Here is a 57671-nt window from a genome sequence, read left to right as displayed (position 1 = left end):
GAACGGCATGAGGTTGTTGGGGATCCCCGAGGGGTCCTCACCGATCCGCCCGGACTCGTGCGCGCCCACGGGGTTGAAGTAGCGCAGCAGGGCCACGGACCAGCGGTCATCGGAGGCCGCGAGGTCCGCGAGCATGTCCTCGATGTGTTCCTTGGTACGGCCGTACGGGTTCTGCGCGTCCATGGACAGCTTCTCGGTCAGCGGCATGGTCTCCGGGGCGCCGTACACGGTGGCCGAGGACGAGAACACGATGCTGCGGCACCCGTTCTCCTCCATGGCCCACAACAGGTTCACGGTCCCGCTGACGTTGTTCGTGTAGTACCACAGCGGCTTCTGCGCCGATTCCCCCACGGCCTTGAGCCCCGCGAAGTGGATCACGGCGTCCGGGCGGTGCTGCGCGAACACGCGGTCCAGACCCTCGCGGTCCAGCAGGTCCACCTCTTCGAACGCCGCGACGTCGCGTCCGGCGAGTTCCGCCACCCGCTCGAGCGACGTCTTGGTCGAATTGGACAGGTTGTCCAGGACGACGACGTCGTGCCCCGCCTCGAGCAGCGCCAGAACCGTGTGCGAGCCGATGTACCCGGTTCCCCCGGTGACAAGAATCTTCATGGTCCCCACCCTATCCAGTGGACCTCACGAAAACGCGCGGCCGGGCCCGCGAGCTGCGGGACCCGGCCGAGCGGCGTCGTCGTCGCGATCCGTGGACGCGCGACGGCGGGGATCAATTGGCGTGCAGTGCGGCGTTGAGCTCCACCGTGCTGCCCTGGCGGGGCAGCGCCTCCACGGCGCCGTTGGTGGAGTTGCGGCGGAACAGCAGGTTGTTCACGCCGGAGAGCTCGGACGCCTTGACCACGCGGGGTTCGGCGCCGCCCTCGATGAGGCTCACGCGGGTACCGGCGGTGACATACAGGCCGGCCTCGACGACGCAGTCGTCACCCAGGGAGATGCCCACGCCCGCGTTGGCGCCCAGCAGGCAGCGCTGGCCCAGCGTGATCCGCTGCTTGCCGCCGCCGGACAGCGTGCCCATGATGGATGCGCCGCCGCCCACGTCCGTGTGGTCGTGGACCACGACGCCGGCGGAGATCCGGCCCTCAACCATGGCCTCGCCGAGCGTGCCGGCGTTGAAGTTCACGAACCCCTCGTGCATCACGGTGGTGCCCTCGCCCAGGTAGGCACCGAGGCGCACGCGGTCCGCGTCACCGATGCGCACACCGGAGGGCACCACGTAATCGACCATGCGCGGGAACTTGTCCACGCCAAGCACGGTCACGGTCCCGCTGGCGCGCAGGCGCAGCAGGGAGCGGGTCAGTTCCTCCGCGAGCACGGGACCGCGGCTGGTCCACGCCACGTTCGCGAGCTTGCCGAAGACGCCGTCCAGGTTGAGGGTGTTGGGCCGCACCAAGCGGTGGGACAGCAGGTGCAGGCGCAGGTAGGCGTCCGCGGCGTCCTGGGGTGCCTCGTCCAGGTTGATCACGGTGGTCACGATCTCGGAGCGCACGTTGCGATCCGGGTCCGTGGTGGCGGCCACGCGCAGATCCGCCTCGTAGCTCGTATCCGGGTTGGCGCTCAGGCTCGGCGCAGGGTAGAAGACGTCCAGCACGGTCCCCTCCCGCTCGCCGGAGTCCACCACGGTGGCCAGCCCCACTCCGGAGGCGATACGGGAATTCTCGGTGCTCTCGCTCGTTGAAGTCATGGGCCCATCCTAAAAGATGCCCCGTGACCCGGTGGTAGATGACCCGACCCGCGCGGCTCGTCAATGAGGCCCCGCGGCAGCCGACCGCGACGCCCACTGCGGGGCGCAGGGGCAAACTGTAGGCTGGCACGCATGAGTTCAGACGCTTCCGTGACCCTCGACCTCACCATGGATCCCGCGGATCTGACCGCCGCGCTCGTGGACGTGGAGTCCGTGTCCGATCACGAGGGCCCCCTGGCCGACGCCGTCGAAACAGCCCTGCGCGCTCTGCCCCATCTCAGTGTCCACCGGGACGGGGACACCGTGATCGCCCGCACGGACCGCGGCCGAGACGAACGCGTGATCCTCGCCGGCCACCTGGACACCGTGCCCCTGCCCACCGTGGAGGGATCGCTGGGCGGGGTCCCGGCCACGCGGCGTCGGGAAGCGGACGGGGACGTGATCTACGGCCGCGGCACCACCGACATGAAGGGCGGTGTGGCCGTCCAACTGGTGCTCGCGCACGAACTCACCGAGCCCAACCGGGACGTCACCTACGTGTTCTACGACCACGAAGAGGTCTCGAGCGATGCGAGCGGGCTGGGCCGCGTGATGCGCAACAGCCCCGAACTGCTCGAGGCGGACTTCGCGGTGCTGCTCGAACCGACCAACGGGACCGTGGAGGGCGGGTGCAACGGCACCATGCGTTTCCGGATCACGACCCACGGCAAGGCCGCCCACTCCGGGCGCTCGTGGATCGGGGAGAACGCGATCCACAAGCAGGCGGACGTCCTGGCCCGGTTGAGCGCGTACGAGGCGCGCACCGTGACTGTGGAGGGCCTCGACTACCGTGAAGGGCTCAATGCGATCCGGATCGGCGGGGGAGTCGCGGGCAACGTGATCCCGGACACCGCGTGGGTCGAGGTCAACTACCGCTTCGCCCCGGACAAGTCCCTCGAGCAGGCACAGGACCACATGCGCGAGGTCTTCACCGGGTACGAGCTCGAGTGGCAGGACCTCTCGCCGGCGGCCCGTCCCGGGCTGGACCGGCCCTCCGCCGCGCAGTTCGTGGCCGCCGTGGGGCGGGAGCCCATGCCCAAGTACGGCTGGACCGACGTCGCCCGCTTCTCGGAGGCCGGGGTGCCTGCCGTGAACTTCGGCCCCGGGGACGCCCTGCTCGCCCACACCGACGACGAGCACGTGTTCGACGACGCCGTCCGGGCCTGCCACCGTGCGCTCGCGTCCTGGTTGTCCTGAGCGCGGGGTGATCGGGTATCCGATCCGAGGCGGGGGAGGTTGGCTCGAGTACTCACCGCGTTGCATGCCGCAGGGGAGTTCTGCGGCGTCGTGCAGCACGAGAACGTAGCCTGGTGGGCATGCACACCCCTGAGACACCGCACGAACGTTCCCTACCCCCCGAGCGTCACAAGGGGCCGGTGGTGCTGCGCCGCAAACAGCTGCATCGGCGCACGTCCGACCAGCGTTTCCTGGACCAGCGCCCCGCCGAACCGGACGACTTCACCCGCACCGACCCGTGGCGCGTCCTGCGGATCCAGGCGGAGTTCGTTGAAGGCTTCGACGCACTCGCGAACCTGGGCCCCGCCGTCTCGGTCTTCGGGTCGGCGCGCACCGCGCCGGGGCACCCGGAGTACGAGCTCGCGCGCGAGCTGGGACGGGAAATCGGCAAGGCCGGCTACGCCGTGGTCACGGGCGGCGGCCCCGGCGTGATGGAGGCCGCGAACAGGGGAGCGGTGGACGTGGGCGCGCACTCGGTAGGGATCGGCATCGAGCTGCCCCACGAACAGCGCCTCAATGACTGGGTGGACCTGGGCATCAACTTCCGCTACTTCTTCGCGCGCAAGACCATGTTCGTGAAGTACAGCCAGGGCTTCGTGGCGCTGCCGGGCGGCTTCGGTACGCTCGACGAACTCTTCGAGGCACTGACCCTCGTGCAGACGGGCAAGATCACGCGTTTCCCGGTGATCCTGGTGGGCACGGACTACTGGGGCCCGTTGCTGGAATGGATCACCACCACGCTGGTGGCCGACGGCAAGGTCTCCACCGCGGACCTCGAACTGTTCCGGGTCACGGACAGCGTGGCCGAGGTCGTGGAGATCCTCACCGCGGTCCACGCCGACGACGACGGCATCCCGGTCTCCGGCCCCGCCCCGGGTGCCTCTCCCGTCCCGGGGAAGGCAGCGGTCGACGCCGCGGCGCCCGGTTCCGGGGGCGACGACGCCGCTCCCGCGGATGGCGCGCGTGGTTCCGTGCGCGGCGACACCGACCCTGGCACCGCAATACCCCGTTCCAGGGACGACGACGCTCGCGCCCCCGGTTCCAGCGCGTGAGTTCCACGGCGGTGGCGGACCCCGCGCGCAGCGCGCACGACTCCCGTGCGGGGAGGATGCGTCGACTGTGGGCGGCGGCTCCGTGGTGGCTCGCCGTGCTCGTGGTCTACGGGGTGTCGCGGGTCTGGGGCTGGGCGGTGTTCACGGTCGTGGGTGCCCAACAGGGTCCCGGGCCGTGGGGCAACGGCGCCCTGGGGTACCTGGATTTCGTGAACACGTGGGACGCCGACTGGTACCACACCATCTTCCGGGAGGGGTATCCGTTCCAGGTGCCCCGGGACTCGCTGGGCACGGTGTCCGAGAACGCGTGGGCGTTCTACCCCGTGTTCCCGCTGCTCGTGCGCGGCATCGACGCACTGACCGGGACCGGGTGGGCCGTCACGGCCGCCACGGTGTCCCTCGTGGCCGGTTTCGGTGCGGCCCTGGTGTTCTACCGACTGGGGTGCCAAGCACCCGTGATGGCCGGGCCCCGCACTCCCGGGGGCGTCTCACGCCCGGCACTGTGGGCCGTGGCGGTGTTCGCGTTCAACCCCGTGGCACCCGTGCTGCAGACCCCGTACGCCGAGGCGCTGAGCATGCTGTTCTTGCTGAGCGCCATGTTGTGCGTCGTGCGGGACCGGCCCGTGTGGGTCACCGTGTTCGTGGTGGCGCAGGCACTGACCCGACCCACCGGCGTGGCCCTGGCCGCGGCGCTGGGGGTGTGGTGGTTGTGGCGCAGCGTGGGGGACGTGCTCGCGCGACGTCGGGCGTGGTACCGGTGCCTGGACCGCTGGCTCGTGGTGGCGCTGATCGCGTGCGCTGCCGCCCTCGCGTGGCCGGCCATCGCGTGGGTCGTCACGCGGGAGCCCATGGCCTACACCGAGACGGAGGCCGCCTGGCGCGGGAGCCAGCACGTGATCCCCGTGTTGCCGTGGTTCCACGAGGCCACCGATCTGCTGGGCCCGATCGCCGGACTCGTCGCTCCCGTGGTGCTCGTGGCGGCGGTCGTGATGCTGTTGCGTTCGGACACGGTCAAGCGGGCCCTGCCGTTCTTTGTCCGTGTGTGGATCGCGGCCTACGGGTGCTATCTGCTGCTCGTGCTCAACCCGCAGAGCTCCACGTTCCGGTTGCTGTTGCCGTGGGCGCCGCTCGCCGCCGCCCTGGTGCACGTGAGCGACTCGCGCGCCTATCGGGTGCTGCTCGTGATCTTCGGGGCAGTGCTGCAGATCGTGTGGGTCGGGTGGCTGTGGCACTGGAAGCAACTACCCGGCGGTGGCGACTACCCGCCGTGACCCCGCGCGGCGGCCCTTGCCGCAGGCGCTGTCCACACACGCGCTGCGCGCTATGGCACAGATGGTTCCGAGCGCTCCCGCGTCGTGTGCCGGGTCACGGTACTGGCTGAGCGTTCGATAAGATAGCGAGCGTAAGTACTCACGAAGAGGAGCTCATAAATGGCGGCCATGAAGCCGAGGACGGGTGACGGACCCATGGAGGTCACCAAAGAAGGACGCAGTCTGATCATGCGGGTCCCCCTGGAAGGCGGAGGGCGTCTGGTGGTGGAACTCAAGTCGGACGAGGCCGCGGAATTGCGCGAGTGCTTGGCTTCGGTGACGCAGTAGCACCGACACCCCCCACGCCCGTGTCGCGAGGGCCCCTCACATCGAGTGAGGGGCCCTCGCGGCGTTCGGGGCTCAGAACGCCCAGTGGCTCCCGAGGGTGAGCCCCGCGGCCACGGCGAGCAGGCTCCACAGGACGGTTCCGAGCACCGACACCACCGCGGCCCCGGCACGTTGTTCTCGCGCGAGCCGTACGGCGTCCACCATGGCCGTGGAGAACGTGGTGTAGCCACCGCACAGCCCGGTGCCCAGGGCGAGCGTCCACACGGGTCCCAGAACCGCGCTCAGTCCGGTGACCACACCGAGCACGAACGACCCCGTCACGTTGATCAGCAGTGTGGCCGCGGGGAAGGTGGGAGCCCACCGGGCGGTGATCCCGCGGTCCAGGAGGAAACGCAGGACCGCTCCCACGGCGCCGCCCAGGGCCACGGCGGGTACCGCGATCACCGCGCCGCTCCCGCGGTGGGCGTGCCGCGGCGTCGTCCCCGGAGCCAGGCGCCCACCGCGAGACCCGCGGCCGCGGCGGCCAGCCCCGCGACGAGCATCAGCACCGCGTCACCGAACGCGGCCGCGCTCGCCCCGGAGCGCACGCGCTCCCACAGCTCCAGTGCGAAGGTCGAGTAGGTGGTGAACCCGCCGAGAAGCCCGGTGCCGAGCAGCATGCGCGCGGTGTGGGCACCACGGCGCTCGCGGCCGGGGCGGGTGAGCGCTTCGAGCAGCAACCCGAGCAGGAAGGCGCCGGAGGCATTGACCGCGAACGTGGCCCACGACCACCCGGATCCTGCCGGAAGCACGAGGGACACCCACCAGCGGGCCAGACTCCCCGCGGCGCCGCCGAGGGCCACGAGTCCGGCGTCCTTGAACAGGGAGCCGCTCACAGCCGGACGGCCAGCAGTACACCCGTTCCCGTGGGCACGACGGCCGTGGACAACCGCGGTTCGTCCCGCAGGGTGCGCACGACGTCGCGCATGATCACGGTCTCCTCCTGGCGCTGCGCGGGCTGGGGGACTAGGTCCTGGTGCAGGGCGTCGTTGACCACGAGCATCCCGCCGTGACGCAGCAACCGGGCACCCTCGATGACGTACTCGGCGGTGTTGACCACGTCCGCGTCGATGAACACCATGTCGTACGCGTTCTCGGTGAGCCGCGGCAGCACCAGGGAGGCCGCACCGGAGATCGTGCGGGTGCGTTTGGTTTCGAAACCGGCCTCGCGGAACGTGTCCCGCGCGGCGCGCAGGGCCCGGATGTCGGTGTCGATGGTCGTGAGGACGGACTCGGACGGCATCCCGCGCAGCAGCGCGAGCCCCGAGACGCCCGCACCGGTGCCCACTTCCACCACGGTCGCGGGGCGGGACGACGACGCCAGGACGGTCAGCAGCGCCGCGGTGGCCGGGGTCACGGGGTCCAAGCGCAGGGCCAGGGAGCGCTCGCGCGCACGGAAAGCGGTTTCGTCCTCCGTGGCGTAGGCCTCGCAATAGGCCCAGCTCGTGGTTTTATCCGTGCTCATGGACGCGGCGTGCCCTTCACTGCTGTGTGTGCCCGGATCCCCGCGGACCCAGCGCTTCGACGTGGCGGGCCCGGCGTCATGTCCGGGCTCACGGTGCTTCAGCTTATCGCGGTCTGAGGGCACCGCCGGGAACGCCCGGTCGGTGTCCAGATCGCTGTCAGAATCCTGCCGCACAATTGGGGCGTCGAACGCGGCCGCCGCAGGGCGGTCGCAGCAGGGGACGAACAGGGAGGGGGACGGAGTGTCCACACGGGTCGCGGGTCGCAGCAGGGTGCGCCGGCCCTGGCGTTGGCCGAGTCGGCGGACCGTGGGTCTTATGACCGCCTTCGCGGCCTGCGTGTGCGTAGCCCTGCTGACCACCGCCGTGTGGAGCGTGGGCAAGCAGGTGCAGCAGCGCCAGAGCGCGGACGCTCGGTCGGAGGCCACGTGGTCACCCGGTCCCCGGGGAATGGTAGATACCACCTCGGAGGCCGACATCCAGAGCCTGCGCGCCCGGGGGTGGGCCGTTCCGGGTCTGGCCGCGAAGGGGTACTCGGTCGCGGACATCCAACAGTCGCAGGTGGGGGGCCAGCCCGTCGTGGCGGTGGCCCTGCACAATGATCACGGCTCGGTGACCATCGTGGAGCAGCGCGGTGACATCAATCCCGACAACCCCATGGACGGCATCACCGGGCTCCCCGTGGGCGCCGAGGGCATGCACCGGTCGGTGCTCGACGGCGCGCGGTTGTGGGTGGACCGCTCCCAACCGTGGCGCGCGGTGATGGTGCGCCCGGACGCCGTGTACACCCTCACATCGGACACCGCACCGGCCACCCTGGCCCAGACCGTGAGCGCAGTCGTGGCGGAGGACCGGGGACGGGTCAGCCTGCCCTCGCAGAAGGACGAGAGTTTCGGGGCCACGGTCGCGGACGGACTCAAGGAAATTTTCGGTTAAGGACCGCCCCCACCGGGGCGTTCCACGACGTTGATAGGCTCAGCGGGTGTTCGGGATTTCAGGCGGGGAAGCCATCATCATTCTCATCGTGGCCCTGGTGATCATCGGGCCCGAGCGGTTGCCCGAGTACGCCGAGAAGTTCAAGGACATGGTCAAGTCCATCCGGCGCTACGCCACGGGTGCCACGGACGATCTCAAGGCGACTCTCGGCCCGGAATTCTCGGACCTCGACTGGCGCAAGCTCGACCCCCGGCAGTACGACCCGCGCGTGATCGTGCGTGAAGCGCTGCTCGAGGACGACGAGGAACAGAACCGCCACCAGTACGAGGCCTCCACCGTGGCCGCACCCACGGTGCGACGGCTCGCGCGAGGCGAACGCGCCCCGTTCGACACCGAGGCCACGTGAGCCGTCGAGCGCGGCGTGAGCAACCGGCCGCCGCGCTATCGGCCGCGCGCCGCGTGAGCTGACAACCGTCCCGTCATCAGACCGACGCCGCGCGGAGGTCGACGCCGCGTGAACAGACGGGTAGGTGCCGGGCGAGCGGGAACCGGGCCGTGCGGCGGCGGCGTCCCGAGGGAGATCGCTCAACCGCGCGGCGTGATGCCCAGATTCTTACCGGCCAGCCCGCGGCCCTGCTGATCCAGGGCGCGCGCGACGGCCCACAGCTGCTCGGCGGCGGGGGAGTTCGGCCGATCCCATACCGCGGGCACGCCGCGGTCCGAGGCCTCCCGCACGGTGACGTCCAGGGGGACGCTGCCGAGCAGGGGGACGGGGTAGCCCAGGCGCTCGGACAGCGAGCTCGCGATCGTCTCGCCACCGCCCGCTCCGAAGACTTCCATGCGCGTGCCGTCCGGCATGACCATCGCGGACATGTTCTCGACGACGCCCGTGACCTTCTGCTCGGTCTGCTCGGCGAGCGTCCCCGAACGCTGGGCCACGCTCACGGCGGCGTGCTGGGGCGTGGAGACCACGACCACGCCCGAGCGGGGCAGCAGCTGACCCACCGAGATCGCGATGTCCCCCGTGCCCGGGGGCAGGTCCAGGAGCAGGTGGTCCAGGTCCCCGAAGTGCACGTCCGTGAGGAACTGCTCCACCGCGCGGTGCAGCATGGGGCCGCGCCACGCCACGGGCTGGGCGGGATCCACGAACATCCCGATCGAGATCACCTTGAGCACCCCGCGCGAGCGGTGACCGGCCCCAGCCGCGCTGTCCTCGGGCCGGCGGTCCGCACCCTCCGGGACCTCCACGACGGGCGGCAGGATCATGTCCCCCACGCGCGTGGGTGGTTGCGCGATCCCCAGAAGACCGGGTACTGAGAAGCCGTGGATGTCCGCGTCCACGATGCCCACGGTGCGTCCCATCGCGGCCAGCGCGGCGGCGATGTTCACCGTCACGCTGGACTTTCCCACCCCGCCCTTGCCGCTCGTGATCGCGTGCACGCGGGTGAGTGAATGCGGGTCCGCGAACGGGTTGGTGCGGTGGTGCCCGAGCTTCTCCTGCAGTTCCTGGCGCTGCGCCGGGGTCATCACACCCACGTCCACGGCGACGTCGCGGACGTCTGGGAGCTCGTTCAGGGCGGCACGGAGATCCGCTTCGATCGTGGTGCGCATGGGGCACCCGGAGACCGTGAGCAGCACGGTCACGCGTGCCGTCCCGCCTTCGAGGACGGCCTCGGGGATCATCCCGAGCTCGGTCACCGGGCGGCGCAGCTCGGGGTCGATCACGCCGTCCAGGGCTGCGCGCAGTCGGGGGTCGATGGCGCTCCCGTTCACTGATGCGGTCCTTCCTGCTCGGGGTCCTCGAGCTCGATCTTCTTCGCACGCGGGGCCCTGGTGGAGCCGTCGGACTTCTTGCCCTCGGACTTCTTGGTCTTGGACTTGGTGGCCTGGGACTGCGCGGCGGCCTGACCGGCGGCGCGGCGGTCCTGGTCCTCGAGGATCTCCTCGAGCAGCCCGCGCAACTCGGAGCGGACGTAGTCGCGGGTCGCGACCTCGCGCAACGCGATGCGCAGGGACGCGATCTCCCGGGTGAGGTACTCGGTGTCCGCGAGGTTCTGTTGTCCGCGTTTACGGTCCTCCTCGGCGACCACGCGGTCACGGTCGTCCTGCCGGTTCTGCGCGAGCAGCAACAAGGGAGCGGCGTAGGAGGCCTGCAACGAGAGCATCAGTGTCAGCAGCGTGAAGTTCAACGCGCGCGGATCGAACTGCATGCTCTCGGGCGCCAGGGTGTTCCACGCCAACCACACCGTGACGAACACGGTCATCCACAGCAAGAACTGGGGCGTGCCCATCCAGCGGGCGAAGGACTCCGTGAGCCGCCCGAAGGCGTCCGGGTTGGGGCGGAAGCGGGTCAGGTACCCCGGGCGTTTCTCGCGCGGTTGGTCCAGGGGGCCGGGCGAATACTGCGAGGACGCGCTGCGCCGGGGATTACTCATACCGCTTACCCACCTTCCGGACCGGGGTTCCGTCGTCGTACGTGCGCCAGTCCTCGGGCAGCAGGGCGTCCAGGACGTCGTCGATCGTGACCGCACCCACGAGCCGGTCCTGGTCGTTGACGACCGGCAGGATCGTGAGGTCGTACGTGGCCAGTTCGCGAGCGACGTCGGCTAAGGACGCCTGGTCCGAGACGGGCTCGATGGACCGATCGATTAGGTTACCAATCGCCTCGGGCGGCGGGTAACGCAGCAGTCGCTGCGTGTGCACGAGACCCAGGTACTTACCCGTGGGGGTCTCGAGCGGCGGGCGGCACACGAGCACCGCGGATGCCGCGGCCGGGATGACCTCCTCCTGGCGGATGTGCGCGAGCGCTTCCGCCACGGTGGCCTCCGGGGGCAGCACGATGGGGACGGGCGTCATGAGCGAACCGGCCGTGCCCTCCTCGTACTCGCGCAGGCGCCGGACGTCCTCCGCGTCCTCGGGTTCCATCATGGTGATGAACCGCTCGGCCTCCGCTTCCGGCAGTTCGTTGAGCAGGTCGGTCGCGTCGTCGGGGTCCATCTCGGCGAGCAGCGTGACGGCGCGCTCGTTGTCCAGGTGGGTCAGAATGAAGACCTGGTCGTCCTCCGGCAGCTCCTCGAGCACGTCCGCGAGCCGCTCGTCCTGCAGTTCCGCCGCGATCTCGAGCTTGCGCTTGTCCGGCATGTCCCGCAGCTCGTCCGCGATGTCCGCGGCCTGGTCCTCCTCGTGCTGCGCGATCCACTGCGTGGCCGGTTGCGGCCCCGCGTTGGACGGGTCGTCCGCGTCCTCCCAGTCCACCACGAGCGTCTGATTTCGACGCCGGATCAAGCCTCCCGTGGCCTGCGACCTGCGCACGAACAACTGCGAGATGACCCAGTCACCCCGGTTGTTGCTCTTCTCCATGGCCACGTCCTCGATCGTGGCGGTCCCGGAACCGTCCAACAGCACCACGGTGCGGTCGAAGAGCTCACCCACGGCCAGCGTCTCGGCACCGCGCTGCTCGAAGCGGCGCAGGTTCACGAGCCCGGTGGAGATGATCTGCTCCGCGTCGATGCTCGTAACACGCGTCATGGGCACGAACACACGCTTCTTCCCGAGCACCTCCACCACGAGACCCACGACGAGCGGGCGGGTGCGCACCGACGGTTTGCTACCCGGGCGCAAGAGCACCACGACGTCGCGCAATCGCCCCAGGCGGTCGCCCAACGGGTCGAAGACGTCCAGGCCGATGAGTCTCGCGACGAAGATCTTGGAAAGGTTTGTGCTCACCCGCCCAGCCTAGTGAACCGTGCTGTGCGGTCCCATTCCTGGAGTGGGGGATCAGAACCCGGGCGATACCGGTTGCTGGGCACCCGATCCGGGGTGGGTTCACCGGCCGCCGTGTTCACCCGCTGCGATGATCCAGGGTTTTCCCGGCGGGCTCGTGGGTGACTACGGGACAATGGATGGCATGAGCAACTCGAAACGAGGCCCCGCCCAACTGTCCATCGCCCCGGAAATGCCCCGCGGTGAGGTGGTGGGCCGTTACCGGACCTACGCCCTGGCGCAGAAAGCCGTTGACTACATGGCGGACGAACACTTCCCCGTGGCCATGGTCTCGATCATCGGCAGCGACCTCAAGTCCGTGGAGCAGGTCACCGGTCGGCTCTCCTACCCCAAGGTCGCCCTGCAGGGTGCGCTCAACGGTCTGGTCTTCGGCGCGTTCTTCGGCCTTTTGATGTCCCTGCTGGGCGGGGCCAACATGGCTTCGTCCCTGTTGCTCACCATGATCCTCGGTGGCGCGTTCTGGATGCTCATGGCCACCATCACGTACGCCATGTCCCGCGGCAAGCGGGACTTCACCTCGACCAGCAGGATCGTGGCGGGCAGCTACGAGGTCCTCGCCGCCCCGGAGGTCGCGGGTCAGGCCCGCCAGGTGCTCAACGGCATGGAGGGCGGCCACGTGGTGGGGCAGCGCGGGCAGAACCCGGGTCAGGGGTACCGCGGTCCCGCCGGTCCGCAGGGCAACCAGTACCCCGGTGGCCCGCAGCACGGTGGACCGGCCCAGGGCGGTCCCGTCCAGGGCGGGCGGCCGGGCGCCCCGGTTCACGGTGCTCCGGTGCAGGGTGATCCCGGGGGACAGAACGCTCCCGGCGGTTCCGAGCCGCGCTACGGTGTGTTTCTCCCGGGTGCGGATCAGCAGCAGGAAGACACCAACCGCTCCGCGAAGTTCCCGGACCTCCCGGACGGACGCCCGCAGTACGGTATCCGGCTCGAACCCTCCGACACCGCCCCGGCCGGTGGACAGCCCGCACCGCAGGCCCCCGCGAACGCCGCCGCTCCGTCCCACCCCGCGGCCGACGCTCCCGCTCCCTCCACAGACGGGGCGTCATCGGGCACGATCCCCGCGAACCCGGCTCAGTCGGCCGACCGCGCGGCGCCGTGGACACAGCCGGGTACCCCCGAGGCACCGCGCGAGGGCGGGTCCACCCCGCACAACGGACAGGACACGACCCAGCGGCCGCACGGCGAGGACCAGCGCTGACCCACGGCACACGCGCAACAAAATTTCGGGCACGCCAGAGCCACAGATGGTGCCCGAAGGTGGCGCGGGAGTGACTGGGAGTTCGGCGACGTCACGCACAGAGAGTGATCCCCGGGTCCCGACATGCGGGCCCGGGGATCACTCTCTAGGTGTTCCGGGGGTTACGCCGCGGGGCCAGCGCTGGGGCCCACGTTCTCGTCCCGGTTCCAGATGCCCTGGATCCACGACTCCACGTCGTCGGGGTTGCGGGGGAGGGCCTCGGAGAGGTTCTCGTTGCCCTGCTCGGTGATCAGCACGTCGTCCTCGATGCGCACACCGATGCCGCGGTACTCCTCGGGGATCGCGAGGTCCTCGTTCTTGAAGTACAACCCGGGCTCGATCGTGAACACCATCCCCGGCTCGATCACAGCGTCCAGGTAGAGCTCACGCTTGGCCTGGGCGCAGTCGTGCACGTCCAGTCCCAGGTGGTGGCTCGTGCCGTGCGGCATCCAGCGGCGGTGGTGCTGACCGGCCTCGGACAGGGAGACCTCCGCGGACACCGGCAACAGCCCCCATTCCTCAAGCCGCTGGGCGAGCACCTTCATGGCCGCGGCGTGGAGGTCCCGGAACTTGTTACCGGGAACGGCGACGTCGAACGCGGCGTCCGCGGCGTCGAGCACGGCCTGGTAGATCCGGCGCTGCACGTCCGTGTAGCTGCCGGTCACGGGCAGGGTGCGGGTGAGGTCCGCGGTGTAGAGCGACTCGGCCTCCACACCCGCGTCCACGAGGATCAACTCGCCCGGCTTGACCGAGCCGTTGTTGCGGATCCAGTGCAGCACGGTCGCGTTGTTCCCGGACGCCGCGATGGTGTCGTAGCCGAGGTCGTTGCCCTCGAGGCGGGCGCGGGAGAAGAACGCGCCCTCGACTACGCGCTCGCCGCGTTCACCGCCGATCGCGCGCGGCAGCACGGAGACGATGTCCTCGAAACCGCGGATCGTGGCCGCCACGGCCTCGCGCAACTGCCCGATCTCGTACTCGTCCTTGATGAGCCGCAGCTCGCTCAGGGCCTCGGCCAGGGTCGCGTCCTTGGTGTCCGACTGCTCGAGGTCCACGCCCGTGTTGATCCGGGATGTGTCAACGAGCGCGTCCATGTTCAGGTCCACGTCCCGCACCAAACGAATGCTGAGACCACCCAGGGCGGTGTTGCCTGCGTCCTTGGTGACCGCGGTCTCCAGAGCGGAGAGGTCCTCGGTGGGCAGCGCGAACTCGTCACGCAATTGCGCCAGCGTGGGGCGGGGCCCCACCCAGAACTCACCGTTCTTGGCATCCGCGTAGAACTCCGCGGAGTCCCGCCCGGCCATGGGGTGGAAGTACAGGGTGGAGGTGTGGTCGCTGCCGTCGTCCCCCTGACCCTGCTCGGTGGGTTCCATGACCAGCACGGCCTCGGGCTCGTGGTCCACTCCCATGCCCGTGAGGTGCGCGAACGCGGAGTGCGGGCGGAAGCGATAGTCGGTGTCGTTCGAGCGCACCTTGGGGGCGCCCGCGGGGATCACGAGGCGCTCGCCGGGGAACATCCGGGAGAGCCGGGCACGGCGCTGAGCGGCGAACTCCGCGACCTCGGCGCGCGGCGTCGTCGTGTGCTCCGGAGCGGCCCAACCCGAGGCCATGAACTCGCGGAACTCCGCGTTGTCGGGGCGCTGCGAGCGGTTGTCCACCCGCTCGTCCATGGGCTGCGCGGCGTCCTCGCTCGCGTGATGGGAAGCGGTGGGGTGTGCTGAGCCTTGGCTCATGGACGCGGTCATCTCCTTCGGGGCGCGGGCTCCCGCGCGGGTCGCGATGCTGGCGGAATGTTCTCGTCCATGGTGCCACGCCGGTCAACCCTGGCCCGTGGGCAGCGACGACCGGGCGATCGGTAGCGATGGCTCGGCCTCGTCCGATCGGCGCGTATCGCGGGCCGACCCACCGCGGTCCGCGGGTATCGTGGAGGTGATGAGAATCGACCTGCACACCCACTCCAACGCGTCGGACGGCACGGAGTCCCCGGCGGACGTGGCCCGCGCGGCACACCGGGCCGGGCTCAACGTCTTCGCGCTCACCGATCACGACACCACCGCGGGGTGGCAGGAGGCGGGGGACACCGCCGTGTCCCTGGGGGTCGCGTTCGTACCCGGCATGGAGATCACGTGCACCACCGCGGACGGTATCTCGGTGCACATGCTCAGCTATCTGCACGGCCCGGACCACGCACCGCTGCTGGACGCGATCGAGGAGTCCCGGCGCAGCCGACTCTCCCGCGCGCACAAGATGGTGGACCTGCTCGCGCAGGACTACCCGATCAGCTGGGACGACGTCATGGCCCACGTGAGTCCCGAGGCCACGGTGGGCCGCCCACACATCGCGGACGCCCTGGTGGAGCTGGGCGTCGTCCCAAACCGCTCTGCCGCGTTCTCGGACATGCTCTCCGGGCGATCTAAGTACTACGTGCGGCACATGGCCCTGGACCCGGTGCAGGCCATCAAACTCGTGCGCGCGGCGGGCGGGGTCCCGGTGTGCGCCCACCCCATGGCCCCGTTGCGCGGTCGCGTGGCCACCCCGGCCGATTTCAACGCGATGATCGACGCCGGTCTGGCCGGCGTGGAAGTCGCCCACCGGGACAACCCGGACGAGTCCCGCGCGGTGCTCATGAAGCTCGCCGCGGACCACGATCTCATCGTCACGGGATCCAGCGACTACCACGGCGCGGGCAAGCCCAATCGGTTGGGGGAGAACTCCACGTCAGTGCGTTCGCTCACGAGGATTTGCGAACAGGCCACCTCCGGGGTGGAGGTCCGCTGGCCGTGAGGCCGGGGCGCACGGCACGGTCCTGACGACGTTTCGAAGAACAGTCGGGATGCAGCGGCTCGTGAACCGGATCAGGACGCGCTGAACACCGCCGTATCCGGCAGGCGCCGACGCATGACGTCCACGGCCTCGGGGTTGGAGTCCACGCACACGAACTTCCGGCCCAGTTGCTCGCTGACCGCGCCCGTGGTCCCCGAGCCTGCGAAGAAGTCCAGCACCCAGTCCCCGGGACGCGAGGACGCCGTGACGATCCGGCGCAACACCCCGGCGGGTTTCTGCGTGGGATAACCGGTCTTTTCCTTGCCCGTGGGGGAGACGATCGTGTGCCACCACACGTCCGTGGGCAGCTTGCCGCGCGCGGCTTTGACGGGACCCACGAGCCCCGGGGCCATGTACGGCTCCCGGTCCACGTCCGCGGAGTTGAAGTGGTAGGCGGTCGGATCCTTGACGTAGACCAGGATCGTGTCGTGCTTGGCCGGCCATCGCTTGGCGGTGCGTCCGCCGAAGTCGTAGGCCCAGATGATCTCGTTGAGGAAGCACCGGCGGCCGAACAGCGCGTCCAGCAGCACCTTGACGTAGTGCACCTCGCGGTAGTCCAGGTGCACGTACAGCGTCCCGTGCGTGGCCAGCACGCGCCGGGCATGCATCAGCCGGGGTTCCAGGAAGCCCAGGTAGTCCGCGAACGAGTCCTCGTAGCGCAGCAACGAGCCCATGATCGTTTCGTAGGAACGCCCCGCGAAGCCCACGCGATCGCCCTCGCCCGCGGCCGCGGGGACGGAGCGAGTGGTGCGGCGCACCTGGTCCCTGCCCGTGTTGAACGGGGGGTCCAGGTACACCAGGGAGAACGCCTCGTCCGGCAGCCCCTCCAGCACGTTGAGGTTCTCACCGTGCACGATCGCGCTGGTGCCCTCCGCATCGAATGCGAAGGGCTCCCACTGCGCCATCTACTCTCCCGCTGCAGAGGACTGCTGCGCCTGCTGACCGCCCTGGGCAGCCTTGTTCTGCCCCGAGGAACGACGACGCCGTCGGCGCCGCTTGGTGCCCTCGCCCGTGTCCTCCACGGAGGTCTCCCGGGAACGCTCGCCCTGCTCGGAGCGGGGCCGCTGGTTCTCCGCCTGGGAGCGCCCCGCGGAGCCGCTGCGGGGGTCGGAACCGCCCGAGCGGCGTCGTGCGCCGGAGCCGTTGCGGCCACCGGAACCACCGCGACCGCCGCGGCCCGAACGCTTCTCGGAGTGCTGCGGCCTGCCGTCACCGAGGTCCTCGAGCTCCTCGGCGTCGAGGCCCTCGAGCGTGCGCTGCGACTTGGGCAGCTTGCCCTTGACGCCGCGCGGGATGTTCAGGTCCGTGTAGAGGTGATCGGAGGACGAGTAGGTCTCCACGGGTTCGGGCACGCCCAGCTCCAGGGCATTGTCGATCAGGCGCCAGCGGGGGACGTCGTCCCAGTCCACGAACGTGATGGCCGTGCCCTTGTTGCCCGCGCGCCCGGTGCGCCCGGTGCGGTGCAGGTAGGTCTTCTCGTCCTCGGGGCACTGGAAGTTGATCACGTGGGTGACGTCCTCAACGTCGATCCCTCGCGCGGCGACGTCCGTGGCCACAAGCACGTCCACCTTGCCGTGACGGAACGCGCGCAGCGCCTGCTCGCGGGCGCCCTGGCCCAGGTCGCCGTGCAGGGGAGCGGCGGCGAAACCGCGGTGGATGAGCTCGTCCGCGAGCTTGGCGGCCGCGCGTTTGGTACGCGTGAAGATGATGGTCCGTCCCCGGCCCTCGGCCTGCAGGATGCGCGCGACGACCTCGTCCTTGTCCAGGTGGTGGGCACGGTAGATGACCTGACGGATGTCCTTCTTGGTGCTGCCCTCGTCCGGGGCGGCCGCACGGATGTGCATGGGCCGGGTCATGTACCGCCGTGCCATGGCCACCACGGGGCCGGGCATGGTCGCGGAGAACAGCATGGTTTGGCGCACCTGCGGAACCGTGGCCAGCAGCTTCTCCACGTCCGGGAGGAAGCCCAGGTCCAGCATCTCGTCCGCCTCGTCCAGCACGACCATGCGCACGTGGCTCAGGTCCAGGAAGTGCTGGCGGTTGAGGTCGATCAGGCGCCCGGGGGTGCCCACGACGACCTCCACGCCCTTTTCGAGCTCGGCGATCTGCGACTCGTAGGGGCGGCCACCGTAGATCGTGGCCACGCGGGCGTTGCGGGTCTTGGCGGCGATCGCGAGGTCGCTGCCCACCTGGACCGCGAGCTCACGCGTGGGGACCACGATCAATGCCTGGGGGGCGCCGGGCTTCTTCAACTGGGCCCAGCCGTCGTCGTCACGGCCTACGGCACGCTGCAGTGCGGGGATGCCGAAACCGAGGGTCTTGCCGGTACCGGTCTTGGCCTGACCGATGATGTCCTGGCCGGACAGTGCGATGGGCAGCGTCATGGCCTGGATGGGGAACGGGGAGGTGATGCCGTGCTCGGCGAGCGCGTCCACGATGTCCTGGCGGACGCCGAAGTCCGCGAACGAGGACTCGGTCACGGGTTCGGCGGTGTCGACCGCCTGGGTCCCGGCCTCGTCCGGCTCGATGATGTCGTGTTCGGGTGTTGCAGTGATATCGGTCACGAATGTCCTTCACGGGTCGGCGCGGGGCACCACACCGGATCATCGGCCGGGCCGTCCCGGAGGACGGAGCGGCACGAAGCGGGGGCCGCCGCGCTGTGAGAGGAAGCCGATCGTGAAACGCACCCCGCCCGGGCGCTCAGCGGAAGGCGCGGGACCTTCCGGGCGCGGGCCGAAGCCGGGTAACAAGTGAACGTGACGGTCTCATGGGACGACCGGTCATCCTGATAAACACCTCCAGTGTACCCGCAAAACGGTGAGGCCCCCGGACGCGGTGGTCCGGGGGCCTCACGGCGTGGGCGGTTCAGCCGAGGGGCAGGGGGGTGAAACCCACCTTTCGCTTGGTCTCCTGGCCGGTCTCCACGTAGCCGATGCTCGCGGAGGGGACCACGGTGGTGGAACCCTTGGTGTCCTGCAGCACGAGCGGTGCGCCGGAGCTCAGCGCCTCCGTGACCTTGGTCTGCACCTCGTCCGCGGAGAGGTCGGCGTTGACCACGAGCTCGCGGGCCACGTTCTGAATCCCGATCTTGATTTCCATGAGTACCTCCTGCGGCGTCACCGGCCCACGGTGATCACGGGCCGGACCATGTCTTCCAGGTGCCGCGCACCCCGGTGAGGGGCGGGCGCGTCAGCCTCGGTCGTTGCCGATCAGTTTAGGAGCAGGTTCCCGGCGCTCCTCGTCGAGCGTCCTGATTCCGCCCCAGGCTAAACGGAAAATCCGGTCCTGGACCTCTTCGCGTGTGCCCGCTTCCGGGTGGCGGGTCCAGAACACAGCGGAGGTCTGGACCAGGTGCACGAGGCCCCGGGACAGCATGATGGCCTGGGCCGGTGGCATGCCCGCTTTGGGTCCGAGCACCGCGGCCACGGCCACGGCAATCCCCTGGTAGAACTCGTCCAGTTGCGCCGCGACCTCGGGGAAGGACATGAGGTCCGCGCTGAACACGAGCCGATGGGCCTCCGGCCGGCTGTTCACGAACTCGAAGTGGGTGTCGATCACGTTCTGCACCCGCGCCTTGTTGGTCTCGGCGCTGGCCAGGGACCGCTCGAGCTTCTCGGACAGTTCCGCGAGCGTGAACTGCACGAGCGCCAGGAACAGGTCCCGCTTACCCGGGAAGTGCTGGTAGAGCACCGGTTTGGAGACCCCGGCCGCGGCGGCGATCTCGTCCATGGAGGTCGAGTGGTAGCCGCCTTCGGAGAACACCCGCAGTGCCGTGCTCAATAGCTGCTCCCGCCGCTGGTCCCGGGTCATGCGAGGGGCCCGCGTGTGGCCGGTGGGCGCGGGCGCGTCGCGTGCATCGGGAGCGTTCATGGGGTCCTCCTCTGTGACGGGCCCTCGCCCGTCGTGGCTTCAACCGGCCGCGCGGGGACGCGGGGTGTCTGAGGGGGATCGTTCAGCGAGGGGATCCTGATCCGCGGGGAGGGTCTGCGGTGGTGCGACCTCCAGACCGAACAGCGCTTCCAATCCGGAAATGTATTCGTCCGCGCGGCCCTCCGCGGCGAGCTGACGGGCACGGACGGTGGGGATGTGCAGCAGTGAGCGGACCATGCGGCGCATGGCCATCTCGATCTGTTCCTCCGCGCCGGTGCAGCCGTGGTGGGCACGGACCTTCTCGAGTTCGGTGTCCAGCACGGCCATGGTGTGCTTGCGCAGCGCCACGATGGCCTGGTCCATGGTGCGGGCGTTCTGGGCTGCCGCGAAGCCCTGGGCGGCCTCGTCCACGATCTCGCGCGCCGCGCTCACGGACTCGCGGGTCTCCTCGGGTGCGGCCACGCGCACCGATTCCAGGGTGATCAGCTCCACGTCCGGCAGGTCCGCGACGGCGGGGTCGAAGTCCCGCGCCAGCGCGAGGTCGATCACGGTGCGCGGTCCGCTCGGGAAGGCGGACGCCGGTATGGGGGCGGAGCCGCCCGAGCAGCCGATCACGACGTCCGCGCGGCGCAGTGCCGCCGGCAGCTCGACCTCCGTGACGGGGGAGCCGCCGCGTTGGTCCGTGAACTGCTGGGCGCGTCCGGAACCGGAGTAGACCTCGATGTCCGCGCAGCCGCGGTCGCGCAGCGCGGCCATGGTGGCGCCGGCGTACGCGCCGGTGCCGAAGATCAGGGCGTGCCGGTTGGGCCAGCTGCCGCGGGTGATGTCGTCGGCGAGGTCCAGGGCCACGGACACGATGGAGCGTCCCCGCTCACCGAGGCCGGTGCGGGCCCCGACCTCACGTGCGGTGCGGGCGGCGGCCTCGAATAACTGCACGAGGTGTCCCGAAGCGGTGCCGGACTGGCGGGCCTGGTTCAGCGCGCGGCGGACCTGTCCGGTGATCTCACGCTCGCCCACCACGGCGGACTCCAGACCGGAGACCACGGTGAACAGGTGTTGCGGGACCTCGGTGCCGTGGTAGGTGTCCATGGTCTCCAGGACGAAGCGTTCGTCCAGCCCCGCGCGCTCAGCCACGCGTTCGGCGAGCTGCTGCTGGGCCAGGGCGACGTCGCGGGTCCCGTCCTCGGGCAGCTCAGCGTAGAGTTCGAGCCGGTTGCACGTGGATAGCGTGATGGCCCCCGAGAGCGCGCCCTGGGACACGGCCTCCTCGGCCACCCCGAGAGCCCCCGTGCTCAACCGTGCGACGGTGTTGAGGTCGACGGAACGGTGCGATGCGACAAGACAGAAAAGAACCACAATCCGGCCATCCTAGACGAATTCATCCTGGCTCGCTCAGCATAACCACTGGGCGCACCCGGCGCAGAGATTGTGTTCCCGGCGGACACTACGTCATCAAAACCGGCGGGCTCCTTTGGCACAATGGGGCCATTATGGCTTCCCAGAATGATCGCACCGTAGAATCCCGCCGCGCCGAGTCCCCCCATGATCCCGCCGCGGCCACGGAGCCGGGCGGCGATCACGCGTGGGAGCAGCGCATCGCCGCGCTGCCCACCGAGCACCCGCTGCGCTCGGCGGGTGTGGCCGACTCCCCCCTGATCAGTACCCTGCGGGGGCTCCCCGCCGCGCACACGCCCGTGTGGTTCATGCGTCAGGCGGGTCGCTCGCTGCCCGAGTACCGCGCCGCCCGGGAGGGCACGGGGATGCTCGAGGCGTGCCTGACCCCGGACCTCGCCGCGGAGATCACCCTGCAGCCGGTGCGCCGGCACGGCGTGGACGCGGCCATCTTCTTCTCCGACATCGTGGTGCCCATGAAGCTCGCCTCGGTGGCCGTGGACATCGTGGCCGGGCGCGGCCCGGTGCTCGACCACCCCGTGCGCACCGCCGCGGACGTCACCGCGCTGCCCGAACTGCCGGACTCGGCGTTGGACCCGATCCGCGAGGCCGTGGCGCGCACGGTCGCCGAGCTCGGGGACACCCCGCTGATCGGTTTCGCGGGCGCGCCGTTCACGATCGCCGCATACGCCGTGGAGGGCGGGCCCTCGCGCGACCACTTGCGCCCGCGCACCATGATGCACGCGGATCCCGCGTCCTGGACCGCTCTGGCCGAGTGGGCCGCGCGCACCTCCGGAGCGTTCCTGCGCGCCCAAGTGGAAGCGGGGGCCTCGGCCGTGCAGTTGTTCGACTCGTGGGCGGGCTCCCTATCGCTCGCCGACTACGAGGCGCACGTCCAGCGCCACTCCGCGGACGCGCTCGCCGCCGTGGCGGACCTGGGGGTACCGCGGATCCATTTCGGCACGGGTACGGGCGAGCTGTTGGCCGCCATGCGGGACGCGGGAGCGGACGCCGTGGGTGTGGATTACCGCATCCCGTTGGACGTCGCATCGCAGCGTCTGGGTGGGCGCACCGTGGTGCAGGGCAACATCGATCCCGCGCTGCTCGCCGCCCCGCGGGAGGTGCTACACGAGCACGCCCGCGACGTTCTGCGCCGCGGTCGCAGCGCCCCCGGTCACGTGGTCAACCTGGGCCACGGCGTGCCGCCGGAGACGGACCCGGACGTGCTGAGCGAACTGGTGACCTTCATCCACAAGGAGACTCGGTGACAACTTCCCCCGGTGCCCAGCGGCGCACCGCGCCACGGCGTCCTCGCACGGCTCTCGTGGTGGGCGGCGGCGTCGCCGGGTTGACGGCCGCCCGTGACCTGGCGCGCGCCGGTCTGCGCGTGACCCTGGTCGAGGCCTCGGACCACTTCGGCGGCGCCGTGGGTGCCCACGAGGTGGCGGGACTCGTCCTGGACTCCGGCGCGGAATCCTTCGCCACACGCTCGGACGCCGTACCCGATCTGCTCGAGGAACTCGGGCTCTCCGACCGCGTGGTCACCCCCCATCCCGCGGGCTCCTGGTTGCAACTCCCTGAGGGTGCGGTGCCCGCACCCAAGTCCGGGGTGCTCGGGATCCCCGCGGACCCCACCGCACCGGAGCTGCGCAAGCCCCTGGGCCGGGCGGGCGTGGCCCGTGCGCGCATGGACAGGGCGTTGCCGGCCCGCGTGGGCGCGGGGGAGCGTTCCATCGGCGGTCTCGTGCGTGCCCGCATGGGCCAGCGCGTGCTGGACCGGTTGGTCACCCCGTTCGTCTCCGGGGTCTACTCGACCCACCCGGACGAACTCGACGTCGACGCCGTGGCCCCCGGTTTGCGCGCCCGCTTGCGCGAACTCGGCAGCCTGGGCGCGGCCGCGGGTGCACTGCGCACAGCGAGCCCCGCGGGTGCGAACGTGGCCGGTCTCGACGGCGGGATGAACCTGCTCAGCGAACGGCTCGTGCGGGACGCGGAGCGGTTGGGCGTCAAGCTCGTGACCCGCTACGACGTCATCGCCCTGGACCGCGACCCGCGCAGGCCCGGGTGGATGGTGATCCAGCGCCAACCCGTGAACGGGGACAAGACGGCCGTGGCCCGCGGGGAACTGCTCGTGATGGCCACGGACGGACCCACCACGGTGCGCTTGCTCGGCACGCAGGTCAGCGACGTCCAGAACTTCACGCCTCGCTCGGGGCCCCGGATCGCGCTCGCCACCCTCGTGCTGGATTGCCCCGCCCTGGACAGTGCACCCCGCGGTACCGGTCTGCTCGTGAGCGACGACGTGCGCGAGGTGCGCGCCAAGGCCCTGACCCACGCCACGGCCAAGTGGAAGTGGGTGGCTCGCGAGGCCGGGGAGCACCGCCACGTGGTGCGGTTATCCTACGGCCGGGCCACCCCGCGTGGATCGGGCCCCTCCCCGGAGGTCACGCTCGAGGACAAGCACCTCATCTCGCTCGCCCTCGGGGACGCGAGCACGCTGCTGGGCGTACCGATCGAACCGGAACAGCTCGTGGGCGCGGACGTCGTGCGGTGGCACACCGCCCTGCCGCGCACGGACGCGGGTCACAGCGCCCGCGTCACGGGGTTCCGCCGGGCGCTCAAGGACGTCCCGGACGCCGCGGCCGTGGGGGCGTGGCTGTCCGGCACGGGACTCGCGGCGGTCGTCGCCGACACCCGCCACCAGGTCAGGACCCTGCTCAAGCACCACGGGTTCGACGTGACCCCGAACTGAGGGACCGCCGCGCGCGGGACCGAGCCGTGCGACGTCGTCCGCGCAGCCCGGGCAGTGCTGCGCGGGACGAGAACCATCGAACGTGAACAGAACGAGAAGTCGAAAGGGAGCACACACGATGAGTGAGCACGCAACCGAGGCACGCCAGGACGCGGCACAGGCCGGCGGGGACACGCTGTACTGGGCCGGTTACACGGTGTTCGAGCGGACGGGTGAGCGCCCGCGGGACGCGGACTCGCAGGCCAACCGCAGCGCGTTCGACGAGCTCGTGAAGGACCTCGAGGGTCGGGGCGTCACCGTGCGCGGCGTGTACGACGTCTCCGGGATGCGCGAGAGCGCCGATCTGATGCTGTGGCTCACGGGCAAGGAACCGGACGCCCTGCAGGCCGCGATCCGGCAACTGCGCCGTCAGCCGCTGCTCGCGGGCACCCGGCAATCCTGGAACGCCATGGGTGTGCACCGCGAGGCGGAGTTCACGTCCAACCACTCGCCGGCGTTCGCGCGCGGTGCGGAAGCCAAGGACTGGGTGTGTGTGTACCCGTTCGTGCGCTCCTACGAGTGGTACTACATGAACCCGCAGCGCCGCGGTGAGATGCTCAAGAACCACGGCATGAAGGCCCGTGAGTACCCGCAGGTGCTCGCCAACACGATCGCGTGCTTCGGGCTCAACGACTTCGAGTGGTTGCTCGCGCTCGAGGCCCCCGAGCTCGTGGACCTGGTGGACATCATGCGCCACTTCCGCAACACCGAGGCACGCCTGCACGTGCGCGAGGAGACCCCGTTCTACACGGGGCGCCGGATCACCACCCACGAGATTGCCGAGGTGCTTGACTGAGATGACTGACACCCGAGAGACCAATGCCCTGAGTGCCGAGCGCGCCAACGCGCCGCACAGCTTCGACGCCCTGATCCTCTCCTCCTTCGGCGGGCCGGAGGGTCAGGAGGACGTGATCCCGTTCCTGCGCAACGTCACGCGCGGCCGCGGCATCCCGGACGAGCGGCTCGAGGAGGTGGCCACCCACTACCGTGCGAACGGCGGCGTGAGCCCCATCAACGCCCAGAACCGGGCGCTGCGCGATGCGCTCGAGGCCGAGCTGCGGCGTCGTGGTGTGGAGCTGCCCGTGCTGCTCGCCAACCGCAACTGGGACCCGTACGTGGCGGACGTTCTGCGCGAGAGCCACGAGCGCGGGTACCGGGACCTCCTGGTGCTCGCCACGAGCGCGTACTCCGGGTACTCCAGCTGCCGCCAGTACCGGGAGGACTACGGCGTGGGCCTGGAGGAGACGGGGCTGCAGGACGAGCTGCACGTGGAGAAGATCCGGCAGTACTACGACTCCGAGGGCTTCCTGCGCCCGTACGCCACCAAGCTGCGGGACTCGCTGCTCGCCCTGCGCGAGCGTACTGACGGACCCGTGCGCGTGCTGTTCACCACCCACTCCGTGCCCATGACGGACGCCAACGCGGCCGGCTCCCAGCGGATGAGCTTCGAGGGGGACTCCGCCTACGTGGCGCAGCACCTTGCGGCCGCGCGCTGGATCGTGGAGCAGGTGGGCGAGCCCATGAACGGGGTGGAGTGGGAGCTCGTGTACCAGTCCCGCTCCGGGCCCCCGCAGGTCCCGTGGCTCGAACCGGACATCTGCGACGTCATCGAGGAGCTGCCTGGCAAGGGCGTCACCGGCGTGGCCGTGGTGCCCCTGGGCTTCGTCTCGGACCACATGGAGGTGCTCTGGGACCTCGACACCGAGGCCCGTGACGCCGCGGCCGAGGCCGGCCTGGAGTTCGAGCGCATCCCCACCGCCGGCACCGATCCCGAGTTCGTGGCCGCGCTCGCGGACCTCGTGGAGCAGCGGCTGGGCACGCCCACCGCGCCCCCGCGGGTATCCGCGTGCGCCCAGGGCACGTGGTTCGACACGTGCGCCCCGGACTGCTGCGTGAAGGTGCTGCGCGGCCAGAGCGAACCCCGCCCCACGATCGCCCAGCGGCCCGTCGGCGAGCCGATCCCCGTGGGGCTCGACGAGAACGGCGAGGTGATCCACCGGTGAGTGGACCCGTGTTCAGGGTGGGCACCCGAGGCTCGCAGCTGGCCATGACCCAGAGCCGGTGGGCGGCCGAGGCCGTCTCCCGTGCCGGGGGCATCGACCACGAGCTGGTCACCGTGCGCACCGAGGGCGACGTGCTCACCGGGCCGCTGTCCCAGTTGGGCGGTACAGGGGTCTTCGCCACGGCGTTGCGGTCCCAGGTGCTCGATGGCGCCGTGGACCTGGCCGTGCACTCCCTCAAGGACCTGCCCACCGCGGCGGTCACGGGGCTCACCATTGCCGCGCTGCCGCAGCGTGAGGACCCGCGGGACGCCCTGTGCGCCCGTGACGGTCTGACCCTCGACGAACTGCCGGAGGGCGCGGCCGTGGGCACGGGCTCGCCGCGGCGCGTCGCGCAGTTGCGCGCGCTGCGCCCCGACCTGCGCATCGTGGACATCCGCGGCAACGTGGGCACGCGGCTCAACCGCGTGGCTCCCGGGGACCCGGGGGACCTCGACGCGGTGGTGCTCGCGGCGTCGGGCCTCAAGCGCCTGGGCCTCGAGGGGCGGATCACCGAGTACCTGGATCCGCACCGGATGCTGCCGGCCCCGGGCCAGGGTGCGCTCGCGCTCGAGGTCTCGGCGGAACTCGCGGCGGACTCGGGTCTCGCGACCGGTCTGGCCGCGGTGGACCACCTGCCCACGCGGCTCGCGGTCACCGCGGAGCGCTCGGTGCTGGCTCGTCTCGAGGCGGGCTGCGCCGCACCTGTGGGAACCTTCGCACGCCTCGTGGACGGTGATCTCGAACTGGACGTCGTCGTGGCGAATCCGGACGGCTCCGAGGTCATGCGCCGCACGGAGTCCGCGCCGGAACCCTCGGTCGAGGCCGCGCGGGCTCTCGGTCAGCGGGTCGCGGAGGACCTGTTGGCCCACGGCGCGGACCGGTTGGCACGGTTGAGCCTGTGACCGCGGCGCGCGTGCTCATCACCCGCGACCCCGCTTCCGCGAGCGCCCTGGCGGTGCTGCTGCGGGAACGCGGGTACGAGCCGTGCGCCTCGCCCCTGCTCGAGGCCCAGTTGCCGTCGGACGTGGAATCACTGCGGGAGCTGCTGGCCGAGGCCACCGGCCCGAGCGGTCCCACGTGGTTGTGCGTGACGTCCGCGACCACGGTGGCGGCGCTTGCCGCGGTCGCCCCCACCCCGCAGTGGGGTGCCGCGCTCGACGCCGCTCGGCGGCCCTCCGCTCGTCACCGCACCGAGGCCGGTGAGCCCGCGCTGCGGGTCGCCGCGGTGGGCGAGGCGACCGTCCGCGCGCTGGGGGAGTATGGTGTGGGCGTGGATTTCGTCCCCGCGCGCGTCTCGAGCGCGGCGGGCATGCTCGCCGAGTGGCCCGAGGAGCACCCGGGTGCATCCGGGGCCCCGGTGCGGGCCCTCGTGCCGGTCTCGGCGCTCGCGTCCGACGCCCTCGTGAGCGGACTGCGGGAGCGGGGGTACGACGTCGTGCGGATCACCGCGTACGACACCGTCCCGGCCCCGGCGGACCGCCCGCTGCGCGCCCCCGGTGCCGGGACCGCAACCACACCGGAAGCCCCCGAGGAATGGGGCGCCGACGCCGCTCGGGCCGCGTGCGCGTCCGGTGAGCTGGCCGCGGTGGTGGTCACGGCGCCGTCGCGCGCGGACGCCCTGCTGGAGGGCATGACGCCCGCGGCCGCCACGGCGTGGATCGCGATCGGGGAACCGACCGCCCGCGCGCTGCGGGCCCGCGGAGTCGACCCGATGACCTCCGCGCAACCGACCCCAGCGGCCCTGGCCGACGCCGTATCGCGGGCGCTGGGTGAGCCGGACACTTCGGCGCCGGAGCGGGACGGTCACGCCGAGCCCGCAACGACCCGCCCCGTGACGACTCAAAGATTTCGATGATCAGGAGATGTGAACCATGACCGACCATGACGTGTCGTACGACCTCGTGTCACGGCCCCGCAGACTGCGCAGTACCCCGGCCATGCGCCGGTTCACCGCGGAGACCCGCGTGACGCCGTCCGAGCTGATCCTGCCCGTGTTCGTCAAGGAAGGACTCGACGAGCCGCAGCCCCTGGCCTCGATGCCCGGTGTGGTGCAGCACAACATGGACTCTCTCAAGCGCGCGGCCGCCGAAGCCGTGGAGCTGGGGCTGGGCGGCTTCATGTTGTTCGGGATCCCGCAGACCCGCGACGCAGAGGGCTCCGCCGCGCTGGACCCGGACGGCATTCTCAACCGCGGGATCCGTGCCGTGCGTGACGAGGTGGGGGACGACATCGTGGTCATGTCGGACCTGTGCCTGGACGAGTTCACCGATCACGGCCACTGCGGCGTGCTGGATGATCAGGGCCGCGTGGACAACGATCGCACCCTGGAGATCTACGGCCGCATGGGCCTGGCCCAGGCCGAGGCCGGCGCCCACATGCTGGGACCCTCCGGGATGATGGACGGCCAGGTGGGCGTGATCCGCGCGGCACTGGACGCTGCGGGCCGCGAGGACGTGTCGATCCTCGCCTACAGCGCCAAGTACTCGTCCGCGTTCTACGGCCCGTTCCGTGAAGCCGTGGACTCCACGCTCACGGGTGACCGCAAAACCTATCAGATGGATCCTGCGAACCGCCGGGAGGCCCTGCTGGAGCTGCAGCTGGACCTGGACGAGGGCGCGGACATGGTCATGGTCAAGCCGGCCATGAGCTATCTGGACATCCTGCGCGAGGTCGCGGACGCGTCCCCCGTGCCGGTCTCGGCGTACCAGATCTCGGGTGAGTACGCGATGATCGAGGCCGCCGCGGCGAACGGCTGGATCAACCGCGACGCCGCGATCCGCGAGTCCGTGCTGTCCATCAAGCGCGCCGGGGCCAACTCGATCCTGACCTACTACGCGACCGAGCTCGCCCGCTGGTTCCATGAGGAGAACGGCAGGTAACCCCAGAACCCCCGCGCCCGCGCCGTCGCGCGGCACGGTCCCACCGGGAGAGCCTCCCGGCGAAAGGAATGAAGTGATCTCATGAGTGTTTCGCAAGAACTGTTCGACCGCGCCCAGCGCGTCATGCCCGGGGGCGTCAACTCGCCCGTGCGCGCGTTCAACTCCGTGGGCGGTACCCCGCCGTTCATCGCCGCGGCCAAGGGCCCGTACCTCACGGACGTGGACGGGCGCGAGTACGTGGACCTGGTGTGCTCGTGGGGCCCCGCGCTGATCGGTCACGCGCATCCCGTGGTCACGGAGGCCGTCCACGAGGCCGTGGAGCGCGGTCTCGGTTTCGGCGCCACCACGCGCGGTGAGACCGAACTCGCCGAGCTCGTGGTGGACCGCGTGGCCCCGCTCGAGGAGATCCGCATGGTCTCCACGGGCACCGAGGCCACCATGACGGCGCTGCGCCTGGCCCGCGGGTTCACGGGCCGCGACCTGGTGGTCAAGTTCGCCGGGTGCTACCACGGTCACGTGGATTCGCTCCTGTCGGAGGCCGGTTCCGGTGTCGCGACCCTGGCCCTGCCGGGTTCCGCGGGAGTCACCGAGGCCACCGCCGCCCAGACGCTCGTGGTGGCCTACAACGACGTCGCGGCGCTCGAGACCGTCTTCGCCGAGCACCCCGGTGAGATCGCCGCGGTGATCACCGAGGCCGCTCCGTGCAACATGGGCGTGGTCACCCCGGAGAACGACTTCAACGAGCACATCCGTCGGATCACCCGGGACAACGGCGCCCTGATGATTCTGGACGAGGTGCTCACGGGCTTCCGCGTCCACGAGGCCGGGTACTGGGGGCTCAGCAACCAGAACGGCGAGGACTGGGTCCCGGACCTGTTCACGTTCGGCAAGGTCATCGGCGGGGGACTGCCCACCGCCGCACTGGGCGGGCGCCGCGAGATCATGGAGTACCTGGCCCCTATGGGCCCGGTGTACCAGGCGGGCACGCTGTCCGGGAACCCCGTGGCTATGGCCGCGGGGATCGCGACGCTCAAGTGCGCGGACCGGATCGCGTATCAGACCATCGACCGCCGTTCCGAGCAGCTGCAGGCGGGGGTGCACGAGGCCCTCGATGCCGCCGGGGTCGATCACTCGATCCAGGTGGCCGGCAACCTGTTCTCGGTGGCCTTCGGGACCGGTGCCCGCGGGGTACACGACTACGCGGACGCCAAGGCTCAGGAGAGCTTCCGGTACACGCCGTTCTTCCACTCCATGCTGGATGCCGGGGTCTACCTCCCGCCCTCGGTCTTCGAGGCGTGGTTCCTCTCCGCGGCGCACGACGATTCGGCCATGGACCGGATCCTCTCGGCCCTTCCCGCCGCGGCTCGTGCGGCAGCGGAGGCTCGACCCGCCGAAGGCTGATCCGCTTCGCGTTTTCTGTACGCCTTTTCCTGTACGACGACGGCGCGGCGCCGCCCGGGTGGTTCCCGGCGGTGCCGCGCCGTCGTCGTTGCGCAGTGCGACGGCCGCGGTCGTGCGCGTGACGGTCGCTGTAGTGGTGCGGGTGGGGTCAGGGGTGCGGGTGGACGGGCCACGTGCCGTCCACCACGGCCTCGGGATCTCGGCGCCGGAAGTACTCCTGCAACGACGCCGCTTGCTCGGCTGCCCAGCCGATCTGCAGTTCGTGCAGCTCTTCCGCGGGTCGTTCGAGCTCTGCGAACCGTTCGACCAGGGCGGTGGCGAGCCGCTCGGTGGCCAATGCGTCCGCGGCGGAGGTGTGTGCGGCATCCAGGACCACGCCGTACTCCTCGCACAGTGCGCCCAGCGTCCGCTTGCCGCGGCGGTAGCGGTGCACCTGCTTGTTGAGCACGAACGGGTCCAGCACGGGCATCGGGGCCGGGGCGGGCAGACCGTGGCGCTCGCTCTCTCTCGCGAGGACCGTGAGGTCGTAGGCGGCGTTGAATGCGAGCACCGGGATCCCCACGCGCCACAGCCCGCTCAGCACGTCGTGCAGTTGCGCGGTGACCTCCGCTGCGGGGCGGCCCTCGGCGCGGGCCCGCTCGGTCGTGACGCCGTGGACCGCGGCGGCCTCCGCGGGGATCTCGATCCCGGGATCGGCGAGCCACTCCCATTCCCGCGTCACGGTCCCAGTGGCGTCCACGAGGACCACCGACGCCGTCACGATCCTCGCCTCCTGCGGATCCCGCCCCGTGGTCTCGAGGTCGAACGCCGCGCGCTCGCCGGCGGTCCACGACGGCGCGGCGCCGACCTCCCTGCGAGCCGCCCCGTGGGGGACGGTTGCTGCGGTCGCCGCGGGCTCGACGGCGTCGTCGCCGGCGCTCTGTGCTACTTCGGACGCGCGGTCGCGTGAGGGCGCGGAGCGGGTGCCGGCAGCGTTGTCCCGCGTGAGTTCAGGCGCGGGCTCGAGCGCGGCGTCGAACAGCGTGGGCTGCTCGGGCTGCGGCGCGGCGGGTTCCTCGGGGTCCGCCGCGGGTGGCGGGGGCGGCACGTTGAAGAGTGCGGGCTGTTCGGTGTCACCTGTGTCGTGCGGGGAAGCCATGCGACCACGGTACCGGTCGGTGCGCGGGCCGTTATGCGTGTCGGATGACCGTGATGTGATCACCACATGCGAACGCAGCGTGAACCGTCCTGGCGCGTCCTGCCGCCCCGCGGCGTCGAATCCGGCGGGGCGGACCCGGAGCTGGACCCCGCGCAACGCACCGTCGTGGAGCTACCGGCCGACCACGGGCCGGTCCTCGTGCTGGGAGCACCCGGGACGGGGCGCAGCACGGTGACCGTGGAGGGTGCGGTGCGACGGATCGTCGAGGGAGCCGATCCGCAGCGCCTGCTCGTGCTCGCGCCATCGCGTGAACTGGCGGCCACGCTGCGGGACGAGATCAGCCGCCGTGCGCGCGCGACCATCAGCACGCCGCTCGTGCGCGCGTGGCAGGCGTACGCGTTCGACGTCCTGCGCCGCGCACAGGCCCAGGACCTGTTGCCCGGGGTCACCACCACACCGGTGTTGTTGTCCGGGCCGGAACAGGACGCGTTCCTCGCGGAGATGATGCGCGGGCACGCTGCCGGGTACGGCAGCCCCGTGGTGTGGCCCGCGGAACTCGATCAGGCGCTCGGCACGCGCGGCTTCCGCGGCGAATTGCGCGAGCTGTTCGACCGCATGAACGAATACCGCATGGCGCCCGACGTCCTGGCGCGCTGGGCGCAACCCCTCGGTCGCCCCGAGTGGCGCAGCGCGGCGGCGTTCCGCGCCGAGTACCAGCAGATCCGCGCCCTGCGCATGCCCAACGCCTTCGACCCGTCCGAGCTCGTGGACCGCGCGGCCCGCGTCCTCGAGGAGAATCCGGATTTCCTCGCCCGGGAACAGGACCGGTTGGACGTCGTGCTCGTGGACGACCTCCAGGACGCCACCCCGTCCGCCCACCGGCTCATCGGGGTGCTCACCCGGGGCCGGGACGCCGTGTTCACCGCCAATCCGGACACCACCGTCCAGGGGTTCCGCGGCGCCCGCCCGGACCTGTTGCGCACGCTCGAGGACCGGGTGGGCACCCCCGCTCGGCCACTGCAGCGCTTACAGCTAGGCACGAGTCACCGCATGCCGCTGCGGGTCAACGAGGCGTGGCAGCGCGTGGCGCGGGCCATCTCGGTCGTGCCGGGGGCCCGGGTCCAGCGGGCTCCCGAGCAACCCCGTGCGACCGAGCACATCGCCTCCCAGGCAACCGATGCCGACACAGCCGACGACCTCCATGCCGCCGACGACGCCCACCCTGCCGACGACGCCGCAGCGCCGGGTTCGGTGCGCGCGACGCTCTTCGATTCGCCCACGGCCCAGGCGCGCTGGTGCGCGGACCACTTCTTGCGCTTGCATGTTTTGCACGGTGTGCCCTACCGGGACATGGCGGTGATCGTGCGCAGCGGTTCCCAATTGTCGGCGCTGACCCGGCAGCTGTCGGCGCTGGGCGTGCCCACGACCACGTCCGCCGCCGAGACCCCCTTGCGGGAGGAACCCGCGGTGATCCCGCTGCTGCATGCCCTGCGCTTGTTGCTCGCGGCGCAGGATGCGGTCGCGGAACCGGACGGAGCACTTGATCAGGAAGCACAGGAGGCCGGCCCGGGCCGGGGTGGGCAACCGGGCGACGATCCCGATTCCGCTTCCGGAACGTCGATGGAAGGCTCGGAGGCCGAGGACGCAGACCGTGAGCGGGCCGCCCACCGATCCATGCTCACGGCCAGTGCCGCGGTGGCCCTGTTGACGTCGCGGATCGGCGGGGCGTCCCCCATGGAGGTGCGCCGGATCCGCCAGAAACTGCGCGGTTACGAGCTGCGTACCGGGGGTGGACGCACGAGCGACGACCTCCTCGTCCAGGCGCTCGCGGACGGTGTGTTGCTCGAGCTCGCGGAGGTGCACTCGGATTCCGCGGCGCGCGTCGCTGACATGCTCCAGGCCGGTCAGGAGGCGCTGGACGAGCCCGGCGCCACCGCTGAATCCGTGTTGTGGGCCCTGTGGGACGCGTCCGGGGTCGCACCGCGCTGGCGGCGTCGTGCCCTGGCCGGGGGAGCGGAGGCCGTGCGGGCGGACCGGGACCTGGACGCCGTCGTCGGACTGTTCGAGGCCGCCGAGCGGTTCGTGGACCAGGTCCCGGGCGCCACGGCACGGGCGTTCATGGACTACATGGACCACCAGGAGTTGCCCATGGACACCCTGGCGGCCCGAGCACCGGCGGAGGACAACGTCTCGGTGATGACCCCCGCGGGGTCGGCGGGTCGGCAGTGGGCGCACGTGGTCGTCGCCGGGGTGCAACAGGGGGTGTGGCCCAACACCGCCCTGCGCGGTCAGTTGCTGGGAACGGACGTGCTCACCGACGCCCTGGACCACGGGCCGGAACAGGCCACACGGTTGAGCGCGGTGGACCGGTTGCGGCAGGTGCGCTTCGACGAACTGCGGCAGTTCGCCACGGCCGTCTCCCGCGCCACGGCCGGCCTCACGGTCACCGCGGTGGCCAGCCAGGACGAGCAACCGTCCGAGTTCGTGGACCTCGTGGCCGGTGGGAGCCGCGACGATCCCGGCATCTCCGTCGAGGAACTGAGCGCACCCGAACCCCTCACGTTGCGCCAGCTCACGGGTGCGCTGCGCCGCACCGTGCAGCAACCGGACGCGGCCGCCCACGAACGAGAGGCCGCCGCGCGTCTGCTGCATGATTTCGCCGACCTCGCAGAGCCCGTGCCGGGTGCCGCGCCCGAGCAGTGGTGGGGCCGCAACGCTTTGTCCACCGAGGACGCGCTGTTCGCACCGGACGAGGCGGTACGCGTCTCCCCGTCCACGATCGAGACGATCCACCGCAGCCCGCTCGACTGGTTCGTGAGCGAGGCCCATGCCACCGAGGTGACCGATCTGCGGCGCAGCCTGGGAACGCTCGTGCACGACATCGCCGAGCGACTCCCGGACGCCGACAGCGTCGAGTTGATCGCGCACCTGCGCCGCCGCTGGCCCTCCCTGGGCATGCCCCACGGCTGGACGGGGGAGCAGGAGCTCGAACGCGCGGAGAAGATGTTGCGTAAGTTCGCGCAGTACTCGCGGGAGATGCGCTCCGAGCACGGGCGCGAGCTCGTCTCGGTGGAGGGCAGTTTCGAGGTCCTGGTGCGCAGCGAGGCCCGGGACGCCCTGCTGACCGGGCGCGTGGACCGGCTGGAGGTGGACGCCCACGGGCGCCACGTCGTCGTGGATCTCAAGACCGGCAAACACCAGCCGACCAAGAAGGACATCCCCGAGCACCCGCAGCTGGGCGCGTATCAGGTGGCCTTGCAGGCCGGCGCCGGGCGGGCCATGCAGGAGGCCTCCCGCACCGAGGATCTGCATGAAACCCGACGTCCGGAGCGCATCGAGCTGCCCGAGGGCGCCGTGTCCGCCCAACCAGGGGGAGCGCTGCTCGTCCAGCTCGGCAGCCCCGCGGCGTCGCCCGGTGTGCAAGTCCAGGACCCCCTGGACGAGGAACACCGCTGGGCGCGGGACCTCATCACGCAAGCGGCCCTCCTCGTGGCGGGCACGCGATTCGAAGCGCGGCACACCGCGGATCAGGAGGCCGGATTCGGGATCCGGTGCTCCGTCCCGTGGCTGTGTCCGCTGTGCGCCCAGGGAAGGCAGGTCACAGAGAAATGACCCAGCAGGATTCCGCCCCCCAGCCCCGCTCACCGCAGGACGTCCGGTACTCCCCGTACGAGATCGCGGAGGCGCTCGGGGACTTCCCGCCCACCGAGCAACAGGCCGCGGTGATCGCGTCCCCGTTGACCCCACGACTGGTCGTGGCGGGCGCGGGCTCGGGTAAGACGACCACCATGTCCGATCGCGTCGCGTGGCTTGTGGCCAACGGGCTGGCCCGCCCGGACGAGATCCTCGGGGTCACCTTCACGCGCAAGGCCGCGGGCGAACTGTCCCAGCGGATCAACCAGAAGCTGCGGAACCTGCGCCGCGCGGGACTCATCGACGAACCCGAGGACGACAACGCCCCGGCCGCGGCGCAGGAGCCCACGGTCAGCACGTACCACTCCTACGCGAACTCGCTCGTACGCAGTTACGGGCTTCGGCTGGGCGTGGAAGCGGACACCGTCCTGCTCGGTCAGGCCCAGGCCTGGCAACTCGCACACGACCTCGTGCAGAGCTGGGACGGTCCGTTGCCCGCGACCGTGCCCGCCGCATCCACGCTCACCACGGGTCTCATGCAGTTGGCGTCCGAGGCCTCGGAGCACCTCGTGGAACCGCGCCGGATCCACGAGTTCGTGGGCCGGCTGCGTGCGATGTGCCTGGACACCCCTCCGGACGGGCGGAAGAAGTCCCCGGGGCGCAAGGTGCAGGACGCCGTGCGCCGGATGGAGCAGACCGAGGTCCTCGCGCAGCTCGTGGAGCGCTTCCGCGCGGCCAAGCGCGTGGACTCGGCGCTCGACTACGGTGATCTGCTGGCACTCGCGGCACGGATCGTGCGGATGGACCCCCACGCGCGCACGGTCGAGCGGGAACGCTTCTCGGTGGTCCTGCTGGACGAGTTCCAGGACACGTCCCACGCCCAGTTGGCCCTGTTCTCGGGATTGTTCGGGGAGGGGCACTGCGTCATGGCCGTGGGCGATCCCCAGCAGTCCATCTACGGCTTCCGGGGGGCGTCCTCCGGCCAGCTGTTCAGTTTCGTGGAGAACTTCCCGGTCCGGGGGTCCTCGGACGTGGAGCCGTCCCGGTTCGCGGACACGAGTTTCCTCACCACGGCGTGGCGCAACAGCCTCGCGGTCCTCGAGGTGGCGAACGCCGTGGCCGAGCCGCTGCGCACCCCGCCCGCGTGGAGCCGTTCCGCGGCCACGGTCGAGGTCCCGCCGCTGGACCCGGCGCCGGGTGCGGTGCGCGGTCGTGTGCGGGTGAGCCGCTACTTCACGGACACCGAGGAGGCCCAGGCCGTGGCCGCGTCGATCCACGACCAGCGGGCCGCGCATCAGGGCCAGGCCCCGGACGAGATGCCCACCATGGCCGTGCTGTGCCGCAAACGCGCGCAGTTCGAACCCCTGCGCCTGGAACTCGAAGCCCGGGACATCCCCTACGAAGTGGTCGGGCTGGGTGGGCTGTTGCACACCCCGGAGGTCGCCGACGTCGTCGCGATGCTCCACGTCCTCACCGATCCGGGCCGCTCGGATGCCCTCGCCCGATTGCTCGCCGGTGCCAGGTGGCGGCTGGGTGCACGCGACCTCGCGGCACTCGGCGACTGGGCCGCGACCCTCGAGCGCGGCCACGAGCGGGCCGCGCGCGGCGAGGATCCGGAGCCCGCCGACGACGCGGCCACCACCGGCGAGAATGCCGAGGAGCCCGTGGTCATGGCGGACATCGTGGACCGCGCGAGCCTGATCGAGGCGCTCGAGACACTGCCCCCCGAGGGCTGGGTCTCCTCGCGCGGTCGCGGGATCAGTGCCGAGGGCGTGCGCCGGTTGCGCGCATTGCGCCGGGACGTGCGAGACCTGCGCAGTGTGCTCGGGGACGAGCTGACCACCGTGATCCACGAGGTCGAGACCGTGCTGGGCCTCGATATCGAACTCGCCGCGCTGCCCGGGGAGGATCCCGTGCACGCGCGGCGCAACCTGGACGGCTTCCACGACCAGGCGGTCCAGTTCGCGGCCACGACCCGCACGCACGACGTCGCCGCGTTCCTGGACTGGCTCGAGGCCGCGTCCCACGAAGAGAACGGCCTGGAACTTCCGCCCGCGCACACGCGCCGGGACGCCGTACAACTGCTCACGGTCCACGCCTCCAAGGGCCTCGAGTGGGACCACGTCTACGTCCCCGGGCTCAACAAGAACGACTTCCCCTCCAAGAAGTCCTCCGCGTGGACCCTGGAAGCGGCCAAGCTGCCGTGGCCGTTACGGGGCGACGCCGCTCAGTTGCCCCAGTGGGATGCGCGCGTCTCGGACGTGCGCGAACTCGAGAGTTCTTACGAGGAGTTCGCGGAGGACGTCGAACAGTACGACCTCGCCGAGGAACGTCGGTTGGCCTATGTCGCGTTCACGCGCGCCAAGTCCCTGCTCGAACTCTCCGGCAGCGTGTTCCGGGGCACCGCCCAGGAGGTCAAGGAGGCCTCACCGTTTTTGCTCGAAGCGCGGGAGTTGGTCGAGGGATCGAGCCCCGGTTTCGAGGCGGGTCCGTGGGTCGAGCCGGGACCGGATGCCACCAACCCGCAGCGGGACACCCGGGTCAGCGCGCTGTGGCCGTACGACCCCGTGGAGGGACCGGAACTCGTGCGCACCGAACGCTCCGCCGACGGTGAGCACATGGAAACCGTGATCGCTCCGGCACACCGGGGCCGCCGAGAGGTCATGGAACGCGCTGCCCGCGCCGTGGCCGAGCGCGGTTTCCCGGACACCCGCGAGCTCACGGACGAGGAGTTGGCACAGGGGCCCTCCGGTGACGTGGTCACGCGGTGGCGGCGCGAGGCCGAACTGTTGCTGGGTCGCCGCGCGGCGTCCGAGGAGGACCGCAGCGTGCACATGCCCTCCCACGTCTCGGCGTCCGCGCTCGTGGCCATGGACACCGATCCCGAGGGGTTCATCAGCAATCTGCGCCGACCCATGCCACGCAAACCGGGCTCCGCGGCCCGGGCGGGCACGGCGTTCCACACGTGGGTTGAGAATTTCTTCGGGGACTCCGCGATTTTCGACGCGGACGAACTGCCCGGTTCCGACGACTACGTGGACGAGGACCTGGACCTGCCCCGGCTCGCCGAGACCTTCCGGAACAGCCCGTGGGCGTCTCTGGAGCCCTACGCGATCGAACTGCCCGTGGAGACCCCGGTGGGGTCGCTCACGGTGCGCGGTCGGATCGATGCCGTGTTCCGCACCGCGGACGGCTGGGAACTCGTGGACTGGAAAACAGGGCGAATCCCGCACGGTCGGGAGCTCAAGCGCAAGTCCGGGCAGCTCGCGCTGTACCGGTTGGCGTTCGCGCGGTTGCACGAGGTCCCGGTGGAGCTTGTGTCGGCGGCGTTCTACTACGTGGCCGCGGACCTGGTGGTGCGTCCCCACGACCTCGCGGACGAGACGGAACTCGAGGCCGTGGTGAGCTCGCTCTACGAGGTGGGCGTGACGGATCCGGACGCCGCGGAGGAACCGCCGGTGGAGGAGCCGCCCTCGCCGGAGTGATGGTCGGGGGACAAGCCGTAGTCGCTGGGGTGACCGTCCGGGGCGGAGTCGCCGTCGAGGGCGCGGCCGTCGGAGTCAGTGCGGTCCACCGAGTCGACGTCGGAGTCGCCGGCCCGATCCGCACCGGACGCGGCGGCCGACGCGGTCGAGGCGGGCGGCGGACCGGCCACCCCCGGGGACGGCGACGCGCTGGCCCGCACGTCCGCCGCGAGGGTCGTGAGCATCCGCTGGGCGTTGTCCACCATGGACGTGATGCCCCGGTCCACACCGCGCACGAGCCATTCCGCGAGCGCGAACTCGGCCTTGAGGTGCGCGCGGCGCAACAGATGGCGGTCCGGGGGTTGGACGGCCGCCACGGAGTAGGCCTCTATCACGGTGTCCGCGAACGCAGGGTCGGACATGCCCACGAGCCATGAGAAGTCCACGGCGGGATCGCCCACGTGCAGATCGCTCCACCCCGTGAAGGACGCGAGTGAACCGTGGTCCACGGTGATGTTGTCCTCGTGTAGGTCCCCGTGCACCACGCGCGTGGAGAACTGCCACAGCGTGGTGTCCTCGAGGGCCTCCTCCCACCGGCGCAATAGGTCCCCGGGGATCAGCCCCGTGGTCGCGGCCTGATCGAGATCGTGGAGCATGCGCTTGCGGCACTGTTCGGCGCTGTAGGCGGGCAGGTCCGCGTCCATCACGAGCGCACGGGGCAGAGAATGAAGGCACCCGAGCGAACGGCCCAGTTGCACGGCCAGGGGGGCGCGCGGCGTCGCACTCGGGGAGGGCGTGTGCACGGGAGGTTCGGGATGTTCGTTCTGCCGCTGGAACTCCCGCAGGCTAAGCGTGTGACCCGGCAGGTGCGAGTAGACAAAAGTGCGCAACCCGTCCTGCGCCACGGACCCCGCGACCGTGGGCAGGTGGAACGGCAACCGCGAGCGCACGGACGGGGTGAACGCCTGCAACACCAGGTGCTCGGTCTCCAGGCGCATGCTCGCTTCGGTGTTCAGGGGACTGCGGACGCGCCAGCGGCGGCCCTCGGAGTCCTGGACCACGCACGAGCGGAAATCCGCGGCGTCGTCGGGAGAAGGACCGGTGGCCACAGGGGCCACCCCGGGCACGGCCGCGGCCGCGACGGCGGCCAGCAATTCGGGGGTCGTTCTCACCTCACCCACCCTACCGGCCTCGGCCCGGGGCGGGCTGTCCACCGCGGCCCGTGAGGATGTCCGGACCCCGGTCTACAGTGGTCGGATGATCTCATGCCAGGACCGTCCCGGCGCCGTCGCGCCCCTGCTCGACGACGCCCAGCTGCCCTTCGCCGGGCGCCCCTTCGACCGGGACGCGGTCGCCCGGGAGCACAGCGATCTCGTGGCTGAGGCGCTCGCCTCGCCCACCGCGCGGGTGCTCGTGCTGCGGGGCTCCCAGGCCCCCACGCGCGACGGCGCCCTGGTCCTCCCGCTCGTGGCGGAGGTCCCGGGACCCACGGACGATGCCGGCCGCCCGGACGTGTACCTGGGCCGCCTGGCGGACGGCACCCAGGTGATCCTGCGCACCTTCCCCGAGGACACCCAGCTGTCCGGTCTCGACGGTGCCCGGTGGGAGGGGCTGCGCACGCTGGCCACCGTGGTGGATCCCGAGCAGACGTCGTTGCTCGTCACGGCGCAGGCGGTGGCCTTGTGGCACCGCGACCACCCGCGGTGTCCTCGCTGCGGGGCGCTCACGCAGAGCATCCGCTCCGGGTGGGCCCGGCGCTGCCTCGAGGACGACTCGCTGCACTTCCCCCGCACGGATCCAGCGGTCATCGTGGCGGTGGTCGAGGACGGCCCGGACCCGGCCTCGCAGCGCATCCTGCTGGGCCGCTCTGCGGCATGGGCCGGCAACATGTACTCCACGTTCGCAGGCTTCGTCGAGCCGGGGGAGTCCGCCGAGCAAGCGGTCGTGCGCGAGGTGCGCGAGGAGGCCGGGATCACGGTGGACACCGTGCAGTACCAGGGCTCTCAGCCGTGGCCGTTCCCCCGCTCCCTGATGCTGGGATTCCGCGCCGTGGCCCACACATCGGTGGCCGAGGCGGACGGCGAGGAGATCCTGGACGTCCGGTGGTTCACGCGCGAGCAGCTGCTCACGAGCACCCGCACCGGTGAGGTCACGCTGCCGGGGAGGGTGTCGATCGCGCACGCGCTGATCGTCAGCTGGCTGGGCGAGGACCTCCCGGGGACCGATTGGTGAGCGTGGAGCAGAGCGCCGAGGAGCGGATCCTCGGAGGCCTGGACCCGGAGCAGCGCGTGGTCGCGACCACACTGAACGGTCCGGTGTGCGTGCGCGCTGGAGCGGGCACCGGCAAGACGCGGGCCATCACCCACCGCATCGCGTGGGGCATCGCCTCGGGGGTCTATACCCCCCAGAAGACCCTGGCCCTGACCTTCACCGCGCGCGCCGCCAATGAGATGCGCCAGCGGCTGCGGGCCCTCGGGGCTCCCGGTGTGCAGGCCCGGACCTTCCACTCTGCCGCCCTGCGCCAGCTGCAGTACTTCTGGCCGCAGGCCGTGGGTGGGCCCCCGCCGGGGCTCGTGAACCACAAGGCGAGACTGATCACCGAGGCCGCCCAGGCCATGCGCCTGACCACGGACCGGGCGACCGTCCGGGACGTCGCGGCCGAGATCGAGTGGGCCAAGGTCTCCATGCACACCCCGGACACCTATCCGCAGGCGGCGGGCCAGCGGGACATGCCCGCGGGCTACGACGTCCGCACCATGCAGCGGCTCTACCAGTCCTACGAGGACCTCAAGGCGGACCGACACCTGATCGACTTCGAGGACGTCCTGCTGATCACGGTGGGGATCCTGGAGGAGGACGAGCGGATCGCCGCGGCGGTGCACGCGCAGTACCGCCAGTTCGTGGTGGACGAGTACCAGGACGTCTCGCCCCTGCAGCAGCGGCTGCTGGACGCGTGGCTCGGCTCCCGGGACGATCTCTGCGTGGTGGGGGACGCCTCCCAGACCATCTACTCCTTCACGGGCGCCACGTCCCGGCACCTGCTGGAGTTCCCGTCCCGGTACCCCGGGGCGTCTGTGGTGGAGCTGATCCGCGACTACCGCTCCACCCCTCAGGTGGTCAACACCGCCAACCGGCTGCTGGCCGCGCGCCGCCCGTCCCTCACGTCCACCCCGGACACGTGGGCCACACCGCTGCGCCTGGTCTCCCAGCGCCCCGCGGGCCCCGAGCCCGCGTGGAACGAGTACCCGGACGACGAGGCCGAGGCCGCGGGCGTGGCCGTGCGGATCCAGGACCTGATCGACGACGGCGTGGCCCCGCACGAGATCGCCGTCCTGTTTCGCACCAACGGCCAGTCGCAGGCATTCGAAGCCGCACTCGCGGATGCGAACATCGGTTTCCAGCTGCGCGGCTCCGAACGGTTCTTCAACCGGCCCGAGATCCGGCAGGCCATCGTGCAGATCCGTTCCGCCGCACGCACGGCGGGCGCGGACCGCGCGGACGTCCCCCAGCAGGTGCGGGACATGCTCGGTTCGCTCGGCTACACGGAGCGGGCCCCGCGCTCCGACAGCGCCACGCGCGCCAAGTGGGAGTCCCTGCGTGCACTCGTCTCGCTCGCGGACACCATGGCCCGCCGCGCCGTGGCGGACGGCGAGACGCTGTCGCTCGCCGGTTTCGCGCAGGAGATCGAACGCCGTGCGACCACCCAGGAGGCCCCGGTGGTGGACGGGGTCACGCTCGCGTCCCTGCACTCGGCTAAGGGCCTGGAGTGGGATGCCGTGTTCCTCGTGGGGCTCTCCGAGGGACTCATGCCCATCAGCTTCGCCGACACCCCGGATGCCATGGACGAGGAGCGCCGGCTGCTCTACGTGGGGATCACCCGCGCGCGGGAGCACCTCGTGCTCTCGTGGTCGCTGTCCCGGACCCCGGGCGGTCGGCCCAACCGGGTCCGGTCCCGTTTCCTCGATGCTGTGCTGCCCCCCGCGCCGCGCACCCCGGCACGACGCCGCGGCGGCCGCTAAGCGGGTGCGGCCGAGGCCCGGCCGGGACCGGCCCGTGCGGCGTCGTCAGCTGCGCTCCGCGCTCGCCCAGAACTCGGTGGCCAGGCGGGCGAACTCGTCGGGCCGCTCGATCATGGGCCCGTGGCCGGTGTCGGGAAACCGGTGGCTGCGAGCCCCCAGGGCCTTCGCCCCGCGGGCGAGGTGACGGAAGGGCAGCACCGTGTCCTTGTCGCCCCACATGATGAACACGGGAACACCGGTGGCCCGCACGCGGGGGAGCAGCCGGCGCCGCCAGGGCCGCTTCACACCCGCGATCGAGCCGATCGAGCGCAGCATCTGCAGCATGGCCTCGGAGCCGCCGGGGCGCTGCGCGAGCTCGTAGCCGCGTTCCACGCGCTCGGGCGTGGCCAGGGCGGGGTCGTGGTACATGGCCCGCTCGGAGCGCAGCGCACCCTTGCGGCTCGGTGCCAGTGCGCGCTCGCCCACCCCGGGCAGCGCCGCGAGACGCAGGGCCGGGCTCACGCCCCGTCCGAATCCTGCGGAGTCCACGAGCAGCAGGCTGCGCACGAGTTCCGGGTGGTCGGCGGTGAGCTGCATGGCCACGGCCCCGCCCAGGGAGTTGCCGGCCACGTGGGCCGGCGCAATGCCCTGGGCGCGCACGAACTCCGCCACGCGGGAGGCGAGATTCGAGAGGCTCATGCCCTCGGTGGGGACCTCGGAGCCACCGAAGCCGGGGAGGTCCACGCTGATCACACGGTGCCGCGCGGCCAGACGCTCGTGCTGCTCGTCCCAGTCGGCCAGGCTGCGTCCGATCCCGTGGATCAGCAGCACCGGGGTGCCCTCACCGGTCTCGCGCCAGCTCAGCCCGTTCCACATCTGCGTGCTCACGCGCCCACCCCCGAGGCGGTGCGGGCGGGCACCGTGAACTCCAGTTGCTCGTCCTTCTCGGCACCCGGACGGAACAGCACCCGGTCCCGCAGGTAGTTCTGCCGCACGTTCCATGCCCCGTCGCGGCCCTGGCGGGGCAGCAGGTGCGCGCCACGCTGGATGTAGCCGGAGGCCAGGTCGATGAGCGGGCGCAGCCCGGTGCGGGGGCCGGAGTACCGGGGCGTGACGGCCACGGCACCCTCGCGGTCCATGCGGTCCAGCAGCCGCCGGAAGTACTCTGTGATCAGGTCCACGCGCAGGGTCCACGAGGAGTTCGTGTACCCGATGGCGAAGGCCATGTTGGGGACGCCGTCGAGCATCATGCCGCGGTAGCTCACGCGCGCGGCCGGATCCACGGTCTCCCCGTCCACCACGAGATCCATGTTCCCAAGAAACTGCACGTTGAGCCCCGTGGCGGTGACGATCACGTCCGCCTGGAGGTGACGGCCCGAGCGCAGCTGGATGCCGTCCGCGGTGAAGCGTTCGATGGTGTCCGTGACCACCTCGGCGTGGTCCCCGCGCACAGCCTTGAAGAAGTCGCCGTCCGGTGCCGCGCACAGCCGCTGGTCCCACGGGTCGTACTCGGGGGTGAAGTGCTCGTCCACCGGGAAGGTGGGGCCCAGGTGCTTCACAGCCCCGCGGTGCAGCAGGTCCCGCATGGCCTGCGGTCGGCGGCGGCTGAACTCGTAGATGGCCATGGAGCGCACGATGTTGCGCCAGCGGTTGGCCTCCCCGGCCACGCGCGGCGGCAGCCACTTGCGCAGCTTGATGCCAGTCTCGTCCCTGCCGGGCACGGAGGCCACGTAGGACGGGGAGCGCTGCAGCATGCTCACGTGAGCGCCGCGGTCCGTGAGCGCGGGCACGAGGGTCACGGCGGTGGCGCCGCTGCCGATCACGACCACGCGACGGCCCGCCACGTCCAGGTCCTCCGGCCAGTGCTGCGGGTGGACCACGGTCCCCTCGAACTCGGACAGCGTGGGCCAGTCGGGGGTGAAGCCCTCGTCGTAGCGGTAGTAGCCCGTGGCCATGAACAGCCACCGGCCGGTGAGCTGCTCGGCCCCGCCCGTGTGGACGTCGCGGTGCGTGACGGTCCACGTGTGGGTTTCGGAGGACCACCGTGCCTGCTCGGCCCGCCGCCCGAACCGGATGTCCTTCGTGACGTCGGCCTCCTCGGCCGCCGAGTGGACGTAGTCGAGGATGGTGTCCCCAGTGGCCAGGCTGCGCTCTCCTGTCCAGGGGTGGCTGCGGTAGCCGAAGGTGGCCATGTCCGAGTCCGAGCGGATACCCGGGTACCGGAAGAGGTCCCACGTGCCGCCCATGTTCTCGCGCGCCTCGAGGATGCGGACGGTGCGGCCGGTGCCGGCGAGCTCCCGAGCGGCGCCGATGCCGGAGATCCCGGCACCGATGATGATCACGTCGACGTCCTGAGTGTCCATGTGGTTCTCCAACTTCCTTGCGGTCGCGCGCCCCGGTCGGATCCGGGTGGTGCAGCCGGTGCCCGACGGCGTTCCCGACGGGTACCGGCTCCGAAACCTCGCGGCGACGTGGCCGCTTCCAGTTCCCTGCAGGCAGGCCGTGCGCCGGGAGGGGCCCGGGTCGGTAGCGGTCCGTGCCGGTGCACACTAACGCGTGTTAGCTTGATGGTTGTCGAGTGTAACAGCTCACATTCGTGGGGCATCAGGGCCCGGCGGCGGTGGGCCACTCGCTACCATGTGGCCACCGACCTCCAGGGAGAACTCACGAGCATGCACCGGCACCGCACCCCCGCACGGCGGACCACGAGCGCCGACGTGGCACGGCTGGCCGGGGTCTCCCGCACCACCGTGAGCTTCGTGCTCAACGACACCCCCTCACAGTCCATCTCCGCGGGCACCCGACGCCGCGTGCTCGACGCCGCCCGGGAGCTCTCCTACGCGCCCTCGGCGGAGGCGCGGGCGCTCGGCCGGGGCCGCTCCACCTCCGTGCTGCTATACCTCCCGCCAGCGGGGTCCCTCACCGAGGACATCGGGGTGATCGTGGAGCGGCTCTCGGTGCTGTTCTCCGAGGTGGGGCTGTCCATGGTGATCCATGCGTGGACCCGCCGCCCCGCCGCCCAGGTCTGGTCCTCCGTGACGCCGGCCGCCGTGCTCGCGTGGGACCTCGCGGAGGACGACGCCGAGCGCATGCGTCGAAGTGGCGTGCGCGGCGTCCTCTCCTGGACCGGTTCGGACGACATGGGGCGGTGGATCACGGGTCTCCGTGAGCGGGACATCGCCAGGGTGCAGGTGCAGCGGCTCGTGGCCGCGGGCCATACGCACCTGGGCTATGCGATCACGGGCGGGGAGCACATGCACGGCGTCTCCCAGTGGCGCTTCGAGGTGCTGCAGCGCGAGTGCGCGGCCCGTGGCCTGCCTCGCCCGAGCGCTCTTCCCCTTCCTGCGGATCCCCGCGGGGCGGCCGATGTGCTGCTGCAGTGGCGCGAACGGCACCCGGGGGCGTCCGGGGTGTGCGCCCACGACACCACCGCCGCGCTCGCCGTGCTCTGCGGGATGCGGCGGCTCGGCTGGAAAGCGCCCGCGGACCTCGCGATCGTGGGGGTCAACGACTCCCCGGCGGCGGCGCTGGCCGACCCTCCGCTGACCATGGTGGCGCTGGACCCGGAGGTCACGGCCCGGCACATCGTGGCCGTGATCAACGCCCTGGTGCGGGACGAGCCCGCACCCTCGCCCCCGGACACGGCGGGGGCCTTCACGGTGGACCGCGACTCCGTCTGAGCGGGCACGGGTGGTACGGCGCACTCCGCACACACGGTTCACAGCCCGGTGAACGCGAGGGAGCACAGGCACCTCGGATCCGGGGCCAAAGGCAGAACCGTCAGCCCCCGGCGCAGCACGAGGCACGCTTCCGGACCGTCAGGTGACTGCGTTCCGGCGGTGGGCCGGGCCGGCGGTGGGCCGGACGGTGCCGTTTCGGTGCCGGCAGGTGGCACGTCCGGGGGAGCGTCGTGTGGCGGGTCGGACGGTGCCGCCCGCGGAGCGGCGTCGTCCCGCAGCGCGTGGGACAGCAGGCGACCCGCGATCTCCCCGGTGGCCACCGTGCGCGTCAGCACGGCCACCGTCCCGTCCTGACGCGGAAGCAGAGGCTCGCCGGGCGTGGTTGGGGACCCACGGAACGCGCGTCGCGCTTCACGGACCGCACTCGCCACACAGGCCCGGCACGGGCGGTGCGCCCAGTCGGTGAGGGGCCAGACAACCACGGACCCGCCGTCGCGGACCACGCTCAGGGTGGGCAGCGCCGGGTCCAGGTCCGGGGAGGAAGCCGTGGCGAGGTCCGCCACGAGATCACCGGGCACGGACCACGTGTGGAGCACCACGGCGGTGGGCACCGCCGCCGACGGGAAGAGCTCGGGTGCGCTGAGCGGGGCGCAGCGCGGGGATCTGCGCCGCAGCAGGGTCCTCAGCACCAGTTCACGCGGCTGGCCCTGGAACTCCGCGGGATACGGGCCGTGGCGGACGTCCGCGGTCCCGACGGGTGCAGGATCCCGGACGTTGAGCAGGCAGACCCCGGCCTCCGCGAGCGCGAGGCACACGGCGGCGGTGAGGGGGTCGAGCCCGAGCGCGAGAACGCGCAGCTCGTCGAGCGCCGGGGGAGCGCAGGGTTCCTCGGGGGCGGTTGGGCAACGGTGGGTCATGGCACCAGGGTTGCCGAAGCGGGGTGCTCCCGCGGCCGGAGCGGGGCAATCCACAGGACGGGTGCCGCGGGCACCGTGCTCCCCTTCTGCGTCCCGGTTCGTGCCCCGCCCGGGCGGGATGGTGAACTGGGGGCATGCCCCAACCACGAGCCAGAATCGTCGAACCACCGGAGGAGATGCCGGAGATCGTCGTCAAACGCAGTGCCCGCCGCACCAAGACCGTCAACGCCCACTTCAGCGGGGACGCCGTGGTGCTCTCGGTGCCGCAACGGGCCACCCGTGCCCAGATCGCGCATTGGAGTGCAACTCTCGTTCCCAGGGTCGTGGCCAAGCGGCGCGCGGCGGAGGCGGCCTCGCGCACGCGGCACTCCGACACGGCGCTGGAGGAGATGGCGCAGCGGCTGTCCCGGACCTACCTGGAGGGTCGTGCCCGGCCCACGAGCATCACGTGGTCCGCCCGCCAGCACACACGGTGGGGCTCGGCGACCCCCGCCACGGGTGCCATTCGGATCTCACGGCGACTCGCGGACGCGCCCGAGTGGGTTCTGGAGACCGTGGTGCTGCACGAGCTCGTGCACCTGCTCGAGGCTCACCACAACGAGCGGTTCTGGGAGATGGCACGGCGCCACCCCAGGGCGCACGACGCCGCCCAGTTCCTGGACGGCGTCGCGTGGGCGGAGCGGAACCCCGCGCAGGTCACGGGCCGGGAGTGAGGCACCCGAGGGGCCAGCCCGGCGAGCCGGGTCGGCGAGGGGCCGGTACGAGGTCCGCACGAGTCTCGGTGCGAGTGGCCCCGGGCCGTTCGCACGGGCCCGGCCGCGAACCCTGAAGTCCGTACGACGGGCCTACTACACGGAGGCCCAGCCGCTCACGATCAGTCCTCGTCCCGCGTGGTGTCGGGATCGTCCTGGTCGTCGTCGCCGGCAGTGCCCGTGCTCTCACCCGGCTCGCGTTCAGGCGACGTCTCCCCGGACGCACCCTGCTTCGCGTCCGCGGAGGCCTGGCCGGTGGAACTCGCGCCCCCCGGGGCCTGCCGACCGTCCTCGTACCCGCCGGCCAGCAGCTTCTCCAGGGCGGCGTCCATCTCCTCGTCGCTGGCCGTGAGCAGCCCGCGGCGCTCCTCGAAGCCCTGGGGATCGTCGAGGTCCTCGTTGGTGGGCAGCAGCTCGGGGGACTCCCAGAGGCTGTCGCGCTCGGTGATCCCGCGCTGTTCCTCCACGTAGCCCCAGAAGGTCGCTGCCTCACGCAATCGGCGGGGGCGCAGTTCGAGACCCACGAGGGAACCGAAGGTGCGCTCGGCGGGCCCGCCCTCGGCGCGGCGTCGGGCCATCATCTCGGTGAGGGCGGCGGCGGAGGGGATGTTGGCAGTGGAGGCCACGGTGACGCGGTTGACCCAACCCTCCACGAGCGCGAGGACCGTCTCGAGCTTGGCGAGTGTGGCCTCCTGGCGCGGGGTCATCTCGGGGCTGAACACGCCGGAGGCCAGCGCGTCCTGGATGCCCGAGGGGTCGGAGGGGTCGAGTTCCTGGGCGATGGACTCGATCCGGTCCATGTCGATGTGGATCTCGGACGCGAACGCCGTGATCAGGTCCAGCACGTACTGGCGCAACCACGGCACACCGTGGAACAAACGCGTGTGGGCGGCCTCGCGGATGGCCAGGTACAGCATCACGTCCGAGGCCGGCAGGTCCAGCCCCTCGCTGAACTCGGCCACGTTGGACGGCACGAGCGCGCAGCGGTCCTTGGCCAGGGGGATGCCCACGTCCGTGGAGGACAGCACCTCGCACGAGAGCGCACCCACGGCCTGTCCCAGCTGCATCCCGAACATCATGGAGCCCGCGCCGGAGAGCATCCCGGACAGGTCCGCCCCGCCCATGGCCTGGGAGAGCTCGGGGGGCAACTGCTGGGTGAGGGCGTCGGACATGGCCTTGGACACGGAGGTGGCTACCGGGGTGGTCATCTCCTTCCAGGTCTCCCACGTGGCCTCGATCCACTCGGCGCGCGCCCACGCGGACGGCAGCACGGGGGCTTCGCCGAACGCGGTGTTGTCCGTGAGCCACAGGTCCGCGAGCTTCATGGCGTCGTTCACGGCGCCCTTCTGCTTCGCCGAGACGGACGCGTCGCCCTTCTGCGCGGCCACCTGACGGGCGTGCTGGTTGGCGAGCTCCCAGTTGATGGGCTCCCCCGAGGAGGTCGAACTCATCATGGACTGGATCTGCTGGAACATCATGGACATGGCCTGCGGGTCCATGGGCATACCGGCCGGCATGTCACCGGGCTTCATGTTCCCGGAGCCCAGCAGACGCTCGAACATCTCCTGGAACGGGTCCTTGGGGTTCTCGCCGTTCTCGTCGTACGGAGGGTTCGAAGGCATGGGACCGCCAATCGTCGTGGAGGATCTAGGACTGCTCAAACCCTAGCCGTCCGCCCCGGGCCCGAACCACCGCGTGCGCGCCCAGTTCGCTGATGGCTCAGGTACCCTCCGGGCGCCCGTTCACCGGGAGCGGGCGACGCCGCCGTCCCCGGCCGTGCGGCGTCTTCGAACCTTCCACGAGGGCGTGCGACGTACGCCCCAGACGGTGTGCGCGGGACCTTCCCAGGGTGGGCCGAGTACGCTGGGACGGTCCTGGAGGCCGTGGAGAGGAAGCGACGTGACGGGTGAGCAGAAGGGGGCGCGGCGCGGATTCCTCCGCCGCCGGTCGTTGCCGTCGGTCGCGCTCGCGGGGACCACGGTGCTGCTGCTCGCGGGCGTGGTGCTGCCCGCGCCGTACGTCGTGGAATCCGCCGGACCCACGTTCAACACCGTGGGCAGTCACGACGACAAGCAGCTCGTCAAGATCACGGGCGCCCCGACCTACCCGAGCGACGGCCGGTTGGACCTGACCACCGTGTACGTCACGGGCGGACCCTCCGGGCGGCTCAACTCCATCAACGCGCTGCTGGGCTGGTTGGATCCCTCCGATGCCGTGATCCCGGAGGACACCCTTTACCCGCCGGACACCACGGGCCAGCAGGTGGACGAGTCCAACGCCGCGGCCATGGTCACCTCCCAGGAGGACTCCGTGGCGGCCGCGCTGAACCACCTGGGCAAGCCGTTCACAACCACCTTGACCGTGCACGCCGTGATCCCCGGCGGCGCCGCGGACGGTGTCCTGCGGGCCGGGGACCGGATCCTCTCCGTGAACGGCACGCAGGTCACCTCGCTCGAGCTGTTGCGCGAGCAACTCGACGCCGCGGGGGAGCGGGGAGCGGACGTCGTCGTGCGCCGGGACGGCAGGACGGTCACCGAACACGTGAAGCTGACCCGGGACGAGGACTTGCAGCGGTGGCAGCTCGGCGTGTACCTCGTACCGAAATACGAGTTCCCCGTGGACGTGGACTTCCAACTGGACCAGGTGGGTGGGCCCAGCGCCGGGATGATGTTCGCGCTGGGGATCGTCGAGGAACTGACCCCCGGATCGATGGCGGGCGACGAACACATCGCGGGTACCGGAACGATCTCGGCGGACGGGAAGGTCGGTCCCATCGGCGGGATCCGACAGAAATTGCAGGGCGCAGCGGAGTCCGGTGCCACGTACTTCCTGGCCCCCTCGGACAATTGCGGTGAGGTGGCCGGGCACGTCCCGGATGGTCTCACGGTGATCGAGGTGAAGACACTGGGAGATGCTGTGGAAGGGGTCGAAAAAGCGGCGTCCGGATCGGTCGTGGAGCTGCCTTCCTGCGGCACCCGGTGACATCCCGAGGTGGTGAAATTGCATGCCGCGACGGGGGCCAGCACAATAGGGTGGACACTGATCATTGACAGATCATCATCCGTGCCCAGGGAATTCAGAGGTATTCAGTGACCGCCGGATCCACATCCCCACGTCCATCCAGCGGGTCCGCAGCGGGCCGCAAGAAACACGGGGCCCTGTTGCCCACAGTGATCGCGGTGGTGGTCCTCATCGCCCTGTTCGTGGGGTTCACCCAGGTCTACACGAACATCCTCTGGTTCGAGCAGCTCGGCTACCTGCGGGTGTTCGTCACCCGTAACCTCGCGATGATCGGTCTGTTCATCATCTCCGCCGTGATCGTGGCCACGCTCATGTTCCTGAGCCTGTGGCTCGCGTACCGCAACCGCCCCCGGGACACCGGCCAGGTCAGCGACAACATGCAGAAGTACCAGCAGGCGCTGGACCCCGTGCGCAAGATCGTCATGGTGGCCGTCCCGGTGATCTTCGGGCTGTTCGCCGCCTCCACGATCGCGTCCCAGTGGCAGACCGTGCTGCTGTTCCTCAACCAGGAACCCTTCGGACAGACCGACCCCCAGTTCGACCTGGACCTGGGCTTCTACGTGTTCACCCTCCCGTTCCTGCGGCTGCTAATCGGCTTCCTGGTCACCGCGCTGCTACTCGCCGGTGTGGCCGGGCTGCTCATGCACTACGTCTACGGCGGGATCCGCATCCATGAACGCGGGATCGCCACGACCCGTTCCTCCCGCGTGCACCTGGGCTCCATCGTGGCCGCGTTCCTCGCGCTGCAGGCCGTGAACTTCTGGCTGGACCGCTACGCGACCCTGACCTCCAACTCGGGCAAGTGGACCGGTGCGCTGTACACCGACGTCAACGCCGTGATCCCCACCAAGGGCATCCTGGCGATCGCCGCCGTCCTGGTAGCCATCCTGTTCGTGGTGGCCGGGTTCATCGGCCGTTGGAAGCTGCCCCTGATCGGTGCCGCGATGCTCGTGGTCGTGGCCGTGGTGGCCGGTGGGCTCTACCCGTGGGCCATCCAGCGCTTCCAGGTGACCCCCACGGAGCAGGCGCTCGAGAACGAGTACATCCAGCGCAACATCACCATGACCCGACAGGCCTACGGTCTGGACAACACCGAGGTCACCCCGTACGATGCCACGACCCAGACCGAACAGGGTGCGCTGCGCCAGGACACCGAGACCACCTCCAACATCCGTCTGCTGGACCCCAACGTGGTCTCCTCCGCGTTCGCCCAGCTGCAGCAGTTCCGGCCGTACTACCAGTTCTCCGACATGCTCAACGTGGACCGCTACACGATCGACGGCCAGACCCAGGACACGGTCATTGCGACCCGTGAACTGAACCCGGACCAGATCCAGGGCTGGTACAACCAGTCGGTGGTCTATACCCACGGCTACGGCGTGGTGGCCGCGTACGGCTCCCGCGTGCAGTCGGACGGCAAGCCCCAATTCATGCAGGCCGGGATCCCGTCCCGCGGTGAGATCTCCAACGACTACGAGCCGCGGATCTACTTCGGGAAGAACTCGCCCGAGTACTCGATCGTGGGTGGCTCCCCTGAGGACCCGCCGCTCGAGCTGGACCGCCCCCAGACCAATGACGGGGACGCCCAGGACGCCAAGACCACGTTCGCCGGAAACGGCGGCCCCACCGTGGGCAACTGGTTTAGCAAACTGTCCTACTCCATCAAGTTCCAGTCCACGGACATGCTGCTCTCGGACGCGGTGCGCCCGGAGTCCCAGATCCTCTACGACCGCAACCCGCGTGAGCGGGTGGAGAAGGTGGCCCCCTACCTCACGGTGGACGGCAACCCGTACCCGGCGATCGTGGACAACAAGGTCGTGTGGATCGTGGACGCCTACACCACGGCGGCGTCCTACCCGTACTCCACGCCGTCCGTGCTCCAGGAGGCCACCCAGGACACCCAGACCGCGCAGGGCACCGCCGCTGCGTTGCCGCCCGAGCGTGTGAATTACATCCGTAACTCGGTCAAGGCCACGGTCAACGCCTACGACGGTTCCGTGGATCTCTACGCGTGGGACGACCAGGACCCCGTCCTGAAGTCGTGGCAGAAGGTCTTCCCGAATACGCTCAAGCCGTACTCGGAGATGTCCGCGGACCTCATGGCCCATGTGCGCTACCCCGAAGACATGTTCAAGGTCCAGCGTGAGCTGCTCAACCGCTACCACGTCACGGACGCGAACAGCTTCTACGCGAGCGACGACGTGTGGTCCGTGCCCAACGACCCCACCCAGCAGAACCAGGACGTCCCGCAGCCGCCGTACTACCTCTCCATGCGCATGCCGGGTGAGGACAAGGCGAACTTCTCGCTCACCTCGTCCTTCATCCCGCAGCAGAGCGAGTCCGGCAACACCCGTAACGTGATGTACGGGTACCTCTCCGCCAACGCGGACGCCGGGACGGGTGAGGACGGCGTCAAGAGCGAGGACTACGGCAAGCTGAGGCTGCTCGAACTGCCGCGCTCCTCTGTGGTGCCCGGTCCGGGCCAGGCGCAGAACCTGTTCAACTCGGACACGGATGTGTCCCAGGAGCTGAACCTGCTGCGTCAGGGTGCGTCCGAGGTCATCAACGGCAACCTGCTGACACTGCCCGCGGGCGGGGGCATGCTCTACGTCCAGCCCGTGTACGTGCAGTCCTCCGGCGATGCCGCCTACCCCACCCTGCGCCGCGTCCTCGTGGGCTTCGGTGAGAAGGTCGGATTCGCCCCCACGCTCGACGGCGCTCTGGATGAGGTTTTCAGCGGTAACTCCGGTGCCACCACGGACACCGGGGCCGGCGTGAACGACCAGGCCGCGGAGGCCGCCCAGGGCGGCGACGGGCGCACCGGCGCGGTGGACGACGGCGCGTCGGCCAGCCCCTCGCCGCAGCCCTCCGGGACCCCGTCGCCGCGCTCCACGTCCCTGCAGCAGGCTCTGGACAACGCCAACCAGGCCATGCAGGAAGCGGATCGGGCACGCCGGGACGGTGACTGGACGCAGTACGGCGAGGCCCAGGACCGGCTGAAGCAGGCCATCGACGAGGCCATGCGTCAGGACGGTGCCACCCCGTAATCCAGGGGAGACGCCCGAAGGGCGGTGGTCGGGTTCTCCCGGTCACCGCCCTTCGCCATCACCGTCCCCCCCCCTTGTCGCCGCCCCTGTCCTCACCCCCCTGTCCTCACCGCCCCTCGCCATCGGGGTGCTGTCCCGTGCGGATCCGCGCCGGGGGACACCCGATTTGCACGATCCGTTCACCCTCCGTATAGTTGAGGACGTCGCCGCGGGGTGGAGCAGTTCGGTAGCTCGCTGGGCTCATAACCCAGAGGTCGCAAGTTCAAATCTTGCCCCCGCAACCACGAAGAAGCCCGGTTTCCCAGGAAACCGGGCTTCTGGCATGTCCGGACACGTGTCCGGGGCTACGTCGCGACAAGCAGTGGAGCAAACGCAGCAGGCGATGCCGCGTTTGCTCCACGTCGGCTCACGCCGGGGGTGTCTGCTCAGCCGCGGGATGAGGCCCTGAATGCTGCGGCCACCGCACCGGCAGTCCCGGAAGTGACTCAGACTTCCTCGGAGGACACAATCTTCTCGCCGTCCTTGGTGGCGTTGCCGGCCTTGAGCGCCGCGAGCCGCGCCTCGATCTCGGTTTGCTGACCCATGTCCTCGAGCGCCTCGAACTGGCGGTCCAGGGAGGAATCGGCGAGCTCCTGCTGGCCGGCCACGCGAGCCTCCTCGCGGCGGATCTTGTCCTCGAACCGGGAGACCTCGCTCGTGGGGTCCATGACGTCGAACGCCTTGAGGGAGTCCTGCACCTGGGCCTGGGCCTGGACGGTCTTCTGGCGAGCGGCCAGCTCGTCACGCTTGGCGGAGAGCTCCTGGAGCTTGCCACGCATGGTGTTGAGCCCGTCCTTGAGCTTCTCCACGACCTCGGTCTGGGACGCGATCTGGGGTTCGACCCCGCGGGCCTCGCTCTCGGACTGGATCTGACGTTGCAGCGCGACCTTGGCGAGGTTGTCGAACTTCTGGGCCTCGCTCTCCTTGCCGGACGAACGGAACTCCTCCGCCTTGTTGGACGCGGCCAGTGCCTTGCTACCCCACTGGGCGGCCTCCTGGACGTCCTCGGCGTGGTCCTTCTCGAGCAAGCGGAGGTTACCGATGGTCTGGGCCACGGCGGACTCCGCCTCGCGGATGTTCTCGGTGTAGTCGCGGACCATCTGGTCCAGCATCTTCTGGGGGTCCTCCGCGGAATCGATCATCGCGTTGATGTTCGCCTTGGCCAGCTGAGCGATCCGCCCGAAAATGGACTGTTTGGACATGGTGTTCTCCTCTTCTCGTATCTCGGACAAAACTGAAATCTGTCACGGGGCGGCGGGTGCGTCGCTCACCCGGAGGGGGTCAGAAGTTCCCGCCCACACCGCCGTCGAAGCCACCGAAATCGCCGCCTCCGCCGCCGAAACCGCCGCCGAAGTCACCGCCTCCGCCGCCGTAGTGGCCCCCGCCGATGCCGCCGTTGAGGATCCCGCCCAGCAGGATCCCGCCGAGCATGGCACCACCGAGGCCGTTGCTGCGCCGGCCGTAACCCATGCCGCCGTAGCCCATGGGGGAGTTGTAGAACTCGTCCACGTCCGTCTGTGCGGAGCGCTGTGCGGAGTCCGCGAGGCGGATGGATTGGTTGGCCTCGTTGAGTGCCCGCTCGGGATCAGAGTTCTGCAGTTGCTGCGCGATCTCCAGGTGGCGTTCGGCCTCCGCGAGTTCCGTGCGCGCGCGGGCGCCCACACCGCCGCGGCGCGCCCACACGTAGTCGGACGCGGTGGTCAGGCTCGCCTGCGCGCTCACGAGCGCGTGGGACAGGGTCTCGCGCGCGGAGCGGGCGCGGTCGTTCGCGCTACGGACGTCGTCCAGGCCCTTGTCGAGCTCGGCCTTGGCCTGCGCGAGCCGGCGGGCGGAGCCCATGGGGTCGTAGCGCCCGGAACGCATGTTCTGGGTCACGGTCTGCAGCACGGAGCGCACCCCGGCGGCGGCACCCGCGAGCTCGGGACGGGAGCCCTGCTGGACCAGTCCCTCGGCCTCGGCGACGTCCCGTTGGGCGATGCTCACGGCGTCCTTGAGGGACTCCTCGGCCTTGGCCAGTTCCCGGCGGGCGTTCTCCACCGAGGTGATCAGACCCTCCGCCTGGCCCTGCGCTTCCTCGGCGGCTCGGATGTTGAGCACGGCCTGGGAAACCTGTCCCGCGTCCAGGTGCTGTTGGGCCTGGGCGATCGCGGATTCGGCGAACTCGAGGCGTTCGCGTGCCTGCTCGCCGTTGTCCCGCACGGGGGCCAGAGCGGCGTCGTCGTACGTTGCGTGCAGCGAGACGAGCAAGGACTCGGCGTCCTGCAGGCGCGGCTGGACACCGGCCACGGCGTGGCGCACGTCCTCGAGCGCCTCGGGGGCGCGGGTCTCGAGTTGACGCAACTGCGAGAAGTTCTGTTCCTGTTCCGCAAGGGAGCCGCGCGCCTGGTTGGAGCGCTCGATGATTTCCCCGAGCCACGCGCGCTGGTCCGCCTCGGTGTCTGGGATGTGGTCCTCGAGCTTCTGCTGCAGCTCGAAGGACGCGCGCATATGCTCCTTGGCCCGCGCGAGTGCGTGCTCGAACGGCTGGGTCTGCTCGCGGCCGTACTGCAGCTGCGCGAAGGTGAGTTCCTGCTCGGAGTGCTGGATCGCGTTGTCCGCCTCCACGAGCGCCGAACCCGCGCGCTTGTGCAGCTCGGGCAGGGGCACGAGCGGTCGCTGCGGCGCGCTGCTGCCGTTGTGCGGTTCCGGGGCCTGGGGTGCATTCGCGCGACGACGCCGCCCGCGCATGAGCGACGCGACGCCCACGCCCGCGGCCGCGAGCCCGCCGAGCACCACGACCCCGCCGACCACACCGCCGGCCCCGTTCAGGCTCACCCCGCCGAGTTTCGAGTCGATCCCCTTCACGGCCCCCTGGGCGGCGGCGTCCCAGTTGCCGTTGCGCAGGGCCGGGACGATGTTCTCGTTGTAGATCTCCTGGGTGTCCGAGCGGGACAGGGGACCCGCCGAGTTGGCCACGAACCGCGCCTGGCGGGTCTCGGTGGCCACGGTGAGCACGGCGTCGTTGGTCCCGAAACCATTGTTCCGGGCGAAGTCCTGGACCCACTGACCGGGATCGGTGGGGTTCGTGAACCGGTCCACGTACACCACGTAGAGCGTGATGTTGTGTTCGCTGGCGACCCTGTTGATCTCGTCCTGCAATTGCGACGTGTTGCCCAGGACGTTGGCCGAATCCACGATCCGTGTGCCGGGGTCCACCTGCTGAGGGGGCTCGGCCAGGGCGGCGGGCGCCGCGAACAAGCACACTCCCGAGAGTACGATCGCGGAGACAGCGCGGCGCCAAACGGTGTGTGAATTCATGACCCTCGTTCCGATCGATCTCAGCCCGGCGGACGCCCGCCCGGGAATCGTCCCCGGGACATGATGGTCGTCCGAGTCACAGACTACGCTGAACGGACAATGCGGTCACGAGATCAGCGAGCGTCCCGGAGATCACCAGACAACGTGCAGGAATCGGCCAGTTCTCACAGCCGCGGCTCAGTACGCCCGGGCATACTGGGCCACCGGAAGCCGCCGGACGGGTCCCGGTATCCGCGTCCAGACACACGATCCCTCGACGTCCTGTCACAGTCCTGAAGGAGAGAACATGGCCGATTCCTATGACCCCCGTGCGGGCGGCGATCCCCAGCGTCCCGTGCCCCGGTACGGCCAGTACGGCTCCGGGACGGAGGGCACCGGCCAGGGTTCGCCGTGGCACGCGCAGGACACCCAACC

General features: G+C 70.6%; 45 protein-coding genes, 1 tRNA gene and 1 pseudogene (1 of these 47 running past the window's edge). 25 read left to right on the top strand and 22 right to left on the bottom strand.

Annotation, left to right across the window (positions count from 1 at the left end; translation table 11 throughout):
• Together galE and dapD are read right to left on the bottom strand one after the other, a co-directional pair.
• Positions 1 to 609, bottom strand: partial view of a UDP-glucose 4-epimerase GalE gene (galE, locus tag J1M36_RS03755; RefSeq protein ID WP_206399476.1) — the 5' portion only. Its footprint begins 408 nt before the window's first position; 609 of the gene's 1017 nt are visible here — the first part of the coding sequence; it begins with the start codon at positions 607 to 609; its stop codon lies beyond the left edge, outside the window.
• A 112-nt stretch (positions 610 to 721) separates the two neighbouring features.
• Positions 722 to 1693, bottom strand: coding sequence for a 2,3,4,5-tetrahydropyridine-2,6-dicarboxylate N-succinyltransferase (gene dapD / locus J1M36_RS03750; protein ID WP_064846066.1), 972 nt, complete (start codon positions 1691 to 1693; stop codon positions 722 to 724).
• Positions 1694 to 1825: 132 nt separating this feature from the next.
• Between dapD and dapE the strand changes: the two genes are divergently transcribed.
• The 4 genes from dapE (at position 1826) to J1M36_RS03730 (ending at position 5618) form a co-directional block, all read left to right on the top strand.
• The gene (gene dapE / locus J1M36_RS03745) at positions 1826 to 2929 is read left to right on the top strand and encodes a succinyl-diaminopimelate desuccinylase (protein WP_064846067.1); all 1104 of its coding nucleotides are present in this window, start codon (positions 1826 to 1828) and stop codon (positions 2927 to 2929) included.
• A 119-nt stretch (positions 2930 to 3048) separates the two neighbouring features.
• Positions 3049 to 4020, top strand: coding sequence for a TIGR00730 family Rossman fold protein (locus J1M36_RS03740; RefSeq protein ID WP_241246791.1), 972 nt, complete (start codon positions 3049 to 3051; stop codon positions 4018 to 4020).
• On the top strand, positions 4017 to 5291 hold the full coding sequence (locus J1M36_RS03735; RefSeq protein WP_342358279.1) for a hypothetical protein: 1275 nt from the start codon (positions 4017 to 4019) through the stop codon (positions 5289 to 5291). The genes J1M36_RS03740 and J1M36_RS03735 overlap by 4 nt, the downstream gene beginning before the upstream one ends.
• Before the next feature lie 159 nt (positions 5292 to 5450).
• Positions 5451 to 5618, top strand: coding sequence for a DUF3117 domain-containing protein (locus J1M36_RS03730; RefSeq protein ID WP_064846068.1), 168 nt, complete (start codon positions 5451 to 5453; stop codon positions 5616 to 5618).
• 72 nt (positions 5619 to 5690) lie between these two features.
• Here J1M36_RS03730 and crcB read toward each other — a convergent pair whose 3' ends face one another.
• The 3 genes from crcB to J1M36_RS03715 are packed head-to-tail and all read right to left on the bottom strand — an operon-like array spanning position 5691 to position 7122.
• A complete protein-coding gene (gene crcB / locus J1M36_RS03725) occupies positions 5691 to 6062 on the bottom strand; it encodes a fluoride efflux transporter CrcB (RefSeq protein WP_085107172.1) in 372 nt (123 codons plus the stop codon).
• Positions 6059 to 6493, bottom strand: coding sequence for a CrcB family protein (locus J1M36_RS03720; protein ID WP_085107174.1), 435 nt, complete (start codon positions 6491 to 6493; stop codon positions 6059 to 6061). The genes crcB and J1M36_RS03720 overlap by 4 nt, the downstream gene beginning before the upstream one ends.
• Entirely contained in the window at positions 6490 to 7122 is a 633-nt protein-coding gene (locus tag J1M36_RS03715; RefSeq protein WP_064846071.1) for an O-methyltransferase, read from the bottom strand. Before J1M36_RS03715 ends, J1M36_RS03720 begins: the two co-directional genes overlap by 4 nt.
• 316 nt (positions 7123 to 7438) lie before the next feature.
• Between J1M36_RS03715 and J1M36_RS03710 the strand changes: the two genes are divergently transcribed.
• Positions 7439 to 8056, top strand: coding sequence for a hypothetical protein (locus tag J1M36_RS03710; protein ID WP_085107208.1), 618 nt, complete (start codon positions 7439 to 7441; stop codon positions 8054 to 8056).
• Between the two features lie 46 nt (positions 8057 to 8102).
• Positions 8103 to 8462 carry a sec-independent translocase gene (locus tag J1M36_RS03705; RefSeq protein ID WP_085107176.1) on the top strand — a complete coding sequence of 120 codons (360 nt, stop codon included), beginning with the start codon at positions 8103 to 8105 and terminating at the stop codon, positions 8460 to 8462.
• 179 nt (positions 8463 to 8641) lie between these two features.
• Here J1M36_RS03705 and J1M36_RS03700 read toward each other — a convergent pair whose 3' ends face one another.
• Genes J1M36_RS03700 through J1M36_RS03690 form a run of 3 tightly spaced genes read right to left on the bottom strand, consistent with a single transcriptional unit; the run spans position 8642 to position 11782 of the window.
• The gene (locus J1M36_RS03700) at positions 8642 to 9829 is read right to left on the bottom strand and encodes a P-loop NTPase (RefSeq protein WP_206478678.1); all 1188 of its coding nucleotides are present in this window, start codon (positions 9827 to 9829) and stop codon (positions 8642 to 8644) included.
• Positions 9826 to 10491: a DUF1003 domain-containing protein gene (locus J1M36_RS03695; RefSeq protein WP_241246790.1), complete on the bottom strand. Its 666-nt coding sequence runs from the start codon at positions 10489 to 10491 to the stop codon at positions 9826 to 9828. Before J1M36_RS03695 ends, J1M36_RS03700 begins: the two co-directional genes overlap by 4 nt.
• Positions 10484 to 11782, bottom strand: coding sequence for a CBS domain-containing protein (locus tag J1M36_RS03690; protein WP_064846075.1), 1299 nt, complete (start codon positions 11780 to 11782; stop codon positions 10484 to 10486). The genes J1M36_RS03695 and J1M36_RS03690 overlap by 8 nt, the downstream gene beginning before the upstream one ends.
• 181 nt (positions 11783 to 11963) lie before the next feature.
• On the opposite strand from J1M36_RS03690, the gene J1M36_RS03685 reads away from it, so the two are divergent.
• Positions 11964 to 13037, top strand: a complete 1074-nt coding sequence (locus J1M36_RS03685; RefSeq protein WP_206478677.1) for a general stress protein — start codon at positions 11964 to 11966, stop codon at positions 13035 to 13037.
• Between the two features lie 161 nt (positions 13038 to 13198).
• Here J1M36_RS03685 and J1M36_RS03680 read toward each other — a convergent pair whose 3' ends face one another.
• The gene (locus J1M36_RS03680; RefSeq protein ID WP_144997951.1) at positions 13199 to 14806 is read right to left on the bottom strand and encodes an aminopeptidase P family protein; all 1608 of its coding nucleotides are present in this window, start codon (positions 14804 to 14806) and stop codon (positions 13199 to 13201) included.
• Positions 14807 to 15005: 199 nt separating this feature from the next.
• On the opposite strand from J1M36_RS03680, the gene J1M36_RS03675 reads away from it, so the two are divergent.
• A complete protein-coding gene (locus J1M36_RS03675) occupies positions 15006 to 15857 on the top strand; it encodes a PHP domain-containing protein (protein WP_206478676.1) in 852 nt (283 codons plus the stop codon).
• Between the two features lie 71 nt (positions 15858 to 15928).
• On the opposite strand, the gene J1M36_RS03670 is transcribed toward J1M36_RS03675, so the two are convergent.
• The 5 genes from J1M36_RS03670 to J1M36_RS03650 form a co-directional block, all read right to left on the bottom strand.
• Positions 15929 to 16801 (bottom strand): site-specific DNA-methyltransferase, encoded by an 873-nt coding sequence (locus tag J1M36_RS03670; protein WP_064846078.1) that lies wholly within the window; start codon positions 16799 to 16801, stop codon positions 15929 to 15931.
• Positions 16802 to 18424 carry a DEAD/DEAH box helicase gene (locus J1M36_RS03665; protein ID WP_342358281.1) on the bottom strand — a complete coding sequence of 541 codons (1623 nt, stop codon included), beginning with the start codon at positions 18422 to 18424 and terminating at the stop codon, positions 16802 to 16804.
• Between the two features lie 337 nt (positions 18425 to 18761).
• Positions 18762 to 18995 (bottom strand): DUF3107 domain-containing protein, encoded by a 234-nt coding sequence (locus tag J1M36_RS03660; protein WP_035965329.1) that lies wholly within the window; start codon positions 18993 to 18995, stop codon positions 18762 to 18764.
• Between the two features lie 90 nt (positions 18996 to 19085).
• Complete coding sequence (locus tag J1M36_RS03655) at positions 19086 to 19766, bottom strand: TetR/AcrR family transcriptional regulator (protein WP_206478674.1); 681 nt, start codon at positions 19764 to 19766, stop codon at positions 19086 to 19088.
• Between the two features lie 39 nt (positions 19767 to 19805).
• On the bottom strand, positions 19806 to 21122 hold the full coding sequence (locus tag J1M36_RS03650; protein WP_064846081.1) for a glutamyl-tRNA reductase: 1317 nt from the start codon (positions 21120 to 21122) through the stop codon (positions 19806 to 19808).
• 134 nt (positions 21123 to 21256) lie between these two features.
• On the opposite strand from J1M36_RS03650, the gene hemE reads away from it, so the two are divergent.
• The 8 genes from hemE to hemL all read left to right on the top strand — a co-directional run bounded on the left by hemE (position 21257) and on the right by hemL (position 30271).
• Complete coding sequence (gene hemE / locus J1M36_RS03645; RefSeq protein ID WP_098053937.1) at positions 21257 to 22426, top strand: uroporphyrinogen decarboxylase; 1170 nt, start codon at positions 21257 to 21259, stop codon at positions 22424 to 22426.
• Positions 22423 to 23910: a protoporphyrinogen oxidase gene (gene hemG / locus J1M36_RS03640; RefSeq protein WP_085107679.1), complete on the top strand. Its 1488-nt coding sequence runs from the start codon at positions 22423 to 22425 to the stop codon at positions 23908 to 23910. Before hemE ends, hemG begins: the two co-directional genes overlap by 4 nt.
• A 118-nt stretch (positions 23911 to 24028) precedes the next feature.
• Positions 24029 to 24745 (top strand): hydrogen peroxide-dependent heme synthase, encoded by a 717-nt coding sequence (gene hemQ, locus J1M36_RS03635; protein WP_064846084.1) that lies wholly within the window; start codon positions 24029 to 24031, stop codon positions 24743 to 24745.
• A gap of 1 nt (position 24746) precedes the next feature.
• Positions 24747 to 25952, top strand: a complete 1206-nt coding sequence (locus J1M36_RS03630) for a ferrochelatase (RefSeq protein ID WP_064846085.1) — start codon at positions 24747 to 24749, stop codon at positions 25950 to 25952.
• On the top strand, positions 25949 to 26893 hold the full coding sequence (gene hemC / locus J1M36_RS03625; protein WP_064846086.1) for a hydroxymethylbilane synthase: 945 nt from the start codon (positions 25949 to 25951) through the stop codon (positions 26891 to 26893). The genes J1M36_RS03630 and hemC overlap by 4 nt, the downstream gene beginning before the upstream one ends.
• Positions 26890 to 27846, top strand: a complete 957-nt coding sequence (locus J1M36_RS03620) for a uroporphyrinogen-III synthase (protein ID WP_064846087.1) — start codon at positions 26890 to 26892, stop codon at positions 27844 to 27846. Before hemC ends, J1M36_RS03620 begins: the two co-directional genes overlap by 4 nt.
• A 16-nt stretch (positions 27847 to 27862) precedes the next feature.
• On the top strand, positions 27863 to 28870 hold the full coding sequence (gene hemB, locus J1M36_RS03615) for a porphobilinogen synthase (protein ID WP_064846088.1): 1008 nt from the start codon (positions 27863 to 27865) through the stop codon (positions 28868 to 28870).
• Positions 28871 to 28951: 81 nt separating this feature from the next.
• Entirely contained in the window at positions 28952 to 30271 is a 1320-nt protein-coding gene (gene hemL, locus J1M36_RS03610) for a glutamate-1-semialdehyde 2,1-aminomutase (protein WP_064846089.1), read from the top strand.
• A 148-nt stretch (positions 30272 to 30419) separates the two neighbouring features.
• Here the strand turns inward: hemL and J1M36_RS03605 are convergent.
• Positions 30420 to 31091 (bottom strand): annotated as a pseudogene (locus J1M36_RS03605) (3'-5' exonuclease); the annotation flags it as partial.
• Positions 31092 to 31475: 384 nt separating this feature from the next.
• Here J1M36_RS03605 and J1M36_RS03600 point away from each other — a divergent pair.
• Complete coding sequence (locus J1M36_RS03600) at positions 31476 to 35021, top strand: ATP-dependent DNA helicase (protein WP_206478673.1); 3546 nt, start codon at positions 31476 to 31478, stop codon at positions 35019 to 35021.
• Entirely contained in the window at positions 35018 to 38527 is a 3510-nt protein-coding gene (locus J1M36_RS03595) for an ATP-dependent DNA helicase (protein ID WP_206478672.1), read from the top strand. The genes J1M36_RS03600 and J1M36_RS03595 overlap by 4 nt, the downstream gene beginning before the upstream one ends.
• Here J1M36_RS03595 and J1M36_RS03590 read toward each other — a convergent pair.
• Complete coding sequence (locus tag J1M36_RS03590) at positions 38455 to 39678, bottom strand: macrolide 2'-phosphotransferase (RefSeq protein WP_231885528.1); 1224 nt, start codon at positions 39676 to 39678, stop codon at positions 38455 to 38457. The genes J1M36_RS03595 and J1M36_RS03590 overlap by 73 nt on opposite strands.
• A gap of 85 nt (positions 39679 to 39763) precedes the next feature.
• On the opposite strand from J1M36_RS03590, the gene nudC reads away from it, so the two are divergent.
• The gene (nudC, locus tag J1M36_RS03585; RefSeq protein WP_206478671.1) at positions 39764 to 40738 is read left to right on the top strand and encodes an NAD(+) diphosphatase; all 975 of its coding nucleotides are present in this window, start codon (positions 39764 to 39766) and stop codon (positions 40736 to 40738) included.
• Entirely contained in the window at positions 40735 to 42525 is a 1791-nt protein-coding gene (locus tag J1M36_RS03580) for an ATP-dependent helicase (protein WP_098053948.1), read from the top strand. Before nudC ends, J1M36_RS03580 begins: the two co-directional genes overlap by 4 nt.
• Positions 42526 to 42570: 45 nt before the next feature.
• Here J1M36_RS03580 and J1M36_RS03575 read toward each other — a convergent pair whose 3' ends face one another.
• Both J1M36_RS03575 and J1M36_RS03570 read right to left on the bottom strand, forming a co-directional pair.
• Positions 42571 to 43392: an alpha/beta fold hydrolase gene (locus tag J1M36_RS03575; protein WP_197493103.1), complete on the bottom strand. Its 822-nt coding sequence runs from the start codon at positions 43390 to 43392 to the stop codon at positions 42571 to 42573.
• A complete protein-coding gene (locus J1M36_RS03570) occupies positions 43389 to 44867 on the bottom strand; it encodes an NAD(P)/FAD-dependent oxidoreductase (RefSeq protein WP_064846094.1) in 1479 nt (492 codons plus the stop codon). Before J1M36_RS03570 ends, J1M36_RS03575 begins: the two co-directional genes overlap by 4 nt.
• 276 nt (positions 44868 to 45143) lie before the next feature.
• Between J1M36_RS03570 and J1M36_RS03565 the strand changes: the two genes are divergently transcribed.
• Positions 45144 to 46184: a LacI family DNA-binding transcriptional regulator gene (locus tag J1M36_RS03565; protein ID WP_260850548.1), complete on the top strand. Its 1041-nt coding sequence runs from the start codon at positions 45144 to 45146 to the stop codon at positions 46182 to 46184.
• Positions 46185 to 46222: 38 nt separating this feature from the next.
• On the opposite strand, the gene J1M36_RS03560 is transcribed toward J1M36_RS03565, so the two are convergent.
• Positions 46223 to 47101, bottom strand: a complete 879-nt coding sequence (locus tag J1M36_RS03560; protein ID WP_206478670.1) for a hypothetical protein — start codon at positions 47099 to 47101, stop codon at positions 46223 to 46225.
• A 176-nt stretch (positions 47102 to 47277) separates the two neighbouring features.
• Between J1M36_RS03560 and J1M36_RS03555 the strand changes: the two genes are divergently transcribed.
• Positions 47278 to 47814, top strand: a complete 537-nt coding sequence (locus J1M36_RS03555; RefSeq protein WP_064846096.1) for a M48 family metallopeptidase — start codon at positions 47278 to 47280, stop codon at positions 47812 to 47814.
• Between the two features lie 161 nt (positions 47815 to 47975).
• On the opposite strand, the gene J1M36_RS03550 is transcribed toward J1M36_RS03555, so the two are convergent.
• Positions 47976 to 49475: a zinc-dependent metalloprotease gene (locus tag J1M36_RS03550; protein ID WP_064846097.1), complete on the bottom strand. Its 1500-nt coding sequence runs from the start codon at positions 49473 to 49475 to the stop codon at positions 47976 to 47978.
• Between the two features lie 277 nt (positions 49476 to 49752).
• Here J1M36_RS03550 and J1M36_RS03545 point away from each other — a divergent pair, with 277 nt between their 5' ends.
• The 3 genes from J1M36_RS03545 (at position 49753) to J1M36_RS03535 (ending at position 54205) form a co-directional block, all read left to right on the top strand.
• Positions 49753 to 50835: a PDZ domain-containing protein gene (locus tag J1M36_RS03545; protein ID WP_064846098.1), complete on the top strand. Its 1083-nt coding sequence runs from the start codon at positions 49753 to 49755 to the stop codon at positions 50833 to 50835.
• Positions 50836 to 50942: 107 nt separating this feature from the next.
• Positions 50943 to 53921, top strand: a complete 2979-nt coding sequence (locus J1M36_RS03540; RefSeq protein WP_193519921.1) for a UPF0182 family protein — start codon at positions 50943 to 50945, stop codon at positions 53919 to 53921.
• A gap of 207 nt (positions 53922 to 54128) precedes the next feature.
• A tRNA-Met gene (locus tag J1M36_RS03535) sits at positions 54129 to 54205 on the top strand.
• 201 nt (positions 54206 to 54406) lie between these two features.
• Here the strand turns inward: J1M36_RS03535 and J1M36_RS03530 are convergent.
• Positions 54407 to 55162 (bottom strand): PspA/IM30 family protein, encoded by a 756-nt coding sequence (locus tag J1M36_RS03530; RefSeq protein ID WP_206478669.1) that lies wholly within the window; start codon positions 55160 to 55162, stop codon positions 54407 to 54409.
• A 79-nt stretch (positions 55163 to 55241) separates the two neighbouring features.
• On the bottom strand, positions 55242 to 57257 hold the full coding sequence (locus J1M36_RS03525) for a TPM domain-containing protein (protein WP_206478668.1): 2016 nt from the start codon (positions 57255 to 57257) through the stop codon (positions 55242 to 55244).
• Between the last annotated feature and the right edge of the window lie 414 nt (positions 57258 to 57671).

This window comes from Kocuria sp. KRD140 (assembly GCF_017168375.1).
GTDB lineage: Bacteria > Actinomycetota > Actinomycetes > Actinomycetales > Micrococcaceae > Kocuria > Kocuria marina.
This window is presented reverse-complemented; position numbering and strand designations above follow the sequence as displayed.

What these genes read in the sequence shown, in the direction of transcription:
- dapD (WP_064846066.1), bottom strand. Translation starts at nt 1,693, where the DNA reads ATGACTTCAACGAGCGAGAGCACCGAGAATTCCCGTATCGCCTCCGGA.
- dapE (WP_064846067.1), top strand. Translation starts at nt 1,826, where the DNA reads ATGAGTTCAGACGCTTCCGTGACCCTCGACCTCACCATGGATCCCGCG.
- J1M36_RS03740 (WP_241246791.1), top strand. Translation starts at nt 3,049, where the DNA reads ATGCACACCCCTGAGACACCGCACGAACGTTCCCTACCCCCCGAGCGT.
- J1M36_RS03730 (WP_064846068.1), top strand. Translation starts at nt 5,451, where the DNA reads ATGGCGGCCATGAAGCCGAGGACGGGTGACGGACCCATGGAGGTCACC.
- J1M36_RS03715 (WP_064846071.1), bottom strand. Translation starts at nt 7,122, where the DNA reads ATGAGCACGGATAAAACCACGAGCTGGGCCTATTGCGAGGCCTACGCC.
- J1M36_RS03710 (WP_085107208.1), top strand. Translation starts at nt 7,439, where the DNA reads ATGACCGCCTTCGCGGCCTGCGTGTGCGTAGCCCTGCTGACCACCGCC.
- J1M36_RS03695 (WP_241246790.1), bottom strand. Translation starts at nt 10,491, where the DNA reads ATGAGTAATCCCCGGCGCAGCGCGTCCTCGCAGTATTCGCCCGGCCCC.
- J1M36_RS03685 (WP_206478677.1), top strand. Translation starts at nt 11,964, where the DNA reads ATGAGCAACTCGAAACGAGGCCCCGCCCAACTGTCCATCGCCCCGGAA.
- J1M36_RS03680 (WP_144997951.1), bottom strand. Translation starts at nt 14,806, where the DNA reads ATGAGCCAAGGCTCAGCACACCCCACCGCTTCCCATCACGCGAGCGAG.
- J1M36_RS03675 (WP_206478676.1), top strand. Translation starts at nt 15,006, where the DNA reads ATGAGAATCGACCTGCACACCCACTCCAACGCGTCGGACGGCACGGAG.
- J1M36_RS03670 (WP_064846078.1), bottom strand. Translation starts at nt 16,801, where the DNA reads ATGGCGCAGTGGGAGCCCTTCGCATTCGATGCGGAGGGCACCAGCGCG.
- J1M36_RS03660 (WP_035965329.1), bottom strand. Translation starts at nt 18,995, where the DNA reads ATGGAAATCAAGATCGGGATTCAGAACGTGGCCCGCGAGCTCGTGGTC.
- J1M36_RS03655 (WP_206478674.1), bottom strand. Translation starts at nt 19,766, where the DNA reads ATGAACGCTCCCGATGCACGCGACGCGCCCGCGCCCACCGGCCACACG.
- hemE (WP_098053937.1), top strand. Translation starts at nt 21,257, where the DNA reads ATGGCTTCCCAGAATGATCGCACCGTAGAATCCCGCCGCGCCGAGTCC.
- hemQ (WP_064846084.1), top strand. Translation starts at nt 24,029, where the DNA reads ATGAGTGAGCACGCAACCGAGGCACGCCAGGACGCGGCACAGGCCGGC.
- J1M36_RS03630 (WP_064846085.1), top strand. Translation starts at nt 24,747, where the DNA reads ATGACTGACACCCGAGAGACCAATGCCCTGAGTGCCGAGCGCGCCAAC.
- hemB (WP_064846088.1), top strand. Translation starts at nt 27,863, where the DNA reads ATGACCGACCATGACGTGTCGTACGACCTCGTGTCACGGCCCCGCAGA.
- hemL (WP_064846089.1), top strand. Translation starts at nt 28,952, where the DNA reads ATGAGTGTTTCGCAAGAACTGTTCGACCGCGCCCAGCGCGTCATGCCC.
- J1M36_RS03600 (WP_206478673.1), top strand. Translation starts at nt 31,476, where the DNA reads ATGCGAACGCAGCGTGAACCGTCCTGGCGCGTCCTGCCGCCCCGCGGC.
- J1M36_RS03595 (WP_206478672.1), top strand. Translation starts at nt 35,018, where the DNA reads ATGACCCAGCAGGATTCCGCCCCCCAGCCCCGCTCACCGCAGGACGTC.
- nudC (WP_206478671.1), top strand. Translation starts at nt 39,764, where the DNA reads ATGATCTCATGCCAGGACCGTCCCGGCGCCGTCGCGCCCCTGCTCGAC.
- J1M36_RS03570 (WP_064846094.1), bottom strand. Translation starts at nt 44,867, where the DNA reads ATGGACACTCAGGACGTCGACGTGATCATCATCGGTGCCGGGATCTCC.
- J1M36_RS03560 (WP_206478670.1), bottom strand. Translation starts at nt 47,101, where the DNA reads ATGACCCACCGTTGCCCAACCGCCCCCGAGGAACCCTGCGCTCCCCCG.
- J1M36_RS03555 (WP_064846096.1), top strand. Translation starts at nt 47,278, where the DNA reads ATGCCGGAGATCGTCGTCAAACGCAGTGCCCGCCGCACCAAGACCGTC.
- J1M36_RS03550 (WP_064846097.1), bottom strand. Translation starts at nt 49,475, where the DNA reads ATGCCTTCGAACCCTCCGTACGACGAGAACGGCGAGAACCCCAAGGAC.
- J1M36_RS03530 (WP_206478669.1), bottom strand. Translation starts at nt 55,162, where the DNA reads ATGTCCAAACAGTCCATTTTCGGGCGGATCGCTCAGCTGGCCAAGGCG.
- J1M36_RS03525 (WP_206478668.1), bottom strand. Translation starts at nt 57,257, where the DNA reads ATGAATTCACACACCGTTTGGCGCCGCGCTGTCTCCGCGATCGTACTC.